At 30.8% G+C, this 53,424-nt stretch carries 48 protein-coding genes, 1 tRNA gene, 1 riboswitch and 1 other annotated feature; of the genes, 7 read left to right on the top strand and 42 right to left on the bottom strand.

What is annotated here, in order from left to right; translation table 11 throughout:
* The 6 genes from CCE28_RS19705 to CCE28_RS19680 form a co-directional block, all read right to left on the bottom strand.
* A partial coding sequence (locus CCE28_RS19705) for a methyl-accepting chemotaxis protein (protein ID WP_141228393.1) occupies positions 1-1,388 on the bottom strand: 1,388 nt, incomplete at its 3' end.
* A 174-nt stretch (positions 1,389-1,562) separates the two neighbouring features.
* Positions 1,563-1,650: riboswitch (cyclic di-GMP riboswitch) on the bottom strand.
* 251 nt (positions 1,651-1,901) lie between these two features.
* Entirely contained in the window at positions 1,902-3,869 is a 1,968-nt protein-coding gene (locus CCE28_RS19700; RefSeq protein ID WP_095135608.1) for a methyl-accepting chemotaxis protein, read from the bottom strand.
* A gap of 545 nt (positions 3,870-4,414) precedes the next feature.
* The gene (locus tag CCE28_RS19695) at positions 4,415-4,978 is read right to left on the bottom strand and encodes a YqaA family protein (RefSeq protein WP_176461934.1); all 564 of its coding nucleotides are present in this window, start codon (positions 4,976-4,978) and stop codon (positions 4,415-4,417) included.
* Positions 4,979-5,061: 83 nt separating this feature from the next.
* Entirely contained in the window at positions 5,062-5,778 is a 717-nt protein-coding gene (locus tag CCE28_RS19690; RefSeq protein WP_095135604.1) for a hypothetical protein, read from the bottom strand.
* Between the two features lie 115 nt (positions 5,779-5,893).
* Complete coding sequence (locus tag CCE28_RS19685; RefSeq protein ID WP_095135602.1) at positions 5,894-6,259, bottom strand: MmcQ/YjbR family DNA-binding protein; 366 nt, start codon at positions 6,257-6,259, stop codon at positions 5,894-5,896.
* A gap of 57 nt (positions 6,260-6,316) precedes the next feature.
* Complete coding sequence (locus CCE28_RS19680) at positions 6,317-6,730, bottom strand: hypothetical protein (RefSeq protein WP_095135600.1); 414 nt, start codon at positions 6,728-6,730, stop codon at positions 6,317-6,319.
* Between the two features lie 218 nt (positions 6,731-6,948).
* Here CCE28_RS19680 and CCE28_RS22620 point away from each other — a divergent pair, with 218 nt between their 5' ends.
* On the top strand, positions 6,949-7,305 hold the full coding sequence (locus CCE28_RS22620; RefSeq protein ID WP_242973036.1) for a hypothetical protein: 357 nt from the start codon (positions 6,949-6,951) through the stop codon (positions 7,303-7,305).
* A complete protein-coding gene (locus tag CCE28_RS19675) occupies positions 7,215-7,550 on the top strand; it encodes a M15 family metallopeptidase (RefSeq protein ID WP_242973039.1) in 336 nt (111 codons plus the stop codon). The genes CCE28_RS22620 and CCE28_RS19675 overlap by 91 nt, the downstream gene beginning before the upstream one ends.
* A gap of 249 nt (positions 7,551-7,799) precedes the next feature.
* Here the strand turns inward: CCE28_RS19675 and CCE28_RS19670 are convergent, their stop codons facing one another.
* The 13 genes from CCE28_RS19670 to CCE28_RS19610 all read right to left on the bottom strand — a co-directional run bounded on the left by CCE28_RS19670 (position 7,800) and on the right by CCE28_RS19610 (position 28,761).
* Positions 7,800-9,614, bottom strand: coding sequence for a sigma 54-interacting transcriptional regulator (locus CCE28_RS19670; protein WP_095135596.1), 1,815 nt, complete (start codon positions 9,612-9,614; stop codon positions 7,800-7,802).
* A 92-nt stretch (positions 9,615-9,706) separates the two neighbouring features.
* Positions 9,707-10,804 (bottom strand): NAD/NADP-dependent octopine/nopaline dehydrogenase family protein, encoded by a 1,098-nt coding sequence (locus CCE28_RS19665; protein ID WP_095135594.1) that lies wholly within the window; start codon positions 10,802-10,804, stop codon positions 9,707-9,709.
* 27 nt (positions 10,805-10,831) lie between these two features.
* Positions 10,832-12,238, bottom strand: coding sequence for a YfcC family protein (locus CCE28_RS19660; protein WP_176461933.1), 1,407 nt, complete (start codon positions 12,236-12,238; stop codon positions 10,832-10,834).
* A 1,269-nt stretch (positions 12,239-13,507) separates the two neighbouring features.
* The gene (locus CCE28_RS19655) at positions 13,508-14,635 is read right to left on the bottom strand and encodes a metal ABC transporter permease (RefSeq protein ID WP_095135590.1); all 1,128 of its coding nucleotides are present in this window, start codon (positions 14,633-14,635) and stop codon (positions 13,508-13,510) included.
* Positions 14,628-15,776 (bottom strand): metal ABC transporter permease, encoded by a 1,149-nt coding sequence (locus tag CCE28_RS19650; RefSeq protein ID WP_095135589.1) that lies wholly within the window; start codon positions 15,774-15,776, stop codon positions 14,628-14,630. Before CCE28_RS19650 ends, CCE28_RS19655 begins: the two co-directional genes overlap by 8 nt.
* On the bottom strand, positions 15,777-16,526 hold the full coding sequence (locus CCE28_RS19645; RefSeq protein ID WP_176461932.1) for a metal ABC transporter ATP-binding protein: 750 nt from the start codon (positions 16,524-16,526) through the stop codon (positions 15,777-15,779).
* 12 nt (positions 16,527-16,538) lie between these two features.
* On the bottom strand, positions 16,539-17,465 hold the full coding sequence (locus CCE28_RS19640; RefSeq protein WP_095135585.1) for a metal ABC transporter solute-binding protein, Zn/Mn family: 927 nt from the start codon (positions 17,463-17,465) through the stop codon (positions 16,539-16,541).
* Positions 17,466-17,626: 161 nt separating this feature from the next.
* Entirely contained in the window at positions 17,627-18,319 is a 693-nt protein-coding gene (locus CCE28_RS19635; RefSeq protein WP_095135583.1) for a hypothetical protein, read from the bottom strand.
* Positions 18,320-18,743: 424 nt separating this feature from the next.
* Positions 18,744-20,153 (bottom strand): S-layer homology domain-containing protein, encoded by a 1,410-nt coding sequence (locus CCE28_RS19630; protein ID WP_095135581.1) that lies wholly within the window; start codon positions 20,151-20,153, stop codon positions 18,744-18,746.
* Positions 20,154-20,256: 103 nt separating this feature from the next.
* Complete coding sequence (locus CCE28_RS19625) at positions 20,257-24,849, bottom strand: S8 family serine peptidase (RefSeq protein WP_095135579.1); 4,593 nt, start codon at positions 24,847-24,849, stop codon at positions 20,257-20,259.
* A gap of 538 nt (positions 24,850-25,387) precedes the next feature.
* The gene (locus tag CCE28_RS19620) at positions 25,388-26,572 is read right to left on the bottom strand and encodes a hypothetical protein (RefSeq protein ID WP_095135577.1); all 1,185 of its coding nucleotides are present in this window, start codon (positions 26,570-26,572) and stop codon (positions 25,388-25,390) included.
* A gap of 31 nt (positions 26,573-26,603) precedes the next feature.
* A complete protein-coding gene (locus CCE28_RS19615; protein WP_095135575.1) occupies positions 26,604-28,058 on the bottom strand; it encodes a HAMP domain-containing sensor histidine kinase in 1,455 nt (484 codons plus the stop codon).
* A gap of 19 nt (positions 28,059-28,077) precedes the next feature.
* The gene (locus tag CCE28_RS19610; RefSeq protein WP_095135573.1) at positions 28,078-28,761 is read right to left on the bottom strand and encodes a response regulator transcription factor; all 684 of its coding nucleotides are present in this window, start codon (positions 28,759-28,761) and stop codon (positions 28,078-28,080) included.
* 795 nt (positions 28,762-29,556) lie between these two features.
* Here CCE28_RS19610 and CCE28_RS19605 point away from each other — a divergent pair.
* Both CCE28_RS19605 and CCE28_RS19600 read left to right on the top strand, forming a co-directional pair.
* Positions 29,557-29,742 (top strand): helix-turn-helix transcriptional regulator, encoded by a 186-nt coding sequence (locus tag CCE28_RS19605; RefSeq protein ID WP_408607052.1) that lies wholly within the window; start codon positions 29,557-29,559, stop codon positions 29,740-29,742.
* Between the two features lie 2 nt (positions 29,743-29,744).
* Positions 29,745-30,107 carry a hypothetical protein gene (locus tag CCE28_RS19600; RefSeq protein WP_095135569.1) on the top strand — a complete coding sequence of 121 codons (363 nt, stop codon included), beginning with the start codon at positions 29,745-29,747 and terminating at the stop codon, positions 30,105-30,107.
* A gap of 262 nt (positions 30,108-30,369) precedes the next feature.
* On the opposite strand, the gene CCE28_RS19595 is transcribed toward CCE28_RS19600, so the two are convergent.
* From CCE28_RS19595 to CCE28_RS19575, 5 genes are all read right to left on the bottom strand, one after another.
* Positions 30,370-31,275: a transposase gene (locus CCE28_RS19595; protein WP_095135568.1), complete on the bottom strand. Its 906-nt coding sequence runs from the start codon at positions 31,273-31,275 to the stop codon at positions 30,370-30,372.
* A 379-nt stretch (positions 31,276-31,654) separates the two neighbouring features.
* A complete protein-coding gene (locus tag CCE28_RS19590; RefSeq protein WP_095135566.1) occupies positions 31,655-31,936 on the bottom strand; it encodes a cysteine-rich small domain-containing protein in 282 nt (93 codons plus the stop codon).
* A 58-nt stretch (positions 31,937-31,994) separates the two neighbouring features.
* Positions 31,995-32,405, bottom strand: a complete 411-nt coding sequence (locus CCE28_RS19585) for a flavodoxin family protein (RefSeq protein ID WP_095135564.1) — start codon at positions 32,403-32,405, stop codon at positions 31,995-31,997.
* Positions 32,406-32,407: 2 nt separating this feature from the next.
* The gene (locus CCE28_RS19580) at positions 32,408-32,908 is read right to left on the bottom strand and encodes a DUF2284 domain-containing protein (protein ID WP_242973038.1); all 501 of its coding nucleotides are present in this window, start codon (positions 32,906-32,908) and stop codon (positions 32,408-32,410) included.
* A 75-nt stretch (positions 32,909-32,983) separates the two neighbouring features.
* Positions 32,984-33,379 (bottom strand): pyridoxamine 5'-phosphate oxidase family protein, encoded by a 396-nt coding sequence (locus tag CCE28_RS19575; protein WP_095135559.1) that lies wholly within the window; start codon positions 33,377-33,379, stop codon positions 32,984-32,986.
* A gap of 147 nt (positions 33,380-33,526) precedes the next feature.
* Between CCE28_RS19575 and CCE28_RS19570 the strand changes: the two genes are divergently transcribed.
* Positions 33,527-33,907 (top strand): winged helix-turn-helix transcriptional regulator, encoded by a 381-nt coding sequence (locus CCE28_RS19570; RefSeq protein ID WP_095135557.1) that lies wholly within the window; start codon positions 33,527-33,529, stop codon positions 33,905-33,907.
* Positions 33,908-34,099: 192 nt separating this feature from the next.
* Here the strand turns inward: CCE28_RS19570 and CCE28_RS22805 are convergent, their stop codons facing one another.
* From CCE28_RS22805 to CCE28_RS19510, 13 genes are all read right to left on the bottom strand, one after another.
* On the bottom strand, positions 34,100-34,228 hold the full coding sequence (locus CCE28_RS22805; protein WP_278277630.1) for a hypothetical protein: 129 nt from the start codon (positions 34,226-34,228) through the stop codon (positions 34,100-34,102).
* Between the two features lie 159 nt (positions 34,229-34,387).
* Positions 34,388-34,464 (bottom strand) — tRNA-Arg (locus CCE28_RS19565).
* A 30-nt stretch (positions 34,465-34,494) separates the two neighbouring features.
* Complete coding sequence (locus tag CCE28_RS19560; RefSeq protein ID WP_176461931.1) at positions 34,495-35,658, bottom strand: D-alanyl-D-alanine carboxypeptidase family protein; 1,164 nt, start codon at positions 35,656-35,658, stop codon at positions 34,495-34,497.
* 605 nt (positions 35,659-36,263) lie between these two features.
* A complete protein-coding gene (locus CCE28_RS19555) occupies positions 36,264-37,205 on the bottom strand; it encodes an AEC family transporter (RefSeq protein ID WP_095135553.1) in 942 nt (313 codons plus the stop codon).
* Between the two features lie 99 nt (positions 37,206-37,304).
* Complete coding sequence (locus tag CCE28_RS19550; RefSeq protein WP_095135551.1) at positions 37,305-38,099, bottom strand: ABC transporter ATP-binding protein; 795 nt, start codon at positions 38,097-38,099, stop codon at positions 37,305-37,307.
* Positions 38,074-38,967 carry an ABC transporter permease gene (locus CCE28_RS19545; RefSeq protein ID WP_095135549.1) on the bottom strand — a complete coding sequence of 298 codons (894 nt, stop codon included), beginning with the start codon at positions 38,965-38,967 and terminating at the stop codon, positions 38,074-38,076. Before CCE28_RS19545 ends, CCE28_RS19550 begins: the two co-directional genes overlap by 26 nt.
* A gap of 2 nt (positions 38,968-38,969) precedes the next feature.
* Positions 38,970-39,965 carry an ABC transporter substrate-binding protein gene (locus CCE28_RS19540; RefSeq protein ID WP_095135548.1) on the bottom strand — a complete coding sequence of 332 codons (996 nt, stop codon included), beginning with the start codon at positions 39,963-39,965 and terminating at the stop codon, positions 38,970-38,972.
* A gap of 473 nt (positions 39,966-40,438) precedes the next feature.
* Positions 40,439-40,855, bottom strand: a complete 417-nt coding sequence (locus CCE28_RS19535) for a HutP family protein (protein WP_095135547.1) — start codon at positions 40,853-40,855, stop codon at positions 40,439-40,441.
* A gap of 26 nt (positions 40,856-40,881) precedes the next feature.
* Positions 40,882-41,778: a DMT family transporter gene (locus tag CCE28_RS19530; protein WP_095135546.1), complete on the bottom strand. Its 897-nt coding sequence runs from the start codon at positions 41,776-41,778 to the stop codon at positions 40,882-40,884.
* A gap of 32 nt (positions 41,779-41,810) precedes the next feature.
* Entirely contained in the window at positions 41,811-42,338 is a 528-nt protein-coding gene (locus CCE28_RS19525; protein WP_176461930.1) for a TlpA disulfide reductase family protein, read from the bottom strand.
* Positions 42,339-42,362: 24 nt separating this feature from the next.
* Positions 42,363-43,469 carry an HD-GYP domain-containing protein gene (locus CCE28_RS19520; protein ID WP_095135544.1) on the bottom strand — a complete coding sequence of 369 codons (1,107 nt, stop codon included), beginning with the start codon at positions 43,467-43,469 and terminating at the stop codon, positions 42,363-42,365.
* 182 nt (positions 43,470-43,651) lie between these two features.
* Positions 43,652-44,929: a serine--tRNA ligase gene (gene serS / locus CCE28_RS19515; RefSeq protein WP_095135543.1), complete on the bottom strand. Its 1,278-nt coding sequence runs from the start codon at positions 44,927-44,929 to the stop codon at positions 43,652-43,654.
* A 67-nt stretch (positions 44,930-44,996) separates the two neighbouring features.
* Positions 44,997-45,212: a binding site (T-box leader), on the bottom strand.
* A gap of 57 nt (positions 45,213-45,269) precedes the next feature.
* Positions 45,270-45,752, bottom strand: coding sequence for a hypothetical protein (locus tag CCE28_RS19510; RefSeq protein ID WP_095135541.1), 483 nt, complete (start codon positions 45,750-45,752; stop codon positions 45,270-45,272).
* Positions 45,753-45,907: 155 nt separating this feature from the next.
* Here CCE28_RS19510 and CCE28_RS19505 point away from each other — a divergent pair, with 155 nt between their 5' ends.
* Entirely contained in the window at positions 45,908-46,099 is a 192-nt protein-coding gene (locus CCE28_RS19505) for a hypothetical protein (RefSeq protein ID WP_095135539.1), read from the top strand.
* 83 nt (positions 46,100-46,182) lie between these two features.
* Here the strand turns inward: CCE28_RS19505 and CCE28_RS19500 are convergent, their stop codons facing one another.
* Positions 46,183-46,386: a hypothetical protein gene (locus CCE28_RS19500; RefSeq protein ID WP_095135537.1), complete on the bottom strand. Its 204-nt coding sequence runs from the start codon at positions 46,384-46,386 to the stop codon at positions 46,183-46,185.
* Between the two features lie 337 nt (positions 46,387-46,723).
* Positions 46,724-47,230: a protease inhibitor I42 family protein gene (locus CCE28_RS19495; protein WP_095135535.1), complete on the bottom strand. Its 507-nt coding sequence runs from the start codon at positions 47,228-47,230 to the stop codon at positions 46,724-46,726.
* Positions 47,231-47,545: 315 nt separating this feature from the next.
* On the opposite strand from CCE28_RS19495, the gene CCE28_RS19490 reads away from it, so the two are divergent.
* Positions 47,546-48,175, top strand: coding sequence for a site-2 protease family protein (locus CCE28_RS19490; protein ID WP_095135533.1), 630 nt, complete (start codon positions 47,546-47,548; stop codon positions 48,173-48,175).
* A gap of 58 nt (positions 48,176-48,233) precedes the next feature.
* Here the strand turns inward: CCE28_RS19490 and CCE28_RS19485 are convergent, their stop codons facing one another.
* The 3 genes from CCE28_RS19485 to CCE28_RS19475 all read right to left on the bottom strand — a co-directional run bounded on the left by CCE28_RS19485 (position 48,234) and on the right by CCE28_RS19475 (position 53,259).
* A complete protein-coding gene (locus tag CCE28_RS19485) occupies positions 48,234-50,975 on the bottom strand; it encodes a UPF0182 family membrane protein (RefSeq protein ID WP_242973035.1) in 2,742 nt (913 codons plus the stop codon).
* 141 nt (positions 50,976-51,116) lie between these two features.
* Positions 51,117-52,532 carry an aminotransferase class I/II-fold pyridoxal phosphate-dependent enzyme gene (locus tag CCE28_RS19480; protein ID WP_095135529.1) on the bottom strand — a complete coding sequence of 472 codons (1,416 nt, stop codon included), beginning with the start codon at positions 52,530-52,532 and terminating at the stop codon, positions 51,117-51,119.
* A 58-nt stretch (positions 52,533-52,590) separates the two neighbouring features.
* The gene (locus CCE28_RS19475) at positions 52,591-53,259 is read right to left on the bottom strand and encodes a GntR family transcriptional regulator (protein WP_095135527.1); all 669 of its coding nucleotides are present in this window, start codon (positions 53,257-53,259) and stop codon (positions 52,591-52,593) included.
* Between the last annotated feature and the right edge of the window lie 165 nt (positions 53,260-53,424).

Genomic DNA, 53,424 nt, shown 5'->3' with positions numbered 1-53,424 from the left:
GCAAATATTTCATTTCCAACATTTATAGTTGCCTGCTTGTTTTCTAACATTTTATTCTTTTGATATTCTACAATTTGTATTCCTGCATCAACCGTTTCCTTTGCCATAACAGTAACCTTTTCTGCCCCATTGGTTGATTCGGCTATTTCAGTAATTCCAGTTATTAATTGATTTACCATATGACTACCTCTTTGAGTAGAAGATGCCTGTTCCGTAGCACCCTTTGCTAGTTCTGATATGGTATTTGCTACTTGTTCTGAAACTTTGCCAGCCTCCTCTGTTGAAGCCATCATTTGCTGTGATGTTGAAGCTACCGTCATTCCCATTTCATTCATTTCGCCTAATACGCCTCGCATATTTTCAATCATATTATTAAAATTATCTGCAAGAATACCTATTTCATCGTTGCTCTTTACATCCACTTTCACTTGTAAATTCCCTGAAGCTACATCTTTTGTAACCTCAGCCATTTGTATAATAGGCTTCATAGATTTATTGATTAAAAAATATATTAGCATGCCGATTACACCTATCATAGCCAATCCAATCATAAGTATAATGTTTCTAAATTTTGATACACTATTTGTTACTTCACTATAATTTGCAGTCATTGCGATGGCCCATCCAGTAGTATGTAAAGGCGCATAAGCTGCAAATTTTTTAGCACCTCCAAATTCATAATTGTATACGCTAGCTTCCCCTTTTACCATCTTTTTAGTAAGGTCTATTTGAGACGCACTTCCTGTTTGTAAAGCATTATATTTAAGTATCATTTCTTCTTTTGGATGAGCCATAACCAAACCTTCTTGGTTAATCATATAAGCATATCCCGTCTCTCCTAATTTTTCAGCATTCACTAAGTCTGTTATAAGAGATAAATTTACTGTTCCTCCAATTAAACCTACAACGTTTCTACTATCATCTTTAATAGGAGCTGCAACTACCACAATAGGATTTCCTGTGGATTTTGATATTACTGGCTCTGATACGACTACCTGACCAGCCATAACCTTAGGGAAATAGTCCCTCCCAGCAATATTTCCACCTTTTCCATTGCTACTTAAATACTTTCCATCTTTATCAGACATAATGATAGCTTCAAAGTCTTTAAGTACATGACCGTTATCAGAAACAAATTTTTTAGTCCCTTCATAATCTATATTTTTCACTGCCTCTATGGAAGACAGTAGTTCAATTATATCCTTCCATTCATGTATTTTATCATCTGCAAGTATTACAAGCTTCTGCACTTTATTTTCCGCAATCTGTTCTACATCATTAATAATTATTTTTTTTGCCTGAAAAAATGCAGTTCCTGATAATACAAAAATTCCTATTATAGCAAATATTACTACAGGTATGGTGATTTTGTATTTTAAACTTTTCATATTCCTTCCCCCTTTAATATGTCTTTCTTTTCTGATTATCCTATCCAGTGGCCATTGTATATGATTTTCATCAATGACAAATCTGACCTTTCACCTCCTTTTTAACTGGTAGAACCTCACCCTATTTTTATAATTATAAAAAGTCCTATTGTAGGACAGCTTTATATTTAAAAATTTGACAAACTAGCCATTATAGTGATTTATGCACCTTATATTCCTGTTTTTGAATCCTTATCTTTCAATAAGTTTTCTATTATGGCCATATTAACATTTATATGATTGTGAAATTTCTCTCAAAAATATTATATTTCAATGTATTTCGATTCATTTCAACAATATCCTTCTTTTTGCATATATCTATGTGGCCCAATTTTTATAATTAGGCCATAAGTCACAGGTTGTTAATCATTTCTTATATTTACTAATATTTCTTATTTCAATAAAAAAATCACATATTCAAAAAATATGTGATTATCTATATAGTCAATTTATAATTATTTAGCTCCTACTCCATTATATATTAAATCTCTGTATAGATTCCTGCAGTTTACCTGAAAGATTTGCAAGTTGTTCTGCTGATGCTGATAGTTGCTCTAACGTAGCTGTTTGTTCTTCTGTAGAAGCTGCCACTTCTTCAGTTCCAGCAGCATTTTGTTGTGTGATACTTGCAATATTATCTATATTATCCCCTACTACCTGTGAACTTTCATTTAAGATTTCACAAGCCTGTCTAGCTTCTTTTACCGTATTTGTAATATGTTCAACAGCTTTTAATGTGTCATCAAATACCTTTACTGTTTGCTCTACAGCTCTCTCTTGTTCATCTACCACAGTTTTTGCCTTACCCATTTCTTTTACAGCATTTTCTACGCCTGTTTGTATTTGGTTTATAAGGTCACCAATATTTTGTGTTGCTGTACTTGATTCTTCCGCTAATTTCCTTACTTCTTCAGCAACAACAGCAAATCCTCTTCCCTGTTCTCCTGCTCTGGCTGCTTCAATAGCTGCATTTAACGCTAGCAAATTAGTTTGTTCTGCAATACTCCTTATTAACTCTACAATTTGTCCAATCTGTTGTGATTTCTCTGATAATGCAAATATTTCATTTCCAACATTTACAGATGCCTGCTTGTTTTCTAAGGTTTTATTCTTTTGATATTCTACAATTTGTATTCCTGCATCAACCGTTTCCTTTGCAATAACAGTAACTTTTTCTGCCCCATTAGTAGATTCAGCTATTTCGGTAATTCCAGTTATTAATTGATTTACCATATGACTACTCCTTTGAGTAGAAGATGCCTGTTCCGTAGCTCCCTTTGCTAGTTCTGATATGGTATTTGCTACTTGTTCTGAAACTTTGCCAGCCTCCTCTGTTGAAGCCATCATTTGCTGTGATGTTGAAGCTACCGTCATTCCCATTTCATTCATTTCTCCTAATACGCCTCGCATATTTTCAATCATATGATTAAAATTATCCGCAAGAATGCCTATTTCATCATTACTCTTTACATCCACTTTCACCTGTAAATTCCCTGAAGCTACGTCTTTTGTAACCTCAGCCATTTGTATAATAGGCTTCATAGATTTATTTATTAAAAAATATATTAACATGCCGATTACACATATCATGGCAAATCCAATCATAACTATAACATTTCTAAATTTTGATACACTCGCTGTTACTTCACTATAATATGTAGTCATTGCAATGGACCATCCAGTAGAATGTAGTGGTTTATAAGCTGCTATTTTGTCTGTCCCTTCAAATTCATAACTATCTACGCCAGTTTCACCTTTTATCATTTTCTTTGTTATTTCTACGAGAGTCTTACTTTTACTATTTAAAAAGTTTTCATTAAGAATAAATTCCTCTTTAGGATGAGCCATAATCAAACCTTCTTGATCAATCATATAAGCATATCCCGTATCTCCCAATTTTTCAGCATTTACTAAATCCGTTATACGAGATAAATTTACTGTTCCTCCAATTAGACCTACAACATTTCCACTATCATCTTTAATAGGAGCTCCAACTACCACAATAGGATTTCCTGTGGATTTTGATATTACTGCCTCTGATACAACTATCTGCCCAGCCATAACCTTAGGAAAATAGTTCCTATCAGCAATGTTTCCACCTTTTCCGTTGGTGCTTAAATACTTTCCGTCTTTATCAGAAATAATAATAGCTTCAAATTGGTTAAATGTATGATCATTATAAGAAATAAACTTTTTAAGGCCTTCATAATCCATATTTCTCACTGCATCTATGGAAGACAGTAGTTCAATTACCTCTTTCCATTCATGAATTTTATCATCTGCAAGTATTACAAGCTTATCTACTTTGCTTTGTGCTATCTGTTCTACATCATTAATAATTATTTTTTTTGCCTGAAAATATGCAGTTCCTGATAATATTAAGATTCCTATTATAGCAAATATTACTACAGGTATGGTGATTTTGTATTTTAAGCTTTTCACACAACTTCCCCCTTTAATGTGTATTTCTGTTTTAATTATCCTATCCAGTAGCCATTTTATATGATCTTCATCAATGACAAAGCTTACCTTTCACCTCCTTTTTAACTGATAGAAGCTCACTCTATTTTTACAAATACAAAAGGTCCTATTGTAGGACAACTTTATATTGAATAATTTGACAAACTAGCAATTATAATAATTTATCCCCTTAGATTCATGGTTTTGAATCCTTATCTTTCAATAATTTTGTTATTATTGTGGTATTAACATTTGTTAATTTCAAAATTTTCTCATAAAAGCATTATATTTCAATAAAATTCGACATTTTTCAATAATTTCCTTCTTTTTGTATCTACCAATGTATCCCATTTATTTTAAAATTAAGGTACAATCATCTTACATAAATCATAAATCGGTACAATTAATCTTGTCCCTAAACTTCCTAATGTTTTTTATTCCAATAAAAAAATCACATACCTAGAAAATATGTGATCATCCATATAACTAATTTATAAATCAATTGAATTTTTTCCATAAGAATAAATTTATTGAGTATTACTATTATTTTTTCTAAATAAATACCTTAATAACAATATTATTATGAATATAATTAGCCCCATAATCATGGTATAATTTTTCAAATTTCCTAAAAAAACATCTCCATACAAGGATATTATAATTCCTTGAGGTAAATGTCTTATGCACCTACTAATAAGGGCTGCCATGATAAATTTTGTAAAACCTATATTAAATATACCGGCAGATAATACATATGCCTCATAGGGTATAGGAGTAAATGCAGAAGTTAGAATTGTTAAAAATGAATTTTTCTCATATAAATTTTTCAGCTTACTAACATTCTCTGCTGAAACAAATTTATTTAATAAAGTTCCACTTAAAAATTTACCTATATAGTACCCCACAGTTGATCCTAGAGCAGAAAATAATATTAGTATTATTGAATATAAAAGGGCTTTATCTTGATTTAATAAGGCAATAGGAATAGAAACAAATTCCATAGGTACAGGCATAAGAATAGGTTCAAAAAAGGCAGCTATCATAATCCCTATTACTCCATAATTTATAAGTATATTAATGATATAACTCATATCCATCTTCTCCATTATCTATTGTTATAGTATCTTTTAAAAAATTAAATAAACCCCTTTATGTAAAGGGGCTTATCCATATATTATAACTCTATACTTTCAATTACTTCAAGTTTTTCATTATCAAATTCAATGTGATCTAATAGATGGTCATATAAGGAATCTAAAATATCCATTACTGATTCAGAGTCCTCGTTGTTAACAGCTTCTACTAACTCTTTTCTAAGCTTTTTAACTTCTTCACGTCTTAATTTTTGTGCCTCAATCTCATCTGCAAGTTCTTCTTTCTTCTCTCCAATGATTTCTTTTCTTTCTTCCTTAATAGATTTCATATAAGTCTTTAGCTCATCTTTAGCTTCTTCCCTTGTGATTTCTCCCGCTTGAAGCTTTTCTTTTATCTCTTCCTTCATTTCCTTAAGGTCTTCTTTTACGGTTTCCTTTTTTTCTGTTCTTAATTCACTCTTAATCTCATGGATTTCTTGGTGAACTTCCTTATGATCATCAAATGCTTCTTCCCAATCGTCTAACGTATCTAATGCATATTCATTAATGATTTCTAATAACTCTTCCTTTTTCTCTGCTCTGTTTTCTTTTCTTTCTTCTCTTTTAATTTGTCTTTCTTCTTTCTTCTCGTTCATCTTATCTTTAAAATTTTCTAATCTTTCCTGTAAAAACTTTCTTTTTCCATTTGGTTCATTAACATTTTCTACTGTATCATCTGCAAAAGCCATAGATGGAATAAATAAAGCTACACATAAACTAGTTGTCATCATCAATTTCATAATTTTTTTATTTAACATAATTACCACTCCTCTAAAAGTTTTGTTTTGTTGTTCCTTGTACTTATATAATAACTTCCAAATGTGGTAAAAAAGTATGGTAATTATGTAAAAAGTATGTAAAATAATAAATTATCTATATATCCATCTCTGATATTTCTTTTTGTTTCTTTTTTGTTAATGACTTAAATACTAAATCATATGATATATCAATCAACTCAAAAATAAAATCCTCCTCCAATTGTCCATCTAAATATACCGTATTCCAATTATCCTTGTTCATATGGTATCCTGGTTGAATTTCAGCAAAAACTGAACGTAAATCATGTATTCTATCCTTTGGGTATTTTAGATTGATACTTTCCTTATCAGGTTCATGAATATTGATCAATCCAAACATTTTATCTCCAACCTTGAACACGGGAACAGGTATACGAAAGGGAGTATCCTCCACAGTACCTGGTTTACTTAAAAAATAGTCTCTTACTTTTTGTAAATCCATATTATCACCTCATATTTTTAAATTGTCCAAAAATCTTAATCTATAAAACAACTCATATTATTCTTCCATACTTCGAATATATTTCAGTAATTCTAGGTTATTCTCTAAGCATCGTGGACCCATAATGCTACCCTTTAGTCCATTCTGTTTCATCATATGAAATGAAACAGGACTACTTGAATTCATTTCAAACTCATAAACTGTCTTTAACATCATAAATGGTTTATCTGGTGTTTTACCAGATACTTTTATATATTTTTCTGCTTTTTCTATAACTGCTTCAGGTGGTAACCCAATATCAATGACCTTACATTTAAATAGGACCTGCTTATAGGGTTGTCCTCCATAGATATATATAAAATCATCTAACTCCACTTTGCTGCTCATGGGCCAAGGAGTTTCATCTGCACGCGTAAACGCAGAAACAATATCATAAATTTTAGGATTTGCTGGATAAAGCCAATGCTTCATAATTCCACAACCTTTCTTTTTTAATGATATACATTGCATATTAATTCTTTAATCATCTCATTATAAATTCCCATCAATGAAATGGATTAATCTACCTATAAGAAGAATTTATCATATTAGAAATATGGAGTCAAAATAACCTTCCCGTAAAATATGAAAATACAAGTAGAATAATTCACTTTTCCCTAAGAAACAATAAAGAAAAAGGTGGTGAAAAAATGAAATATTTTATTAATCATAAATTAATTAAAGGTCAAGATGGTTATATAGTTGAATTATATCTGGATCAAAACTTAAGTGAATTTGCTAAAGAATTCCATGGCCTGCAGAGAAAAGGAAAAGAAACCAAAGGAAAAGAAAACCTACAGAGAAGTATTGAAATTTACATAAAAGAAAGACTGCCAAAACTTAAAGTAAAGACAGTTAATATTATGTTGGGTTCATTGCAGTATCAGGATATCGCTCATACAATCGCCAAAAATCAATATTTGCGTCAGATGTTAACAAATACGGAGTGGAAAAGACTAATCAATTTAGTGCCAAACCTGGAGAAAGTGAACATCAAACGGGATTAGCCATAGATGTATCTAGTCCAGCAGTAAATTATCGTTTAACACAATCCTTTGAAGAAACAAAAGAGGGAAAATGGATTAAAGAAAATGCACCTAGATTTGGATTTATCATACGTTATGAGGAAGGAAAAGAATCCATTACAGGATATCAATATGAACCATGGCATCTTCGTTATGTTGGAAGGGAAACTGCAAAAGAAATTGTAAATCGAAATATATCATTTGAAGAATATTTAGGTAAAATATAAAATCCTTTGAAGTATCATATACACAAAAATGAATCATAAATCGAGACAATTAATCGTGCCTCTGCGTTTCCTAATATTTTTTGTTTCAATAAAAAAATCACATATCTGAAAAACATGTGATCGTCTACATAATTAATTTATAAATGAATTTGAATTTTTTGCATAAAAACAAACCCCTTGAGTATTACTATTCTTTTTTTAAGTCTAAGAGCTTAATAAAAAATCATTAATAATATGTTTATATCATTCCTATACAATATTATATTCTTTAATTTTTCTATATAAGGTAGCTCTGCTTATGCCAAGGACTTTTGATGCCATTTCCTTACCAGCCAAGTCATCACCAAAATACTTTAATGCTTTTATAATATTCCTTTTAATAATGTCGTCTAAAGATTCAACTTTGTAATTCTCATTAATATCAAATGCATCTTCACTATTTTTATCTATATTTCCTGAAGCGTCACTATTTCTAAAGTTATTAAGTAATCGAGCTGGTATATCTTCTTTTCTAATATAATCACTTGGCGCCATATTAACTACATACTCAACAAGATTCTGTAATTCTCTCACATTTCCTCTCCAATCGTAGTTAATTAATGTTTTCATAGCATCTTCAGTATATCCCTTTATTGATTTTCCTAACAGCTTGTTATTTATTTCTAAAAAATATTCTAACAAAAAGGGAATATCTTCCTTTCTTTCCCTTAAAGAAGGAATTCTGATAGGAATGACATTTAATCTATAATACAGATCTTCTCTGAATTCTTTTGTTAATATCATTTCTTCCAATTTTTTATTTGTAGCTGCAATGACCCTTACATTTATTGGTATACTCGTATTACTACCTAGTCTTTCAATATATCTTTCTTGCAATACTCTTAGTAATTTTGTTTGTAAATGGAGAGGCATTTCACCAATCTCATCTAAAAATATTGTTCCACCCTCTGCGAGTTGAAACTTTCCAATTTTACCACCCTTTTTAGCTCCACTAAATGCACCTTCATCATACCCGAACAATTCACTCTCAAGCAAATTATCAGGTATGGCCGCACAATTGATTGCAATAAACGGTTTATCCTTCAGCTTACTAGTATAGTGAATAGCCCTTGCAAAAACTTCTTTTCCCGTTCCGCTTTCACCTTGTATTAAAACAGTTGACTTACTATTTGATACCATTTGTGCCTTGTTTTTTATGATATTGATTTGTTTGCTACTACCAACAATTTGATTAAAATTTGTAGTAATTCTGTTATTTGAAAGATCATTTACTTCATCATAAACATCAGTAAGTTTTTTTAGTACAATAACTGCTCCGTATTTGTAATCATCCAAATCAATCGTTTTTCCAGAAATTAAAGCATATGTCGTTTTTCCATCTCGATTAAACACAATTTCCTTATTTTTAAATTCAATTCCCTTTTCAACTAATTCCCTTATTGATGGATGTTGTATTATGTCATAAAGGTGGATTTTCTTTCCTTTCAAATCTGAAATATTAAAAAAGTCCTTTATATTTGTATTCCAATGAATAATATGGCCTGATCCATCAGAGGAAATCAATGCCCCATCAATAGAATCTACTATTGACAGAAGCCTTTTCCTCAAAATCTTCAGTTCAATATTCTTTTTTCTTTCTCTTACCTTGCTAATAAGCAGATCTGACATTTTACTAATAAATCCCATATAATATTCTTTTTTTGACAGTAAAATTTCCTTAGAATTTTGAGATTCAGCTAATATCCCTATACTACCTATAATATTATCTTCATAAATGATAGGCATACCGACTATTGAAATAACGTTACATTTTTCTCTGTTGGCACATTTTGCACACCCTTGGTGCGATTCATTTGAATCGAGCACTACGTTTTTACCCAATTCCATTACTTCAGTAAGAATAGATTCATGACTAATTCTGCTGTCCTTTGGAGAAAAATCCGGATAACTGTCTCCTACCAACTCCAAATCCGTATCACATATTATTACTTGCATATCCAATATTGATGAAATAACCTCTGCTGTTGTTTGAACGTATTCACCAATTTCTTTTAAATAAGTCATATTAGCACCTCATATTCAATCAAATAGAAACTTTAACTTATATACAAAGAAGATTGGTGAATAATCTCCAATCTTCTCTTCTAATAATATTATCACTTTTGACCTGTTATCGCAAAATTAAAAATCTCTTCTGAAGACATATTCTCAAGACCTAAATTTTTTAAATTCCTGGAATTCGTATAGAAATCTTCATTTAGTAATTTTTCACCAAGTGAAATAATTAGTTTTATTCTTTCAACATTTATCCCCAGAGCATCTCCCAACGAGGCAATTGCAACCAACCCCATTGGAATATCTTCATATAAATATCTCGTTTTTAATGAATTAGGACCTTTTATACCTTCATAAGCTCCTACGTTTCTAACTACTTCCATAATATTATCGCCTTTACAATTGTATTCTAATTCATATTGATCAAAAGAACTTATTAAATCTGTACCATATTCTAATCCAAGTGCTTTTCCGACCTCTATCCTTTCTTTGTCCATTTCAATAATGAATTGTCCAATAGAATTACTTATTCCTTCATAATAGTATAAAAAATCCTTATCCGATTCCACCCACGAAGTACTCAAAAGCGTTGGTGCTGGATGAAAAATTGGATTTGTATTGTCAAAACTTGTTACTAATACATTACTGGCAGGTTCAATTTCTTCATATATTTCTTTTAAACTATTACAAACCATTTCATTGTTAGCTGCTGGAAATGTTGCAACAAGTAATCGATCCTTTTTCCCAGCAACATTCACTATACCGGCCTCCACAGCTCTGCACGCATATATAAGCGTATTACTTTCTGCAATAGGAACATCAAATTTACACCCTCCATCTTCAAGGCCTTTTTTAAATGCAAAAGCTCCAAAAGTTCCGCCTGGATGTAAAAATATAAACTGATTTTCTTCAATAAATGGCGCACAATTAATCGCCATATCCCTATGGTATATGGATGGATTAACAACCATTACTATATCTGCACCTTTTACAACTTTTTTCAAATCAGTAGACACTAGTTCAATTTTATTTTCAGAATCATAAATACCTGTTAGTTTAATCGAACCTCTCTCATTTAATTTATTCACAACCTCAGTCATTGGATCATATAACCTTACTCTATAACCTAGACTCGAAATATAACCAGCTATTGCTTGCCCACCATTTCCTGCACCTAATATTGCATATGTTTTTTTCATATTTCATCAATCTCCTTATTATATAATTTAAAAAGGTCCCCAATTTATAGTTACAGCAACAGCAAGTATCGTTAAAATCCAGACTGTCCATTTAGCCACAAGTCCTAAAGCGAACTTAAACCATTTAGAAAACGAAATACCAGCAAGGCCAATTGACGCCATAACTACAGGATGTGTTGGCGTTATCATATTCCAGTATCCATCACCTGCTTCAAATGCTAGAACTGCAACCTGTCTTGTTACTCCAGTTAAATCACTAAGAGATGACATTATTGGCATAACTACAACAGCCTGCCCAGTTGAAGATGGTATTATAAAATTGATAAACCCTTGAGCAATATACATACCCCATGCTGCAAAAATGCTATTCAAATTACTTAATGGAATTGAAAGTGCGTTTACAATCGTATCCATTATCTTTCCATCTTGAGTAACAACCAAAATGGCACGAGATAAACCTACGAAAATTGCTGCACTAGTCATTTCTCCTGCACCTTTTAGGAATGTACTACAAATTTCTTCAAAATTCTTGCCATAGGATATTAAACCAACAAGTAATGCCATTCCTAAGAATAAAGCTGAGATTTCCGCAAAATACCAACCAAATTTTAATACACCATAAACCAAAATCCCTATTGTACATGCTAATACAAATAAAATCAGTTTATGTCTATTTGTCATTTCTATATTTAGTTCTTCTTTTCTTTTACTAAGTTCTAAGATTGCGTTTTCATCAAGCTGTGTAACACCTGATTCTTTTACTTTCTTTGCATATCTAATTGTATGGTGAACAGCAATTAATAGGCCTCCAGCCATAAGTACCATTCTAAGTCCAAGCCCAGAGAACAGAGGCAATTCAGCAATTCCCTGCGCAATTCCTGTATTAAATGGATTTAATGGTCCAGCTGAATATCCACAGTAAATACCGACTACAACCATAGCAACCCCAACGACTTCATCAAAGCCTAAAGCTAAGGATGCCGTGACAAGTATTGCTACAAAGGGAAGTGCTTCTTCAGCCATCCCAAAAGTTGCACCACAGATAGCAAATGAGGTCATTAAAATTGCTATCAGTGCACTTTCCCTTCCAGAAAAAGTTTTTATTAAATTTCCTAGGGCAGCATTAATTGCACCACTTGCAGATACTAATCCAAAAGAACCACCTACAACAAATATAAACGCAATTATATCAGATGCACTTGTCAAACCTCTGTACACTGATGAAAGCATTCGTTGTATTCCAACAGGACTTTGTTCGACTTTTTCATATGTTCCAGCTACTACTATAGTTCTGTTTGTTCCCTCATCAACAACCCTTTGAAACTCACCAGCTGGGATTATGTATGTTCCAATAGTAACTACTAATATCATAATGAATAACAGAGCTGCTGTGCTTGGCATCTTAAACCTAAAAGCACTTTTTTTCTTATTCATGCTTTCGTTTTTATTTAATGAATTATCAATCATTAAACTCCCCCTTACTAAAGTTTATAAATTCAATATTTAGTTGTACAACTTTATAAATTGACGTCACTGATATATACTCGCAAGTACCATGCCATAATATATGTTAACGAAACGCTGTATTTTTAATCGTTTAATTGTTAATGTTATAACAACTTCTCATATTGATAATAATTTGAATTTTTAGTTAATTTCACTTCTCAATTTGAGAAGTAATTCTCAGTTTGAGAAATCATAGTCACTTGATAACATAATAATACCATTATTTATAAAGCAAAAATCATCTGAGATAGTGAGATGCCTTGTAAATGCTCTTTTTTATAAAAATGTATATTGTATAACTAAACTAGCATTTAATATGTCTAATGTAGCTTTTAAGTATTCTTGATTTTCTTTTGTGGAAACCACAGTCTCAACATGTATGTAATTTGGAAACATATCTCCAATAAAAACTCAGCCCTTGATACGGTTCAGCATAAATATCCTAAATTCGCAAATTAATTTATATATCCACATACTAAAATAATCCCTTATCAAAGGCTCCTATGATAAGGGATTATACTATCTACTTAATAATTCATCCGACACACCTTGATTAATTCATTCTCACAATTTACATCGTTACTTCAAATGTCATTAATCAACCTTTTTTAGTAGTGACACCGCCTCCACATGCATGGTGTGTCGAAACATATTTTAAGAAAATCGTCGTTATTTATGGTACGGTTCAGTTCTAATTATCCTAAATATTATTTAGCCCAAAATCCATCTACCTATAATTCTCTCTCCTTGAAATCCCTAACACCCTCCAAACCGTCTACGCCGCCAACGCGACGTCGTAACGACGAGCACATCTAAGATTTTTTAGAAACTAATCACAACTAACTACAAATCCCATACAAAATAAAAAACCTCATCTTCCTTGAAAAAACAAGGAAAATGAGGCTTATATATGACGCACCCGAGAGGATTCGAACCTCCGACACACGGTTTAGGAAATTCTTTATCGGTGATTTTTTTCGCTGCCAATACAGTATTTCTGCCTAGGACGTCCTTCTCCTCCTACTCCTATCCATGACGCCGAGTGAGTACTTTCACCGCTTTTGACGACGGTTTGACGACGTAGTAGAACAAATTAAAACATATGGAAAATACTCTTGATTATTTTAGTCATTTCTATTTAACTTTGCATGAAGTATAGACAATACATAACTCATATAACTGTCACTATGTGTTCAACTATACTCTTTCTACAAAATCATAATAATTAAAAAGAGCATATTCTTTTCCACTTAATGTGGGTTTGATAATTCCTTCTTCATTGATTGTAATATATTGATTTTCTTTAGCTCTATTTACTACGTCATCTAAAAACGTATTATCCCACCCCAGATGATCCTTTATAGTATAAATAGAAGATTCTGTTTCTTCAATATGCGTATTTTCATGATTGATAATATGCATCAAAAAAGAAATGGTTGCATACGTAGATTTCTGTTTTTTTCTGATCTTCATAATGGATAATAGTCCTCTATTAGGTGCTACAATAAATACTATTAAAAAAGTAACTCCTACCATTACAGCCATGGAACCTGCTATAGCCACATCGAAAAAAGCTGCAGTCCAATAACCTAATACAGAGGACACTCCTCCTATTCCTATACTTAAAAATATCATTTTTTTTAAATCGTCTGTCAATAAATAGGCTGTAGCAGGAGGCCCAACCATGAAAGCTACAACTAAAACTGCTCCCACAGAATCAAAAGCACCTACTGCAGTGATGGATACTAATGTCATCAAGGAATAATGAATAAATATTGGAGAAAAACCTAAAACTAAAGCTAATTTTTCATCAAAAGTAGATAGCTTTAACTCTTTGTAAAATAATGTTAAGTAAATGATATTCAAAACCAAAATGCTACTCATTACATACAAAGCTTTAGGCCCTATATCTTGTCCTCCAACAATGAACCTATTAAAGGGGGCAAATGCAATTTCTCCTAATAATACAGCATCTGTATCTAAATGTACATCCCCTGCATTCATGCTGATTAATATAACACCTATACTAAACAGAAAGGGAAATATTAGACCAATAGATGCATCTTCACTAACTAGCTTGCTTTTATAAATGAGCTCTACTAAATAAACAGTTATGGTCCCCATCAATGCAGCTCCTAATATTAATAGTGGAGAAGTAAGGTCATGGGTTATAAAGAATCCCAACACAACTCCTAATAAAATCGTATGACTTATGGCATCTGACATCATAGACATTCTTCTTAATATTAAAAACACACCTGGAATGGCACAAGCTACAGCTACAACTATAGCAATTAATTGTATTTCTGTTTGAGGACTAAGCATGGTAACTTTCCCCCCGATCTATATAATCTAACCCTTTAATTTTATCAATACCCTTTTCATTAATGGCCCATAAATTGCTTTCATATTCACCAACTAATCCAGATATTTTTAACTTCTTTAATTCTTTTCTCAAATATTTTTTAGAATGCTTTACACGATTTTGACCGTGGATAATAGTATTTAAATCATGGGGATGATAGGGATTATCATGTTTTACAGATAATGCATATAAGATACTTAATATCCTATTGCTATTTATTTCTTTTTTATTTTTCGCTTCTCTAATTTTTTTCCATATTAGACCTCTGTTAGGTGCTACTAGTAATGATACAAATACAATTATGGTGATAACTACTACAATAATAGGTCCTGTAGGCATATTTCTGATTGAAGAGCTTATAAAAGTTCCACAGATTCCTGCTATAGCTCCTAAAATAGATGACAAAATAACCATCACAGATAATCGATCTGTCCATTGCCTTGCAGCTACTGCCGGAGCAATTAGCATAGCACTCATTAGTATAACCCCTACAGTTTGTAGTCCTACAATGATAGATATTACTATTAATGTAGTTAATAATATATCTAATTTTTTTGTAGAAAATCCTATTGTATCCGCAAAATTAGGATCAAAACTAAGGAGTTTAAACTCCTTCCAAAAGACTATAATAGGAAGTAATGTGAAAAATGCTACTATCCCCATAAGCACTACATCTCTTTGTAATAAGGTAGACGCTTGCCCAAATAAAAATTTTTCTAATCCTGCTTGATTAGAATTGGGGATCTTTTGAATATATGTTAGAATTACTAATCCAAATCCAAAGAATACAGCTAAACTCATGGCTAAGGCATTATCATATTTTATTCTGCTTAATCTATTTATCTTGCCTATTGCAAATGTAGCGATCCATCCTGAAATAAAAGCTCCTAATAATAACCATTCTGTATTTTTTGATCCTATCAATAAAAAGGATAGGCCAATCCCAGGCAAGGCAGCATGGGATACGGCATCTCCAATTAAACTTTGTTTTCTTAATACAGCATAACAACCTATTGCACCACTAGTAATTCCTAATAAAGCTGAACCTAATGCAACGATTCTTAAGGTATAATCAGAAAATATATTGAGTAGTAAATCCATTTAAACCACTTCCTCATGATTCTTATAAAAAGCATCAATAGCACTTTTGTAGGTTTTTTTCAGATTTTCTTCAGTAAATGCTTCCTTCATAGGACCATAGTCTATGATAATCGTATTTAATAAAGTTACCCAATCAAAATATTCTGGCACTGTGTGTAAATCATGGTGCACCACTACAACTGTTTTTCCTCTATCTTTTAATTCTTCTAAAAGCTTAATAATAGCTTTTTCTGTTTTAGCATCTACTCCTTGGAATGGTTCATCCATAAAATATATATCTGCATCCTGTACTAAAGCTCTCGCTAAAAATACTCTTTGTTGTTGCCCTCCAGATAATTGACTTATTTGTCTATGAGAATAAGAAAGCATATCTACTTTTTCTAAAGCTTTAATCCCTTTTTCTTTTTCTTTTTTTCCTGGACGTTTGATCCAACCAAGCTTTCCATAAGTCCCCATAGTCACAACATCTAATACATTCGTAGGAAAATCCCAATCCACACTCCCCCTTTGAGGAACATAAGCGATCCTTTTCCTATTTACCTTATAATCTTCTCCCCAAAAGAGAGTCCTACCTGTAAGGGGTTTAATTAAATTGATCATAGTTTTTATTAGGGTTGATTTTCCTGCACCATTAGGTCCTACAATGCCCATCAAAATTCCTGAAGGTATTTCTAAGTCAATATCCCATAAGACTGGTTTTTTATGGTATGCTACAGTTAAGTCATTAACTTGAACTGCTATCTTATCCATTCTCATCCTCCTCTATTTTATCAATGCATCTACTATGGTATTAATATTATGTTTTACCGTTCCTATATAAGTACCTTCTTCACTATCAGGATCTCCTAAAGAATCAGAAAAAAGCTCTCCCCCTATTTCTACCTTAAAACCTCTAGCAGATACTGCATCCTGTAATGCTTTTATATTTTTAACAGGCACTGAAGATTCTACAAATATAGCTGGTATTTCATTCTCAGCTATATAATCTGCTAGATTTTTTACATCTGCAGTTCCAGCTTCTGTTGCCGTACTCAATCCTTGAAGTCCTTTCACTTCAAATCCATATCGATCTCCAAAATAATTAAACGCATCATGGGCTGTTATTAATACTCTTTTTTCTTTTGGCACTTCCTCAACTCTTTTTTGTACATATTCATGAAGTTCTTTTAATCCTTTTACATAATTTTTTGCATTTTCTTTGTATAATGCTGCATGCTCTTTATCAAAATCACTTAATGTCTTTTCAATTTCTTCTACTGCCTTTATCCAAAGCTCAACATTAAACCAAATATGTGGGTCATAATTACCAGGGCTGCTTTCTGCCTCAATGAGTTCATCTTTTGATATTCCTTCTCCTACTTCTAGAATTCTTTTATTTTGTTTCTCCATATTTTCAAATATTTCACCCATCTTACCTTCCAAATGAAGTCCGTTATAGATCACAAGCTCTGCTTGATGCATTTTTTCCACATCTCCTGCACTAGCTTTATATAAATGAGGATCTATCCCAGGACCCATTAGTCCTTCTACTTGAACCTGATCTGCTCCTATGATCTTAACTGCGTCCGCTAGCATAGTCGTAGTAGCCACAATGTGAATTTTCCCATCATCTTTTAAAGTCTCCTGATTGCCACAACCTGTAATCGCCATACTTAACAATACAAATAGGATTAAAATATGCTTTTTCATGGACATCTCCTCCTCATTTCTTGTTGATAATGATTATCATATTCATCTTATATGATTTATGTTTCTCTTTTATAACTTTTATGTGATAATTTATTCTCTTTATAATAAGTAAAAAAGCATAACACCTCTGTGCTACACTTAAAGATTTTCATTTTATTTCATCAAAACCATATAGGTATTTTAGTATTTAATATTTTAATTAAATTCCTATTGATGAATGGTTCATTATAGGCATTTTCACACATAAACTTTAATTGATCTATGGACATTCCAATTTCTTCTTCAATTACCTCTTCAAATTCCTCTTCAACTTGTTCTAAAATAAAATCAGCTATTTCTTCACATTTTTCAAATACTCTAATGAATAATTTCTTTTCAGGCTCTTCGTCCCAAATAATATTGAAATCTTTACAGAATTTTTTGAGCTTCTTATTCTTTATCTCATCATCATCTTTCCATATATTATTTAAATAATCATAAGCTCTTTCCATTCTTATGGCATCATTATTTATATCTTTACAGTCTTCTTTTTTTACATTCTTTAGGACTTCCTCTTTTAAGACATGAAAAGGAGATAACGGAATATAAAAACCGTCACTTTCTCTATCTATCCAAGTATAAAAGGCTGTTGGTAAAAATACATACTGCAAAAATCCTAGAGCTGTACTCACATCTACATGACTACTCCATCCACATCGGAGCAAATCCTTTTTCTTATCTAGTATTCCTATATAGATGATTACAGATTCTTTCGTTAATCTTTTTTGACCTATACTTCCAAATAAAATACTATCCGTATTTCTGATTTTATTTTCCCAAAAGTAATAGTTATCTTTCCCATATGCTCCTTGCATGTTTACCCACCTCAAATCTTATCCTACTCTAAATTGTCACAAAGAATATAGCATTTGTATACGTTGCATTTTCTAAGAAGTTATTTTTAAACATCTCCATAACATAAATTTGGCGACGATGATTTATACCACCTATATACTCTGTAGTATATCAAGAATAATAGTAATTGTAAATGATTATCATTATCATTTATTGCTTTTCACCTACGTGACTGCCACATGAGCTATGTTCTCCATCTTTTCTTTAAAGAATTGATTTAGTATTGATGATATATCTTTGTTGAACTTACGTTCCCCTTCCATTCTCTTATAAATATAAAAAATGAGCCCTGTTCAATACAGGACTCATCTACTAGTAGCTTAAGTCATTTTTTTAAAATTGTCTTTAGGATAGAGCACATTTTAAGCCCTAGCAATTTTAGATTTATTTTCCAATTAAATTGTAAATTTTATAAAGCACCACAGCACCTTGTGCACGATTTGCATTTTGAGTTGGAGCAAACATTCCATTTCCCATTCCACTAATAATATTTTCATTAACACATAAGCTTACAGAAGATTTTGCCCATGATGCAATATTTCCTTTATCATTAAAGATGTTTAGCTTGTCTAAACTTACCTTTGCATATCCTTCTTGTTCAAGAACTTTTGCAGCAATCACTGCCATTTCTTGTCTTGTAATCTTTCCGTTTGGATCAAATACCGTTTCACTTCTACCATTGATTAAACCATTTTGGTATGCAGCTCCTACATAATTGTAGTACCAAGCCTCTTTATTTACATCTGTGAATGGTACATTCATATTTTCAGTAGAATATCCCATCATCTTAGTAATCAATGTTGCAAACTCTGCCCTTGTAATGTTTTGAGCTGGATCAAATATTCCTTCTCCACGACCATTAATGATTTTCTTGCTTGCCATAACTTCTATTGCATTTTTTGCCCAATCATAGTTTTTAATATCATTAAATGTCTTATTTGATAACATTACAGTATATTTACTAAAATGCTCAAGTTTAATTTTGATTGTACCTTTATTTATGTCTACTTTTCCACCTACGTAGTCCCATGTATTGGCTACTTCATTAAATGTGTAAATGCCTAGTAGTTCCTCATTTTTACCTTTAAGCTTATCTTTATCGTATTTTAATGTAACCTCTACCTTGTTTTTGAATTTTGAGATGCTTGAATTAAATTCATATACATCCGCAACTCTTTCTAAAGAACTAACTTTATTTGGTTCTATTATTTCTTTCTTATCTACTAACTCGATACTTACATCAGCTTCTTGTTCAAATGTGCCCTTTGGAAAAACTAATTCTACATTTCCATTTTCCGCCTTAACAGTAGCACCTTTTGAAGAAACTTTTTCTGAAGCTACTAATTTATTTGTTCCTTGTGGTTCTTCAGGTTTCGATCCACCGCCGCCACCGCCGCTAGGTCCACCAGATCCACCAGTGTCACCGTCATCAGTGTTAACTGTAAATGAAATATTTTCTTTTACATCCATTGCTGTAACGTAGATTCTATAATCGCCTTTAGCATAATAAGATTCACTTACGTTTACTTTAACATCAAATTTTCCATCCTTATCTGTTTTCATTTGATCTGCATATACTACTTTATCTTTAGAATCTAATATTTTTATTGTAGCATCCTCATTGCTCACAGGATTTTCACCTTGTGATACTACCCCTCTTAATGTAGTATGATTATTTAATTTTACTTTATTAGCGTCTAGATTTATTACTAAATTATTGTTTGATGCAGCAGTAACTGGAATGCAACCAAACACCATTATCAATAAAAAAACTATGCTTATTGTCTTTCTCAAACCTGTTCACCTTCCTTTTCACGAAATGGCAATTAACTTAAGTACAAATCATTTATTTAGCATAGTTAGCCTCATAAAATGAGGCTAACTATACTTTTCATTATTATTTTTGCACTGTATATTTACTTGAATCTGATAAAGGCTTCATATTTTCCCATGTATCCCATACAAAGCATTTTAGTGTATAGTTTCCTTCTTTAGGTATATTCATCATACTGCTCATAACTACACTTTCATGCTCATCTAAGCTTTGAGACGTTGAGGCAGCATTTACCATGTTGTTATTTTCATCATATAAGGCAACAATAAGTGTTGCAGGTCTTTCTGTTCCTGTTAAGTTTGTTGCTTTTACCTCTATTTTTGCTTGATCACCATTTTTAAATGTTTTATCATTAGTTAAGTTTTCCACCTTTATAGGAGTTTTTGACTCTTCATAAGTCTTTACTAGTTTAATTGTTTTTGTTGTAGCATTTCCTACTACGTCTTGTACTTCAATTTTAATAATAGTTGTATCTCCATTAAGAGGAACTTCATATTCAAATTCTCTTAATGATTCATCACCTAATACATTAGGGCTTTGAATATTTTCAATAACTTCCCCATTTATTGAAAGCTTATATCCAAACATATCATCTTTTACAGATCCTTTTAATGTATAAGTAGCAGAATCATCTTTCACAAATACTTCTATATTTTCTTCTTCAGAATTTATATCTGTTAGTGTAAGGACTGGAGCTTGATTATCATAGGCTACACTATATGCATAGGCTATATCTTCACCCTTTTCACCAATCAGGTCCACATTTACTTTATTCCATTTCCCAGGCTCTAGCTCAAGCTTATGTACAAAGTATAGAGGTAAATATCCTATGGCACCTTCTTTCCCTAGCGTAACTTCTTCTCCATTAATCTTGAATGTTTTGTAATTGTTACTAGTTACTAATCCTACTATTTCAGGATTGCTCTCTTTAAAAATAGTGCCATTCTTTAAGTCAAGAAGACTTACGTCAGCAAATTCTGCGTTTATATATACATCATAATAATCATAAGCCAATTCTTTACCATTAGCATCTATTGCCTTAATACTTATGCTTTTACTTCCACCTTCTATAAAGGTATCTTTAGGAATAGTATATGATAATTCTTTACCTGTTGTTTTTAGTTTTAGTTTATTATACTCATCATCCCAGAACGATAACTCAAAATGATCTAATTCTTGTAATAAACTATCAGGTACTGTAAATTCCAAGGTAATAGGTTCTCCAACTTCATATACTTCTTTATCTCTGTTTACCTCTAAATCCCATGATTCATGCTCTGAATACATTACCTTAACTTCTTTTTCTCCTACGTTACCTGCATTATCTAATGATGAAACACGGATTTTATATATCTGGATATCTGATGAAGGTGTTGGTAAATTTAACTTCATAGAATACATTCCTGTTTCTTCATTGTATTCTAAATCTTCTGGCATAAATTGTGATTTATAGTTTTCATCGTAATATACTTTGTCATCTATATAGAAGGCAAAGGCTCTAATACCTGCTCCTACACCATCCTCTGCATTAAATTCTACTTCATAAGATTCAGCACTTGATATATTCAATCCTTCATATGCGTCTACGTTAACAACAGGCTTTGTAGCATCTATCTTAATAGGCATTGTCACCACTTGATCTTCTGCATTTTCAATATCCGTCTTTGTTCTAATATTTACATAATACTGTCCTTCTTCAGCAGTAACATATTCACCTGTTGCTGAGTCATATACTTTTCCATCCCACTTCCAGTTATCAAAATCAACTCTAAAAAGTGGTACTTCTTCATATTCATATCTTCTTACAATAAATTTTCGTATATCACTATTTTTTCCTACTGTTTTAATTACTTTACCATTTTCATCTGTTATATCAACAGTCAGTTCTTTAACATTTCTTAAGAAAGATAATGCTGGTGCAACATTATTAATCATACCATTATCAGGATTGATACCATATGTTTCAGGATCAACCTCTTCACCATTCTTTGGATCACCATTTCCTAAAGATAAATCTGTGCTCCACCACATGTCTTCATACAGTGTTCTTAATGTAGTTAATCCAAATACAGAAGTATCTTCGTAGGCTGGATCATCTATATTATTTAACTTATCCCATTCACCATAGAATCCCATATAAGCCATTCCTATTTCAGGAGCATTATCAGCTACATCAACAAATCTAATAAACCCTTCTGCGAAGCTTTGTTTAGGTGTTGACTCATCCATGGTAATTGTAGCTCTAACTTGTGCTTTTTCTCCTGCCTTAACCGTAACTTCATCTTTATCAAATGTAATCTTTGCGCCTTTTAATTTAACATCATAAGGCATCATTTCTACTTTATCCTCATCTACTTCTACTTCAGTTAAAACTTCGCTTAAATCCACAACATTATAAGTTCTATCTTCTTTTCCATAGTTATGTAATGTCATTGTAAATTCCGTTTCTTTACCTATTTCCTTAAGTGCTGCAACTGATTCACCATCAACAGTAACTGTAACTTCATTTTCTATAGCAGCTTTTGCATTTATAAGTCCAGCACCCTGCCTTCTTGGTGAATATGGAACATCTGGATTATCCTTGTCCATTTTTACTGTTGCCGTATTAATTGCCATTGCTTTAGCAAACTCAACCTTTTCTTTTGGCGTATCAAACTTCATTCCTAACTGGTCTATGTGGTCATAAATCAATGCCATTACACCAGCTACAAATGGAGATGACATGGATGTACCTGAGTAAGTAGCATATTTATCGTCATTAAGGGTTGAGTATATGTTTCCTCCTACACCAGTTATCTGAGGCTTAAAGTCAAGATTTGGAGCTGGGCCCCAAGATGTAAATCCTGACATTTCTCCTGAGAATGCATTAGAAAACTCATGTTTTTTCCCATTAAATTCAACTCTCACCTTGTCTTCTATAAGGCTCTTAAGCTTAACCCCATCTGAATGTCTAATAAACACTGCTGGTATTTCTATGAACATATTTTCTTGCATTTCTATTAACTCTTCTCCACCTGTTTCGTGGTTATAAATGATTACACCAGCTGCTCCATGGTTTTGTGCATTTAGTACTTTTCTTGTATAATATATTTCTCCTCTTTCGATCAGTGCGATTTTATTCTTTAGGTCGATCCCATTAAAATCGTCTACATCCGTATCCCAAGAAGGAAATCTTCCTAATTTACAATCAACTAGTTCATATCCTCCATATACGGCATCTGTTACAGTCTCTGATTCTGATTCTGTACCATATACAGTACCATATACAGTTTCAGTTACTGTATCCGATGCTGCAGACATTATATCTATATCATATACTGTCTCTGATTCTGTACCGTATACTGAACCAAATACAGTTATTGGATCATTTTCTTCCATTTGTAAAACATAAGGGACAGACCCTTCTTCTTCTTCACTCTTATATTCAAACCCGTATTGAACGATTTTACTATTTTCAAAAGATGCTACTTGAATAGATTCATGAGTTAAACCAGGATCACCTACTAAAGCAATATCTTTTAACCCCTCCATCATATGAGGTGCTGTTGATGTAGTATCGTTACCTGCTGAAACAACAACTACTATTCCATTCTCAACTGCTAATTGTATTGCTCTTTGTTCAGGATCATTAGGATTTTGGAAACCTGCTGGAGCACCTAAACTCATGTTGATTATATCAGCACCATGAGCAATAGAATCCTCTATAGCTGATACAATATCATCCGATACAGCTCCCTTATTATCAGGATCATTTGAGAAAACTTTCATTGCAAGCAACTGTACTTCTGGTGCAACACCTTTAATACCTTCGTTTTCTTCAATTTCTTCTTCACTCTGACAATTAGCTCCCACTATACCAGCAACATGCATTCCGTGGGCATCTTTTGTATCTATAATTTCGTAGTTATTATCCGCAAAGTTATAACCATACGGAATCTTTCTAGTATAATATCTTCCCTTTGCATTAGATGAGTTGTTATTCATCTCTTCAATGTCTTTTTCTTCTAATCTAACTAAAGTACTATCGGATACTACCATATCTTTATGAGTATAATCTATTCCTGAGTCAATAATAGATACTACTAGTCCTTCTCCATCATATCCATAGTCTTGCCAAACCTTAGTTGCATTTGCCAATTCACTAGCACTATTCATATTTGGCACTGGATAGTAAGTTTTAGCAATTGTAACGTTCTTAACACCTGGAATATCTTTAATTTTTTCCATATCACCGTACTTGGCGTCCATACTAAATCCATTTAGTAATAATGAATAGCTCTTTCTAATCTTAATGTCATTATTAATTTTTTTAACTTCATTTTGATACTGTTTTTGCGTATCAAGCACTCTATTAACTAGATTTTTATCTTGTGCTGCCCTTTGTAATGCTCCCTTTGAATCGCTGGCAACATAATCTTTAACAGATGCTTCTTCAAGTTCTACAATTAATCTTACCTCTTCATCAGAATCATAAGATTTATTTTCCTTTGATTCATCTACATTAAAAGATTCTTTAATAAATTCTTCATAATTAACTTGTGATTTATTATCTTCAGCAGCAAAAACTTCCGTAGCTGAAAAATTACCAAAGAAAATAGTAAAAATCATGACAAAAGTCATTATAATACTTAATATTCTTGAATTTTTATTATTCAAAATCCTTCCCCCTTAAAATATTCTTTTTACTCCTGTAACTGAAAAAATAGTTCCTCCTTTCAATAATAAAGTGCGTTTACATTTGAATATAAAAATTTCCATTTCTAATGGAACAACAGAAGAATATGGACACTCTATTAAAGTTTAAAAAATAAAAATATTCCTTCCATACACTGTTTAGGAAATTCTTTATGGGTGAGTTTTTTCTCCTTCAATGAAACATTTCTGGCTAGGACCTCCATGTCCACCTGTTCCTATCTGTGTTGCATACTGAGCACTTTTTTACCTTCTTTCAAATATTTGGTATTGATAATAAAAATCTATATTTATTAATATTGAATTTCATTCTCAATGCCAATAACTAATATATCATTCAGTTATATCTAACGTTTATCTAAATTGTAAATAAAGTTCAAAAAAATTGTAAAAAAAGTGTAACAGAATCATATGTAATTACTGATAAAGTATAAATTTGTAAATTATCAAATAAAAAAAGACATATATTACTTAAAATAAATTTTAAGTAATATATGTCTTTTTATTTAAATTCTATTATTATGTAATGGTGATCCATAATACTATTTGAACTATAATCTTTTTTAGCATCATATGTATATCCAGTTGCAATAACTTTCTTATTATCTGTACTCCAAAGTATGTCAAATGGCTTAAAGTTTTGATATATTAATTTACTGTTTATAATTTTATTCCCCTGCAATTTTCCACAATATACATTATAACTCCCCTTCTTTTCTATATACTTTGAATAAATTATATATTTACTATTATGTGATATTTTAAAATTATCAATTATTCCTACAGGACAATAAGTTTTACCTGTTTCATCATCATATATACCAAGTGAATTATTTTTAAATGTCATAAAGGCTATTCTATCCTCATCAACAAACTCCACATTACCATAAGTCAAATTAGTTATCTTTTTTCTATCATTATTTTTCAATGTATCTTTGTGTAGATCTACACTATACAGTGCAACTTCTTTTGAATCCTCCCCTATAACCAATGCTTTTTTACCATCATTTGAAATTTTAGCAGGTGAAAACTTGTAAGTATTATTCCATTCATCTACAGCTATTTCTCTTGATCCACCATTCTCTAACTCATAAATGATTATCTTGTTTAATTTACTAGAAAAATCATTACCTATAAAAAGTAACATATATTTACTATTATTTGAAAAGGATATGGTTTCATTATGTGATGAATATTGAGACTCATATATTAATGTTTCATTACTATTTTCCAAATCCCTCATGAAAAATTTCGTTTTATTCCGTATGTCATTATTATATGTATAGATGAGTTTTTTCCCATTTGGAGATAGTTTAAAATGACCATATCTACCTTCTCCTTTTAAATTCATGACTGTACTATAAAAGTCATATTTATAATTAACCTTATTTAGAGAACGTTTTTTATCTTCTTCTCTGATCTCTAAAATATTTTCATTATCCATCCATCCAATTATATTACTACGTATAAAGGACCCATAAGTATATCTTCTGTAAATATTTTTTACATTTAAATCCGTTTCTTCTTCCTTTAAAAATTCTTTTTCTTCCTTTTCACTATGAATTACTATGGTTCTATCTTTACTCATCTCAATATATCCACTAATGGTAACAGCCAAAATTATAGCTACAATTAAAACTACAGAATATTTTGTAATTCTACGGAATTTGTTAAATCTAACCTTCATAAATTTCCTCCCTTCATTAATACTATTTAAACTATTCCCTACATAAAGGCAGTCTAATTAAAACACTAGTTTCTTTATTTATTATACTGTTTATTTTTATTTCTCCATTATGATTTTCTACAATAGATTTTGCTATACTCAATCCTAATCCGCAACTTCCTAATTCCCGTGACTTTTTCTTATCAACTCTATAAAATGATGTGAATACTTTATCAATGTCTTCCTCTTTTATTCCTTGTCCTTCATTTCTAACCTTTATCTCAATATATTCATCATGGCCATAGGCTTCTACCTGTATTACAGAATTAACAAATCCATACTTTATTGCATTATCTATTATATTTATAAAAACCTGTTTAACCTTATTACCACTTCCGTAAATATAAAAAGTATCTTCAACACTGCATTCAATTCTATTTTTATATCTTTCCGCTTTAAATCTCATATTTTGGCAGGTATCTATAAGTAATTCACAAATATCTATTCTTGTAAACTCTTCCTCAATTTTTGATGTTTCTTTTGAAACTTCAAGTAAATTTATAACCAAATTGTGTAGCCGTTTACTTTCATCAATAATATTCTTCATTCCTTTGTTAAAAAATTCAGGATCATGAAAACCATTATTTTTTATTATTTCAGCATATCCCATTATGGAAGTAAGAGGCGTTTTTAGTTCATGAGTTGCATTATCAAAAAAAAACTTTCTATGATTATTAAGTGCGCTTAAATTATCCCTATCCTTTTTAATAGTATCTATTTGTTTATTTATCTGTCTTACCATCTTATTAAAATTCATAGATAACTCTCCAATTTCATCTTTGCTTTTCACATCAATTTGAACCATTAAATTCCCTTGTTCTATATCTTTAGATGCTCTTGTAAGCTTAACAATAGGTCCAATAACGTTCTTGGATAAAATACAGGAAAATATATAAGCTAATAAAAATATTATGCTTGTTATATATACAACAGTCCTTTCTATATATGCAATATGAGCATATACATGGGAATAATCCATTATAAGTCTTATAATTCCAATCTTTTCTCCCTCTATTACTACAGGATATGAAAAATATACTACCGTACTATTTTTTTCTTTATTTATTACATAAGAAGTTAACCCCTCTAAAGCATTCCTTAAGTCATCATGCTTTAAATTTTTAAATATTTCATCATTGGAAGAATAAATAAGATTCCCCTTTAGGTCGTAAGCTGCACTCTCAGCTTCATTAATATTTTTAACCTCATCTATAGTATCATCTACAATACGCCTAAAAGAAGTTTCATCATTGTTCATGTGATTTATTATTAGAGACTTTCTTACATATGCATTACAATTTTTCTTGATATATTTCAATTCATTTGTAATGATCCCTATAGTATTATTCTCTATCATTATTCTTAGAGAATAATTAAGTGCAAAAAAGGCCGCTAAAAATATTACAAAAAACCCTAATAGAAATTTAAATTTTAATGTTGTTTTCATACAGCTTACCCCACTTATTCTACTTTACCATTTTATAGCCTACTCCAAATATTGTTTGAAGTATATCGTTTATCCCTAGTTTTTTCCTCAATCTTTGTACATGTATATCAACTGTTCTTGTATCTCCTGCATATTCATATGACCATACACTATCAAGAATCTGAGTTCTTGAAATAGCCTTATTCCTATTGTTATAAAAATAAACCAAAAGTTCATACTCCTTTGGTGTAATTTCTACTATTCTGTCATTTTTTTTAACAACACGTTCTTCTTGAAATATAGTTATATCTTTGATCTGTATAACCTGTTCTTCATAATTTGGCTTATTTGGGATATTACCCATTCTCCTAAATATTGTTTTAATCCTGGCAATAACTTCTCTCATATCGAAAGGCTTTGTTATATAATCATCAGCACCAACTTCTAATCCCATTACCTTATCTGAGATATCAGATTTTGCAGTAAGAATTATTATATGGATATTATTCCTTTCAGTTACAAGCTTACATATATCAAGTCCGCTAACATCAGGTAGCATCCAATCAAGCAGCATAAGATTAGGCTTAAACTCATCTACTAATTTTAATGCCTCTACTCCATTGTTAGCTATTTTCACATTAAATTCTTCCTTTTTTAATGAATACGCAATCAAGTCAACAATAGCTTCTTCATCTTCTACAATTAGAATTCTGTTATCTTTCATATGCGTTACCTGCCTCCCCTATAATATTATAAACTAATTGAAAATCATTCTTAATAATAATACCATAATATCATCATATCTTTAATCTCAATTAATATTTACCATATTTTAACGCATAGTACATAGTACTTATAAAAAATATTTATAATAAAGTTCACTTTTAATTATGCTCAACTTATCTTATCACCAGATTATTTTCCATTTAATCCTCTCTCATTAGAATTACTGGCACCCTCCAACCCACCCACGCTACGTCGTAACGACGACCACAACTGAGATTTTTCAGAAACTAATCACAACTAACTACAAATCCCATATAAAATAAAAAACCTCATCTTCCCTTAAAACCAAGGAAAATGAGGTTTATATATGGCGCACCCAAGAGGATTCGAACCTCCGACACACGGTTTAGGAAATTTGGTATCTGAGTTTTTTTTTGCTGTCGATGCAGTATTTCTGCCTAGGACGTCCATCTCCTCTTGCTCGTCTCCGTGACGCCGAGTGAGCACTTTCACCAATTTTGACGACGGTTTGACGACGTAGTTAGAGAAACTACAGAGAATTACCTAAATCAAACTCAAATAAATTGTAACTCTCATTAATTCTCTTCCCTATATGTGCCTATATCTTTTTTTCTCATATATAATACATCTTTCTATAATTTTTATATGTAAAGTTAGTTTTACGTAAAGTATACTTGACATTATTTTAAATTAAATATACACTTACAATGTAAAGTTGATTTTACATTGTAATATATTCTATCAAAGGATGTGATTGTTATTGAAAAACAGAATTAGACAGCTTAGAGATATACATAATCTAACACAAGACGAAATTGCTAAATTAGTAAATGTATCAAGACAAACTATAATATCCTTAGAAAAGGGTCGCTATAATCCATCTATAATCCTTGCATTTAAAATTGCAAAAGTCTTCAATACTACTATTGAAAATGTTTTTATATATGAGGAGGAATAATTATGAAAAATAATCTTGATATTGCCTACACCATATTAACCATACTGGTAACCATTATTTTAATGCCTTTTGATTTTAGCTTTGCCTTAACAATAGGTGGATTGCTATCTATAATAGGAGTTTTTTTCACTCAATCTTATATTGGCATGAAGGTATTTGAATCACGTAGTGATGAAAGGGCAAAGTATATAAGTAATAGAGCATATTCACTAGCCTTTAATATTACACTATTAACTACTATAATAATTAGCGCACTTATAAGATATTTTAATATAGCAATGATGTTAGAGTTTTTTGATATTATAGTAATTGTCGGTTGGTTATCCTATTCAATTTCTCTTGCTTTATATCGACGAGTTTATTAAGGCATAAGTAAAGGCCTTATCTTCCTTGTTAGTCAAAGAAAATAAGGCTTTTTTTATATCCCCATAACTTTCATCTTACATTAAAATCTTAAAATCTTAAGGGACAGTTAATCGTGCCCCTGAATTCCCAAATATTTTTTGTTTCAATAAAAAATCACATATCTAAAAAATATGTGATGGTCTACATAATTAATTTATAAATGAATTTGAATTTTTTGCACCAAAATAAACCCCTTTAGTATTACTATTCTTTTTTTAATGCTTAAGAACTTAATAAAAAATCATTAATAATATTTTTATACTTATCGTCATTAAAAGCTAAATACAATCCTAGTGAGCTCAATTCAGATACCCTCGATTGAGTGATATTTCCTATAACTTTGCATATCTTCTTTTGAGTAATATTACAAAAGCAACTCATAAGAAAACAGCTCAGAGCTCTTATATGAGTATATTTTCTATTGTGCTTCACATAAACATGATTTTTTTCAAATTTACCATGTTTACAAACAAATTCTATCACTTTAATAGGTTCTTTGTTTCTCATTAATACTTCTCTTAATCCCCTATACTCAGTTCCTTCATTAACAAACTCCACATCTAGCTCTTCATCATAATCCTCACATTTTAAAACCAACCTTATATATGATCTAAAATTATATTCACTAAAAAGACCTAATATATCACTTAGAAAATTCTTATTTAGTATTTCATATGTATTACTGCTTTTAATATATTCTCTTAAACTAGAAAACTCATAATCTAATATTTCTTGTTTTGTATTTACTATATCTTTAGGGTTGTTATGAATATAAGCTGAAACCATAGCTAAATACTCATCTGTATCTACTATTTTGCTTTTAAATCTATCTTGAAAGACATGTCCATGGCGTTTATATTTACGATTGTAATATTGAGCATAACAAAAGTTTATGGAATGCATTATTCTAGATATATCAGCTCCATTACAATCTAATAATAGATGGCCATGGTTATCCATAAGGCAGTATGAATATATTTTAAATTGATATTTTAATTGATACTTTTTAATTAAAGAAAAGTATTTTAATTTATCTTCTCTTTCTTTAAACAAATCAATTTCACTAATGGAACGAACCATTATGTGATAAATTGAAAAATCATTTTTAACTCTCGCTACTCGTGGCATTATTAATTCTAACCTCTCTTTCTTAGGTAAATTTATTATTGGTTATTTTAGAGGTTTATATTCATGGCCACGATTAACTGTCCCGTTTCTACCATTCTACCATAATGTGAAAAATACTATCTTCACTTTTCTTTCTAGCTACTCTAGGCATACAAAATACTACTCCTTTCATTTTATCTTAGAGTAGTATTTGTATTAATTCGTAATTGTGATCATTCTTATTTAATCGTCCCTTGAATTTCGAATAAATAAAAGTTAAACTTCTAGGTAGCTTGCCACTGACCAGAGGTCAGTGAATGCTATAATAATTCGAATATAACTGTGATCAAAATGATTGGCAAATTTCAATTTAGCGAGGTATTTTTTAATTGTAAAACACTTATAAATCACTTACAAACTTTGAACCTTTTTCAATAACTTTTTTCATCTTAGACATAATAAAAGTATAGCTTTCTTCATCATGGGGTCTTGTACACGATGAGCAGTCTTTAATACCATTTGTAATTTTGAAATTCCCACCACATTCATTTCCTAACATGAAAAGAGGACAATAACAGAATAGACAATTGAACTTTTCTTGATCAATACCTTCATGACAAGGAAAAAATTCACAAGCTTTGTGTTGATTAAATTTATAATTGCTTGTTTCTAATTTTTTCATTTTATCTCTCACTCCTATAAAGCTTATCTTCAAATATAATAATACTTCTAATTACCATCTATCGTTTTAAATATCTTTTAGCAAATGCTGCTGCTTCCTGTAAATCTTCTGCATTTGGTCTACCTTTATGCATTAAAGTAAACTGACCACGACAATGATATTCATCAGTTGACATTTTCAATCCATTCTTTTCAGCTATTTTCTTTACTTGAGCATATGTAGACTCAATAATAGCTGCAGAACTTATATTAACGATTTCACCGACTTGCACACCGATATTTGCCAAAAATGTTTTTACTTCACCTGCTACGCCTGCTCCGTAAACAGAACTTGCAAGAAATAAAGTATCCACATCCTCTGTAAGTGGTTCTGTAACCGGCAAAGCTTCAACACTAGCTTCTCTTGCAATAACTTCGGCAAGTTTTTTCGTATTACCAGTCCGTGTAAAATATCTAACAGCAGTTTTCATTCTTAATCTCCTCTTGTACTTGATCTCTCTAATAGAATCGCCACAGTCGATACAGTATTGGGTCCATTATTATACTCGAGTCCTACATTCTTAATCGTAGAACTTACTTCTATACTATAGGCTTCAACAGAAGCTATTGCCTGATTTGGATATAAGCAAGGTTCACCATTTTTAATCGTACAAATCTCACAATACCTACATGGACCTGCGCCTAGGATAAGAAGTTCCTCTCTGGGAATATGTCTTGAAATCTGATTTGCAATATCTCTTAATTTATAATCGAACACTTCTAATGCCTTTCTCCAACCTTCAACATCATAAGAATCTTCTAATTGATAAATCATCTGCATTAAGATACCATTACCGCAAGAACGAAGTTCTTCAGTTAATTCTTCATAAGTGCCTAAACTAGGTGGACACATCCAATTAGAACCGTATTGACCACATTGATTCGCTTCACAAAATTCTCTTAATGAGGGTTCCAATACAACATCATCCTGCACAATTTTTCTATAAAAGACATATCTTTTTTCTTCTTCTTTTTCTTTGATCCATTTAATCACTTTTGTGTCACCAAATTAGAACTCATAATTATCAGCTTGACCACCCATAGCACCTATGCTCGCTTTTACATCTTTCAAAAAGTAAGGGGCAATGATTTCTTTCGGGAACATTTGTGCAATTTGTTCATTCATGTCAATAAAAGCATCTTTCGTCTCATCAGAATCATCTAGTACAGCTGTTCCATACAGTCTTAACATCTTTTCACCATTAAAAGTTGAAATTGAAACTTTACCATCCTCTTGCAACTGCTGATTAAGATTCATTGGCTTAGCAAGAATGAAGTACAATCTTTCATTATAAGGAATAACAATCCCCATTGGTCTTACATCTGGTCCATTTTTCCCATTTGTTGCTAGATAAAACACTTTACTTTCTTGTATAAATTGAGCTACTACATTAATTTGTTCCATAATCATTCTCCTTTACTTTTTTATATATTTGATTTTTCCTTTAAATTTGATATAATTATCCCACTAACTATCATACTTGTAAATACTATTAATAATGATTGATACTATCTTAAATGATAGTGCCTTCTCATATAAAAAGGAGGAGCAATGAATCCAAAATATCTATATGAATGTTCAGAATGTAAAATCAATGATGATGTCAAAGTTCAGCTGTGCCCTTATTGCATGGCACAAAAAGTTATTAAAGGCAAATGGAAGCTATTAATTTTCTGGCATCTAGAACAAGGAACGAAAAGGTTTAATGAGTTAGACCGTCTAATCCCTTGTACTCAAGCAACATTAAACCGTCAACTAAAGGAGCTTGAATTTGATGGCGTCGTTCATCGTGAAGTTCACAATGTCATTCCCCCAAAAGTTGAATATTCTTTAACACCTCTAGGTAAAAAGTTCAATACTGTTATTAACACTATGGGCGATTGGGGAATCACCTATTTTAAAGCACACGGCATGTTAACAGATAGTGAGTAAGCACAAATAGTAATCTTCAAAACATAAATAGACTTAATGAATAAATTTCTTCCTTTTATTCATTAAGTCTATTTATTTGATCCCGACAAATTGGAATCAATAAAGATATCTATTAGTTTAGATATCTTCATAAATTTCAATCACATCGCCTTTTCAGTCTTTTATTCCCTCACAATATTTCAGTCACATCAGTCATAGACTTACTTTCAATGTTAGTCTCAATATGACTTCCACATGTGTCGTATGTGGAGACATATTATAAAAAACACAGCGATTTATGGTACGATTCACTTCTAATGATCCTAAATCTCTTTTTATCACTAAATTAGTTCCACTCTAATCCACTCCGACGTCCTTTTGACGTCGTAACGACGACGACAACTGTGGTTTTCCAGAAACAACTAGCAACTAACTGAAAATCCCACACAAAACAAAAAACCTCATATCCCTTGGAAAATCAAGGAAAACAAGGCTATTTAATGGCGCACCCAAGAGGATTCGAACCTCCGACACACGGTTTAGGAAACCGTTGCTCTATCCTGCTGAGCTATGGGCGCATTATATACCTATATATTAAATTTACTAGTCTAGTTTGTCAACCCCAAAATGGCACTTTTAATTACACATCCTAGTATGGTAAATATATTCCTAAAAAATACACCTGGGGGTATGGTTTTATCCTCATTACTTACTAGATCTACTGTTATTCTTTCCGAATTATACAATTCTAATTCCAAATTTCCTACTATTTGGCCTTTTTTTACTTTCCAGTAGGTATTTTCTGGAATCATTATATTTTGACTCTTTATATATTTATGAGGACTTACCCTCCAAATATTCTCTTTTGGAACAATTTCTACAGGAACTTTTTCTTCATTAAATAAGTTCATTGTATATTTATCCCTTTCCGTATCTATAACCTTTTTCTTTTCAAAGTTATTATCTCCAAATTCCAGTAATGATTTACTTTCTTTTACCCTTTCATAGTCATTATTAGTTCCCATAACTACACTTATTAATCTAAAGCCCTTAGCTGGCATGGTAGAAACTAGACAATATCCTGCTTCATCTGTATATCCTGTCTTTAATCCATCTACCTGTGGCATTACTTTCAATAATTTATTAGTATTATCTTTTCTAAACCTTCTCTTTTCATTTACTAGGGTTTTCATAGATGTAAGGGGTAAAAGTTCTTCTTTATAATTCTTTATTGTATATTTAGCTAATATGTTAATGTCCTTTGCAGACATTAAGTTACCCATACCCTCTTCAGGCATTCCATTAGGATTTTCAAAATGAGTATTGTTCATTCCAAGTTCTAATGCTCTTTCATTCATCATATTTACAAAGTCTTCTTCACTTCCACCTATATATTCAGCTATGGCCATAGTTGCATCGTTAGCTGAAGCCACCATCATAGCATCTATCAGTTCCTTTAAGGTTAATTTTTCCCCTTCAACTAACCAATATCTTGCTCCCCTCTCGTCTGAGGCATGTTTAGTTATGGTAACTATGTCCTCATATGAAACTAGCCCATTATCTCTTGCTTCCATAGTAAGTAAATAAGTCATAAGCTTAGTTATACTAGCAGGAGCATATGTTTTATCACCATTTTTTTCATATAATATATTTCCTTCTTCATCTGTTAATATGGCCGCCTTAGCATTTGATTGAAAATCCAACGCGAATCCATTTAATGTAGTACTAAATATTAATATGATTATCAAAAATATTTTTGTTATTTTTTTCATTTTAATCTCCCATCCACACATACTTTACACCTTTATAGTACATTAAACTTCGCCAAAAAACCACCCCATTCTTGTTTATGTAACTTTTTTGTGGATATTTTTACATTGAATAGTAATTGCTTAATTATTTATATACTTAATAATGGTGAAAAAGCACTACCATTATATGCATATGAAAGGATTAAAATTATAAAAAATGCAATTAATACAGAAAAAAAGCACTTGAAGCATTTATGAAATTTAAATTAGAATAAAAAAATAATAGGGTTATTAATTTAATAACCCTATTAATATATTCTAAAGTTACACACAGAAACATTAAATATAAAGTGCCCTTATTAGATTCTGTGGATAAATTCATGTCATAAAATTACTTATTAACACTTTTTATGGTTTTTTTCAACATCTGTTGATTTCTTTCTACATGATTCGTCATACGGTAAAAATTAACTTTTGAAGTTATCCACATTAAACTGTTTACAACTTGTTCATATTGTGGATAGTTTTAACTTAATCTACAATATATAGTTGTGATTCATTACTATAAACCCCATATATGTTGTATACGTTGTGTACAAGTGTCTAATAACTTTTCCACAGACCTGTTAACTAATCGTTCCTAATAGAACTCTATATATGGGAATAAATATTAGTCCAAATATGGTACTTATACTTATTAAGGCAGCTGCATATTCATAATCTGCATCATATCTCTGAGCAACTATGGCTGTATTAGCCATAGCTGGCATGGCTGCTTCTAATATGAATACCTTCTTCATAAGTGATCCTAAGGGTACATACATACTTATTAACACTACTATAGCTGGAGCTATTAAAAATCTTCCCCCTAATAGGGCCCATACATCTTTGTTTAATTTAAATTTCTTAAAGTCCATATTATATATGGTTATTCCTATGAACATCATGGATAAGGCCGTAGTAGTATTTCCTATATATTTAAAGCTATCCATCATAAATTTTGGAGCCCTTAGGTCTAATAGTACAAAGGATATGGAAAGGAAAAATGCTATTAAGGGTGGTGATAATATTTTCTTTACAGTGTCTTTACTAAATATACTACCTATATTTCCAGATGATTTTCTTATGCTATAAACCATGAAGGTCCAAAATACTGTAGTATTTGCAAAGAAATATAATAATACATATGGTACTGATTCTTCACCAAACAATGCTATATTTATGGGTAATCCTATAAATATGGTATTTGATGTGGCAAACATACAATGAAATAGGGCCCTTCTTCTTTCTGGTATCCTTAATAATTTGCTTATGATACATGCAATAGCGTAAGTTATGAATAAGGTTAAATAGGGTACTATAACTTTTCCTAGGGAGCTTAAAAGCATTTCCCTATTAAAATTTTTGAGAAAGTTAGTAAACATTAAACAGGGAAGGGATATATTTATTACAAGCTTAGAAAATAGTTTTGAAGTATCCCTATCAAACCATTTTTTATGACTTAAAAATACCCCTAATCCTATCATTACAAATATGGTCAATACACTTTCTATGGCACTTAAAATCATATTTTTTCTCCTTTTTATATGGAATTACCTTTTATTATACTCCCTTTAACATATATAGGAAATATATTAAAAAAATTAAGAGAAACGAATTCGTTTCTCCTAATTAAATAAGACCCTATCACTTAATATATTTTTACTTTGTATTTTCTCAAATTTCTTTAAAAGACCCTCTATAGTAAGCTTCTTCTTTTCTTCACCCTTAATGTCTAGTACTACCTTTCCACCATGGAGCATTAACAATCTATTGCCCACATTAATAGCTTGATTTAGGTTATGGGTAACCATTAAAGTAGTTATATTATTCTTCTCTACTACTTCTTTAGTTAAATCTATAATTCTTTCAGATGTTTTAGGATCTAGGGCTGCCGTATGTTCATCTAATAATAGTAATTTAGGCTTTATGGCTGTGGCCATAATTAAGGATAATGACTGCCTTTGACCTCCTGAAAGTAAGCCTACCTTTGAATTTATTTGATCTTCTAAACCTAAATTTAATGTGGCTAGTATTTCCTTATATTTAGGAATATCCCTTTTCTTAACACCCATGGATAAATTAAATTTCTTCCCCTTATTAAATGCCATAGATAAATTCTCTGCTATGGTCATACCAGGGGATGTTCCCATGGATGGATCTTGAAATACCCTACCTATGAATCTAGTTCTTTTAAACTCTTCTAAGTGAATTATCTCATTCCCATCTAGTTTCATAGATCCCTCATCACTTTCTATAGATCCAGATAAAAGATTTAAAAAGGTAGATTTTCCCGCTCCATTACTACCTATGATAGTTATAAAGTCTCCATCTTCTATATCTAATGAAAAGTTTTCAAATACCTTCTTTTCATTTACACTATCCCTATTAAATGTTTTACACAGATTTCGTACCCACAGCATCCTGTCTACCTCCTACGGTGAAGCCCTTAAACTTAAAGGTCATCTTTTTATTGTTTACTCCAAGCATTATTGCAACTATTAAAGCTGTTATTAACTTTAAGTCTGTAGGTGGGAATCCTAGTTTTAAAGCTAGGGCCACACTAGTTTTGTACAATATACTTCCTAAAAGGGCCATAGTAGTTAAGTTTATTAGCTTAAGATTTTTAAATATGGATTCTCCAAATATGATTGAAGCCAAACCCATGACTATTATTCCCGTTCCCATACCTGCATCAGAAAATCTTTGGTATTGACATACTAGTGCTCCAGATAAAGCAACTAAACCATTTGAAACCATTAAGGCTATAAATTTTGTAACCCCTATATCTATGCCTAATGATGTTACTAATTTAGGGTTATCTCCTGTGGCTCTTATTAAAAATCCAAATTTCGTATTTAAAAACATATCTAGCATATATTTAACGCTTACAGCTATAATCATTATTATTATTAGTTTTGGAACTTTTATATCAAATATATTGCTTTGTGAAAATAAGGGTATGTTTGCTTTTCCCATTATTCTTAAGTTTATAGAGTATAATCCTATCATTACAAGTATTCCTGATAATAAATTAGTTATCTTTAACTTTACGTGTAAAAATGCAGTTATGGCTCCTCCTAATAATCCTCCTACTACAGCTGCCAATGTGGCCATTATTGGATTTACACCCATAACTAGTAGTTTTGCACAAATACTTGCCCCTAATGGAAAACTTCCCTCAACAGATAAATCTGGAAAGTCTAATATTTTATAAGTTATATATACTCCTAGTACCATTATTCCAAATATGAATCCTTGTTCTAATATATTTATCACAAAACTATTCATGACTACTTCCCACCTTTAATTAATTCTGCCCTCTTTAATAAATCTTCATTAATGTTTAAGTTTAACTTCTTAGCCGTATCTTCATTAATAACTAATTGGGTATCCTTTAAAGTAGCTATACTGATTTCACTTGGCTTTTTCCCATTCATAACTTCTATGGCAATCTTTCCTGTTTCGAATCCTAATTTAAAGTAATCAATACCCTCTGTAGCCAATGCTCCACCTTCTACGTGAGCTTTCTCTGCTCCAATTACAGGTACCATGTTCTCTATACATTTTTCTGCAACAAGGGGCATTGCTGATGCTACCATATTATCTGTAGGTACGTATAATGCATCAATATCTTTAATAATAGATTCTAAACTTTGAGAAATTTCATTTACGTTAGTAATACCAACTTTAACTAACTCTACGTTAAATTCCTTACTCAATTCCTCTGCCATCTTTACTTGTACTTCTGAATTTGCTTCACTAGTGTTAAATATTACACCTACTTTTTTAGCTTCTGGAACTAACTCCTTTAAAAGTTCAAATTGTCTTTTTATAGGTGTCATATCTGACGTACCTGTCACATTAGTGTTCGATGATTCTAAAGACTCTGCCAGTCCTGCTGATACAGGATCTGTTACTGCTGTTATTACTATGGGAATATCTTTAGTTACGTTGAATGCAGATTGAGCTGAAGGTGTAGCTATGGCAAGTATCATATCCTTTTTAGATGATACGAAGTTTTGTGCTATTGTTTGGGTAGTAGGTATATCTCCTTGTGCATTTTGCACTTCTATATCAATTTTATCCGTAAGTCCAGCTTCCTCAAATGCAGCTACGAAACCTTCCCTAGCTCCATCTAATGCTGGATGCTCTACTATTTGAGTTACCCCAATTTTAAATACTTTACTTTCAGATGCAGTTTCCACCTCTGTCTTGGCTCCACATCCACCTAATATTAATAATCCAATTAATAAAATTCCTATGATTTTTAAATTTTTAACTACCATTTTACCATCCTCCTAATTTTTAATTTTGCCACAAAAAAAACTCTCCTATTAGGAGAGTTGTGTTTTTTGACAATAGTAAATAGAACTCTTTTAAATAATCATTTAAAGAGCCATTCCTACCCATATTTCTCTACCTAACTACCATGCTACCTTTTTTTAATTTCATCTACCATTCTACTAAAATATGTCTTTCATTATAAATTAACTTGAATGAAAAGTCAATATTTCGAAAATTTATTTTTTGCCTTTATTTACTTAATTATATAGTCCATATAAATTGCATATATGACAGTAATTATAAATAATATGACTACAATTTCTATTTTATACTTTTCTTTCATTTTATCCCCTACTATCTTCATATAGATTTAATATTTTTCTCCCTATTAAAATCCTTTACCCTTAAATCTATTATTAGAAAATAAGTTATATTACAAATAAAAAAAGAGAAAAGTTAAATAACTTTTCTCTTTTTATTCTCTTGGTAAAGATCTATGTGCAAGGCCTATTACAACATCATTTAGATGAAGTAATCCTATACTCATAAATATACATACACTTAAATGTTCTTCATGTCTAGCAATACCTATTTTACCACCTACATTTAATCCTGTAGCCTTGGCAGATACTTGCACTATGGCATCTCTAGCAGCTCCTGCAACAGCACCATCTTGTACATGGCACTCCTTTATTACTCCAGTTCTTCTTGATGCTACTAGGGCCCTTTCTATGATTTTAGGTATAGAATCAATTAAATTCCCACCTATATTAACAGCCACGGCCTTAATATTTTTCTTTTTTAATTCTATTACCATTTTATCCTCTATATCTCTATTTTCGGTCATTGCCATCTCTATAGCTGCCCTTGCCACATTCATACTACCTATCATAGAATACCTCCATTATTATTTAATCTTTAAAGTCGCTCTGCCCCTATAGCTTTTCTATTCATTATCTGGGTAAAATCCACTTCTGTTACTATTATGGCTATAAATATTATGCCACAACCTATTATCATAAACTTATTTAATACTTCACTTAAAAATATTACACTAAATATGGTTCCAAATACAGATTCCAGTGCCAATATTATGGCCGTATGGGTAGATGTAGTATATCTTTGAGCTACGTTTTGAATTAAAAATGCTAATGTAGTTGAAACTATTGCCAAATAAAGCATTCCTGGTACCGCACTACTATTAAAAACTGGCATAGGCTCTGTAAACATACCTATTATTAAAGATATTATTCCCGTAACCCCTATTTGTAATGTGGCTAATACATATGGGTCTACTTTGCTTGCAAAATGTCCTATACTACATATATGAGCTGCGAATAATATAGCACATATTAAAGTAAGTATATCGCCCATAGAAATACTAGTTAAACTTCCATCTAAGGTTAAAAATCCTACCCCTATCATAGTAAGGGTAGCCCCTATTAAAGATTTTATACCAGGAAACTTCCTAGTTAATATCCATACTAAAAATGGTACCATGACCACATTAGTTCCCGTTAAAAAGGCTGACTTACTAGCTGTAGTATATTGAAGTCCTACCGTTTGAGTGGCAAATGCCCCAAATAAAAATAGGCCTATTATTATACCTGCTTTTAATTCTTCCTTTGATATTTTTATCATTTTTTTATGAAATATTATACTTAAAACAAAGAAAGATATGATAAATCTAATTCCATTTAAATAATGGGGAGTAAAAGAATCTAATGCATTTTTAGTTACTATAAAACCAGACCCCCAAATTATGGCTACTACCAAAAGGCATATATCTGCATAAATGCTTTTCTTTAGTATCATCCCTAATCACTCCTTATGACATATAATCTTCTTTAGTTTTCCAATAATCCCTTTACTATTTTATCATAGTCTTCAAAGGATTTACCTCCCACCACTACCTTATTTAATACTTGTCCATTCTTATTTACAAATATGGTAGTAGGAACTTCATCAAAATTAGCTAATAATTCTTCTATGTCTCTATTTGGCAGGAAATTCGTATATGTTATTCCCTTTTCCTTTAATAACTCCTTAGCTCCATATTCATCCCTATCTACTACAATTCCCATTAATCTAAAATTTTTATCCTCATATGCTTCATTTAGTTTTTGTAATTTGGGTAATTCGTTTATACATGGAGAGTAGAAAGTTCCCCATATGTTAATCATTGTTATATCATAATCTTTAAAGTCTTTACTGCTTACTTCATTTCCATTCAAATCATTTAATTTAAATTCTGGAAATTTAGATAATTTTTCTGTAGAAATTTCAGTTTTTTCACTTTTAACTTTTTCATTTCCACATGCTCCTAATGATAATACTAATATAATTGCAAATATAGATATTAATATTTTTTTCATAAACATCCATCTCTTTCCTTTTACTTATATTTCATGACATACCCCAGTTATTACTATATTATTTTCCCTTATTAAATCACATAAAAAGGGTTCTACTATTTTTCCTTCTTGTTTTACTATTCTAACTAGGGGTCTTAACATATATAGGCTATTTATAGCTTCTACTATTCCTATGGAATTATTGCTTAAATATACAGCCGTTCCTACAGGGAAAGGGTTTACCTTCTTTACAAAGGTTCTTACTATGTCTATATTAAAATATCTTCCTCCAGCTCCCATAACAAGTTCTACAGCTTCATTAGGTGGTAGTGCCTTCCTATTTGGCCTATCAGATGTTATGGCATCATAAACCTCCGCTATGGCCCCAATTTTAGATAAAGAATAAATTTGTGGGTCTTTTAATCCATAGGGATATCCTGTACCATCTACCCTTTCATGATGTTGTAGAGATATTATTCTTATTTTATTACTTAAATCCGTATTATCCTTTAAGAAATTAAATCCTCTTACAGTATGATTTTTTATAATTTCAAACTCTTCTTGTGATAAATTTCCCTCTTTATTTAATAAATCTGATGGAATAAACATTTTCCCCACATCGTGAAGTAACATACCCATCGTAAGGTCATACAAATCATTTTTATTAAGGCCATGACCAATTCCTATTACTAGTGATAATATGGCCGAGTTAACGCTGTGATTAAAGGTATAGCTATCCATACTTTTAATATCTACTAAATTTATCATCAAATCACTTTGAGTGAATATATCGTCAACTATCATTTTAGCAAGTTTTTGCATATCCCCTATCTGTTGTTCCTTTTGTTTTTCTAAGGTCTTTTTAGCAAACATATTTTTATTATCATCATCTAGGTCACCTATAGTATTTAAAGTGGCCCTTATAGTCGCTATAGCCTTTTGCCTCACTTGTGGCTTTATGATATCATCTAACTCTCCTTGAGAATATTCATCTATTATATATATGGAATAAAAAGAATGTTCCTTTATTCTTTTTAATAATCCATAAGTTAATCTCACACCTTTAGATAGTAATATTTGTCCTTTGTCATTATATAATGCTTGTGCTAAAAAAGCACCTTCTTTCACGGCACTTATAGGGACCATTCTCATCTGTAGTCCTCCTTTTTCATCTCCCCAACTATATCTTTCCTTTTAATCTTATCTATCCTTATAATTTTATCATAAAATTAGGACAAAAGTAGGAATAGTATGCTTTTTCCTTCGTAAATTTTCATTTAATAAAAATTAACAAAAAAAAATGTAGCCATATTTATGGCTACATCTCTTAATTACTATTTAGTTATCTTTTCAAGTCCACCCATGTATGGTCTTAAAGCTTCTGGAATAACTACAGATCCATCTGCTTGTTGATAATTCTCTAATATGGCCGCTACAGTTCTTCCTACTGCAAGACCAGAACCGTTTAATGTGTGTACAAATTCAACTTTTCCCTTTTCTTCTGGTCTAAATCTAATATTTGCACGTCTAGCTTGGAAGTCTTCAAAGTTACTACAAGAAGAAATCTCTAAATATCTATCATAACTTGGCATCCAAACCTCTATATCATAAGTCATTGCAGAACTAAATCCTAAGTCTCCTGTACAAAGTTTTACTACTCTATATGGAATATTTAATCTCTTTAATACTTCTTCTGCTGCTAGTAGTAAAGATTCTAATTCTTCATAAGATTTTTCTGGATGAGCAAACTTAACTAACTCAACCTTGTTAAATTGATGTTGCCTAATAAGCCCTCTAGTATCTCTTCCTGCAGATCCTGCTTCTTTTCTGAAACATGGAGTGTATGCCGTATGATAAACAGGTAAATCTCCTCCTGTTAATATTTCCTTGGCATAAAGGTTAGTTACTGGAACTTCTGCCGTTGGAATTAGGAAAAAGTCTTTACTTGGTAAGTGGAACATATCATCTTCAAATTTAGGAAGCTGTCCAGTACCAGTCATACTATCCCTATTAACCATAAATGGTGGTAATACTTCTTCATATCCATGCTCCGTAGTGTGTAAATCTAACATAAAGTTAATAAGAGCTCTTTCAAGTCTTGCCCCTAATCCTCTATATACTGTAAATCTAGCTCCTGTAATCTTAGTAGCCCTTTCAAAGTCTAATATTCCTAAATCACTTCCAACATCCCAGTGAGCTTTAAATTCAAAATCAAACTTTGTTGGTTTTCCCCATTTTTTTACTTCTTCATTATCCTCATCAGTATCTCCCTGTGGTACTGTTGGATTTGGTGTATTAGGAATTCCTAATAGAATTTCCTCAATTTCTACCTCAATACCTTTTACCTTTTCATCTAATTCTTTAATATCACTAGATAATTTTTTCATCTCAGCCATTATTTCAGTAGTATCTTTTCCTTCTTTTTTTAACTTAGGAATTTCCTTAGATACGGTCTTTTGTCTATTTTTCATTACTTCTACCTCTTGTAGAACTTCGCGTCTCCCCTTATCTAATTCTACGATTTTATCTATTCCATAATCGCCCTTTCCACGTCTAGAAACTAACGCCTTAACCTCGTCTAAGTTAGTTCTAATTCTTTTAATATCTAACATAACATCTTCCTCCTATATATTTAAATTTTATTTTTTTCAAATAAAAAAACTCGTCCCTGTATATACATACAGGGACGAGATTATTATCCCGCGTTGCCACCCTAATTGGCTAACTTAATTAGTCCTCTTTAATGCCTTTATCGACGGCCACCGGCACAGCCTACTACAAGTTTTTCAGCTGGCTACTCCAAGATGGATTCAACAATAGATTACATCGATTCACACCAGCCATCGACTCTCTTAAGAAATCTAATTATTTACTATTTCTTTTCACAGTATTTTATATTAATTTTTAAGGTATTTTAGCATATTAATCTTTATTTGTCAATAATGGTAGTTTCTAGAATCTTAAAAGACCCGTAACTCTCTTTTGTTTCAAAGCATAATATAATTGGTCCAATCTTATTAAGTACAAATTATCCACATCTATAGGAATTAACCTCTCCCTATGACCTTTGCTTTCAAGTATATATAACCAAAGTCTATTATTTATTAACCAGGTTTCTAAATAAATATTATTTATTATATTTTCCCTTAATTTTAATCCTTTATACATTTTTTCTTCTAAAGATTCCATTTTTAATATATCTTTAGGTTCTACTATAGATACTAGCTCCACTAATTCTATTATTTTCTGTTTATACACTTGATTTTTTTCTTCTTCATCTGAAAAATTTTCTATATAATCAATCTCTAAGTCCATCATTTCATAATATATTTTTTCTAGTTTTTCATCGTCCTTTTTAAAAATATATATTAATAGTGACTTTATGAATAACATGGTAGTTTTTAATAAATAAGAAATGGGACTAGTGGTCTTCATACTTTAGTATCCCCCCTTAGAAATATGATGAGTATATATTATTCTATGCTAAAAAACTTATATTGTTGAACTAAATTTCTTTACTAAGTAAGTATAAAAATATAAATGTGGGGACATACTTATATTAAGTTTATTTTTCAAGGGGGAAATGTAAAATGTTAGATTTAGATGTTTATGCTCAATTAGGTGATTTAAAGGAAACTGATTATAGGAATACATTGGCAATTGCAACCATAATAGAATTATTAATTAAAAATGGAATGATGACTAGACGAGAATTTGCCCGTATGGCATCCAGATTAGATCATATGACTGTAGAAGAAATAAAGATTTTAAGAGCAAGGTAGGATTCATCCTTTTTATATAACTTGTGCTCCCTTAAAAGCTCTCCTCATACATTGAGGAGAGCTTTTTACTTTATATAAAATTATTAATGAATTCTGTTAATTAGATGATGAATATAATCATAAGATAGTATTTCAAAAATCATTTTATTAGTTAGATTAATTTCTAAATCATCTGCATATGTTTTTATCAATATTTTTTGTGTAGTGATTGGTACATTTTCTCTTTTCAGTTTACTAGTATAATTTTGTATTAGATCTAATTTATTTTGAAAGTTAGCTAAATTCATTTCATATCCTCCTTAAACTAGGTTCCGTATATTTTTCATATTATATAATTCGATTTTTTAGAAGAATTTAAGGGACTAGTTTTGTTAGTAAATTGTGCCAAATTTATAATATACATGATATAAAATAAATTTATCCTAAGTAAAACTTCTTATTAGGCCTTATAGGGTGTCCAACAACAAAATGACGAATTTATACTCTAAAGAATTTATTCCATGGCTTATCTGAACTGATACCTTAGAGTATAAAAAAACAAGGATATTATTGATGTAAATTCCTTATATGGGTAATACTAGTAACTGTATTCTAAAGTACAAAGTATTTGTAAATAGTTCTTTTTTATCTAACTTCAATAATATATTCTCTTACTTCAATAGGTTCACTGCCTGCTTCAAAATCTCTTTTTAATTCAAAAGTAACTTTTGTTGTCCCTTTTTTTAAGGCTTTAAATGTATATAGTTTATGAGAACCTTCCCCACAGATTGCGATTTTGCCATCTTCTTCTGGAATTTCACTTTCTACCAATTTTTCTTCATAAGAAAGAAGTTCAGGATTGTCTATTTTTACATTCCATAAGTAGCCAGTGGATGGATTTTCATATAATTTTATAATCATTTCTTTTCCAATTTTTGTTCTGTTAATCATATTCATATGTTTATATACTTTATTTGCTTGAAGAGTTTCAAACATATTAATATTTGCTGTTTTCGTAGTCATCTCATAGTTTATTATATTTTTTTTTATTATCAAATCAGCATCATTTCCTTTAGTACTTGCCCAAACAGGGGTTGCAATGGAAGTTATAAGAATACCACTAATTAATAAATTTCTTACTGTTTTATTCATAAGTATCTGCTCCTTTTCCTTTTTTAGTTATAGAGTTAAAATTCTATAAAATGCAGTTTTTTAATATAATCAATGAATGTTTTCATCTCATTCTATATATTAGACACAGTCAAAATGAAAAAAGTTTCATAAAAATAAATCTTAATATAAGGGGAAAATCTCATAAATTTCAATTCCTTAGCGTATAATTTCGTCATTTTGATGGAGATATCCCTTATAGAAGTATCACTTAAAAATTAATACTTTATTAATATTTGAACATATACATTATGTTATAATAGGTTGTTAAATATTTTTAGGAAAAGGAGATTAGAAATGTCATTTAATATAATGGATAAATTATTATTATTACCTGGAATTTTAATAGGATTATCATTCCATGAATATGCCCATGCCCAAATGGCCGTATGGCTTGGAGATGATACCCCTAAGAAAATGGGAAGGCTTACTATAAGTCCCCTTCCTCATATAGATTTTGTTGGATTTATATTTCTTTTAATTGCGGGCTTTGGCTGGGCTAAACCTGTAGTAATAGATCCTAGAAACTTTAAAAACCCTAAAAGGGATGATGTATTAGTATCTTTAGCAGGACCTTTTATGAACATATTGTTAGCAATATTTTTCTTCATATCCATAAAAATAATATTTGCTACTAATGGTTCCATAATGGAGGGAAGCTTACTTGACACCACCATAAGGATTTTTCAATATGCAGCTTGGATAAATGTAGTTTTATGTGTGTTTAATTTATTCCCATTTCCACCTTTAGATGGATCACATGTAATAGTAAATCTATTTAATCTGTATGAGAGTCCGAACTATTTTAAAATTTATAATTTTTCTAGATTTGTACTCCTAATTTTAATAATTACAGATATTATAGATAAATTAATATCACCACCAATAATATTTGTGTATAATCTATTGGCCAGTTTAATATTTTAATTTCAAATAAACTAAAAAAACTCTAATATGCAAATGAATTTGCATATTAGAGTTTTTCTTATTCTTTATCCTTTAACTCTACTAGTATTTTCTTAACTTCATTAATATATCTACCATACTCAGACCAGTTACCTTGTCTTTGGGCTTCTTCTGCCCTTAAGAAGGCTTCATTAGCCCTTTCTATTAATGTTATACTATCTCCATCTATTGGCAATTCCCCATCTGGAATTTCTTGGCCTGTTGTTTCTCCACTTCTTCCAAATAGAGATTCTAATGCTTTATTTAGGGTTTCCTCATAGGCTATTTTATCTCCATAGGCTACAACTACTCTCTTAACTTCTGGTAATGAGTTTTCATTGTCTGCCTTTAGATAAATTGGCTCTATATAAAGTAGGGAATTTTCTATAGGTATAATGAGTAAATTACCCCTTATATAACTAGATCCCTTTTGTCCCCATAGTGAGAATTCTTTAGATATAGTAGTATTTTGATCTATCTTAGATTCTATTTGCATAGGACCATATACGTTCTTTTGTTTTGGAAGTTTATATAATATTAATTTTCCGTAATCCTCTCCATCATTTCTAGCCATTAAAAGTGCCGTCATATTAGGCTTATTTTTAGGTGTATATGGAATGGATAATAAAAATTCTTCCTTTTCTTCCTCTGGTAACTTCATTATGAAATAATTTGATTCCATAATATCTGATTTATCGCTTCCACCATAAATTTCTTTAGCTATATCCCATAAATCTTCATTTTGATAAAATACATCCGTGTTATTCATGTGATATCTTCTATATACACTAGCTTGAATATCAAATATTGTTTGTGGATATCTCATGTGTTCTTTTATTTTAGGAGGCATTTTATCCACAGATGTAAATAATTGTGGAAAAACCTTAGACATTGTCTGAATAATTGGGTCTTTTTCGTCTGTTATGTAATATGTAGTATGACCATTGTATGCATCTATAACTACTTTTACAGAATTTCTTATATAATTTATTTTATTTTTATTATAAGGTTCTGCATAAGGATAATTTGAACTTGTAGTATATCCATCCATAATCCAGTATAATTTTTTATCTGCCACTACTATATATGGGTCCTTATCATAGTATATAAATGGAGCTATTTTCTTTACCCTTTCTTTTATGTTTCTATATAGTAAAATTCTACTGTCACTTTTAATGTTATTAGAAATAATAAGTTTTAAACTCTTCTCTTTTATGGCAAATAGTATTTTGTTCATCCCACTTAATTTTAAACCTGCATCTCCTTCATAGAAAGTCTCTGCATTTTCATTACCTTGTGGATAATCAAATTCCTTTTCCTTCGTATTAGTTATAACGTAGTTATCAGTTAATTCTCCAAAGTATATTTGAGGATAATCAATTTTTAATTCTTCCATATTAGTTTTAGGAGGAATATCCTTAACTAATAATTCTGGCTGACCTACACTAGTTATGGCATCTACTGGTGATAGGGCTACACCATATCCATGGGTGTATTTTAAATATTTATTTATCCACTGGTCAGTTATCTCAGCTGAATTCATTTCCCTTGGAGATAAAAATACTTGAGTTAATTCACCGTTTAATGTATATCTATCCACATCCACATCATGGAATTGATAGTATCTTCTTATTCCTTGACTTTGATTATAAAACTGCTTTGTAGGTCTATAATCATTTATTCTTATATTCTCTATAGTTCCTTCGTTTTTATCTATATCTTCCCTTGTTAAAGTGTCTGTTGCTTTAAAATTTCTTTCTTCCACTGCATTAATATTGTAAGCCATTTGAGTGTATTTTATATTGTTCTCCAGGTATTTTCTTTCCTTAGATAATTCATCTGGCTCTACTATGAAGTTTTGTACTCCCATTGCTGCCATATTTCCAATTACACTTACTACTATCATTATTACAGGTCCACTTAAGGCTAATTTTAGATTTTTCTTTTTAGCACCCGCAATTAATAGTACAGCTGATACTATAGAAAGAGCTGACATAATTCTATATATCCATATATTCACATTCACATCAGTATAACTGGCTCCATAGGCTACACCTCTTGTGGAATACATTAGGTTATAGATATTTAGTAAATATCCTAACCCTATTAATATTAACAGGATTACACCTAGTATTAATAATTGGGTAAGTGCAATATTTAATAATTGCTTCCCGTTACCTAAGTCTATTTTATTTCCAAAATTTCTATTTATCCTTCTTGAATTTAACTCATCTTCATCTGTAGAATTAAATAAAGTAGGTCTTCTAGTTCCTATCATTAATATATAGAATAGTACAGTTACTATACCCATGATGACTATGAAACCTATAGACATATAATAGAATTGTTGTAATATGGGTAATTTAAATATGTAAAATCCTATGTCCCTATTGAAAATAGGGTCTGCCACCTTAAAATCAGTAGCATTCATAAATGCTAGTATTTCAAACCAGGAACTCCCCAACAATGTCATACTAGACATAAAAGCCACTATAGCTGACATTCCTAAAGCCAATTGATTTACTCTTTTATCACTTATACTTGCCACATTACTTTGTACTTTTTTATGATAAGATTTTTTCAAAATTAGTAAGTAAATATATACACCTATAGTTACAATTATAAAACATGGTATACCTAGTTTTAATTGTGTCATAAGCTTAGTTAAAAATACTTTATCGTACCCAAGTTCCTTAAACCACTGATAGTCTGTTGCGAATTCAATTATTGTATTAAATGAAAAGATTAAAAATAAAAGGGCTATCATAATTAAGCTTATCATATGGCTACTAAATCTTCGCAATGCACTTCACCCCTGTCCTTAATTTTTAATAGGCCATAGTTATTAAAATGAACATAAAATATATGTAACAATGCCCTACATTACCTAAATTTTACTATACTATATATTATATTTCAAATTCTACTTTTCTATAACTTGTATAAACTTTAAACTTGTATCTTTCATTCCTGTAAGATTTATATTGTTCTCTTTTAATAATGTAATATGATTTATTATATCTTCACTTATTTCTTCACCAGGACATAATATAGGAATCCCTGGTGGGTATGGTATAATATACTCTGCACTTATATATCCAATGCTATTATGAAAGTCTATGTTCTTCTTTTTACTATATACAGCTTGTCGGGGATTTAGTACTACCTTTGGCATTATATTATAATTAATGCTTTTTTCTTCTATTATTTCTTGCCTACCATAAATATTCTTAATTTCTTCCAATGCTTCATATAATTTTTCAAAATCATCCTTTATGTTTCCTATAGTAGCCACTCCAACTATATGATTTGTATCACTCATCTCCATCTGTATATTATATTTTTCATATAAAATTTTTTCTAATAGTCTTCCATTTATTCCATATTTAGTCATATCTATTACTATTCTCGTTAAATCGTAATCATATACATTATAGGTACTTAATTTTTTCTTACTGAAATAATCTATGTTTATATTCTCTAGTTTTTTATAAAATTCCTCTAAATTTCTAATTAGATTCTCTATTAGTTTTTTACCATCCTCTATTAATATGGCTACGGTAGTATCTAATGAATTCATTAATAGATAGGAAGGACTAGTACTTTGATTCATACTAAGCATAAATCTTAATCTTTCTATATCTACCCTATTTCCCTTCACATGAACCATAGAACTTTGAGTAAAACTCATTAATGTTTTGTGAGTACTTTGGCAAACTATATCTGCTCCTGCACTTAAAGCATCCATAGGCAATTCCTCACTCAATGTTAAATGAGAACCATGAGCCTCATCTACTATTAATATTTTTCCATATGTATGAGCTATTTTACTGATTTTTTGAATGTCCACACATATACCATAATAATTAGGATTTGTAATTAATATGGCCTTTATTTGTCTATCTTCCTTTAATTTATTTTCTAAAGTATGTAAATCTATTCCCATGGATATGCCCCTATATATTTGTGGCATGATATATACAGGTTCTATTCCTCCCATGATCATTCCACTCACTACAGATTTATGACAATTCCTAGGTACCAGCACCTTTTCTCCTGGATTTAAAGTAGCCATCAAAGCGCTTAGATTACCACTAGTAGTTCCATTTACTAAAAAGAAGGTATTATCTGCTCCAAAGAAATTTGCTGCCCTTATTTGTGATTCTCTTATTATCCCCTCTGGGCTATGGAGATTATCTGTACCTGGAATTTCTGTAGTATCTAAGTCTAGGATATTACTAAGTCCATAATTTTTGTATATCCTACCATGCTTGTGACCAGGTACATGAAAGGATACTCTATCAATTGACCTCAATTTATTTTCTATAATATTCTTCATACTATCCTCCTATAACTGAAAAAAGTAACTAAAAAAAGACTACTTCATATGAAGTAGCCTATAACTCAGTATTTTCTTCAACATTTTTTCTAGAATTTCTAATATGACTAGCAATAGAATCTTTAGCTTTTACAGCGTCCTTTTCTAGAAATGCCTTTAAAACCTCTTCATGTTCCTTAATAGTATGGCTTAATCTGCCTTCAACTTGTAGAGACTTCTTTCTAGTTTTTTTCATATAGTATTGGAAGTTTCTCAGAATCTGCTCTAGATGGCGACTCTTTGTAGCTTCATATATGATTTCATGGAACTTAGTATTCAATTCTGCAAACTTTTCTATATCATTTTTAAAAGCATAAAATTCCATAAGTTCATGAGTTTCTTGAAGCTTTTTCAACTCATCTTCAGTTATTCTTTCCACTGCCCAACTAGCAGCTATTGCTTCTACAGCTTCTCTAATAGTAAATATATCATCTATATCTCTTTTAGATATACCTCTTACTATTACTCCTCTATTAGGAATATTTTCTACAATTCCATTTAATTCTAATTGCTTTAGTGCCTCTCTTACAGGAGTACGACTTACACCTAGTTCTTCCGCTAATTTAGCTTCTCCTAGTTTTTCTCCCTCTTTATACTTATCATTTAGTATATCTTCTCTAAGAATATGAAATATTCTTGATGTAAGAGACATTCCTACGTTATCTTCATTTAAAGTACGACTAGCCATGGTATCACAACCTCATATTTACTGAATTTTTAAATATATTGTAAGATAAAAAATTGCATATGTCAACGCATATAATTATAACACAATTATATATAAATGCAAAACAAAAGCCAAAACGATTATCCGTTTTGGCTCTACTATTTAAACTAGCAACGTCCTACTCTC

Origin of the sequence: Anaeromicrobium sediminis (assembly GCF_002270055.1) — a bacterium.
GTDB lineage: Bacteria > Bacillota > Clostridia > Peptostreptococcales > Thermotaleaceae > Anaeromicrobium > Anaeromicrobium sediminis.
Note: the sequence above shows the minus strand (reverse complement) of the source record. Positions and strands in the feature narration are given on the sequence as shown.

What these genes read in the sequence shown, in the direction of transcription:
- CCE28_RS19695 (WP_176461934.1), bottom strand. Translation starts at nt 4,978, where the DNA reads ATGAGTTATATCATTAATATACTTATAAATTATGGAGTAATAGGGATT.
- CCE28_RS19690 (WP_095135604.1), bottom strand. Translation starts at nt 5,778, where the DNA reads ATGTTAAATAAAAAAATTATGAAATTGATGATGACAACTAGTTTATGT.
- CCE28_RS19685 (WP_095135602.1), bottom strand. Translation starts at nt 6,259, where the DNA reads ATGGATTTACAAAAAGTAAGAGACTATTTTTTAAGTAAACCAGGTACT.
- CCE28_RS19680 (WP_095135600.1), bottom strand. Translation starts at nt 6,730, where the DNA reads ATGAAGCATTGGCTTTATCCAGCAAATCCTAAAATTTATGATATTGTT.
- CCE28_RS22620 (WP_242973036.1), top strand. Translation starts at nt 6,949, where the DNA reads ATGAAATATTTTATTAATCATAAATTAATTAAAGGTCAAGATGGTTAT.
- CCE28_RS19670 (WP_095135596.1), bottom strand. Translation starts at nt 9,614, where the DNA reads ATGACTTATTTAAAAGAAATTGGTGAATACGTTCAAACAACAGCAGAG.
- CCE28_RS19665 (WP_095135594.1), bottom strand. Translation starts at nt 10,804, where the DNA reads ATGAAAAAAACATATGCAATATTAGGTGCAGGAAATGGTGGGCAAGCA.
- CCE28_RS19660 (WP_176461933.1), bottom strand. Translation starts at nt 12,238, where the DNA reads ATGAATAAGAAAAAAAGTGCTTTTAGGTTTAAGATGCCAAGCACAGCA.
- CCE28_RS19655 (WP_095135590.1), bottom strand. Translation starts at nt 14,635, where the DNA reads ATGCTTAGTCCTCAAACAGAAATACAATTAATTGCTATAGTTGTAGCT.
- CCE28_RS19650 (WP_095135589.1), bottom strand. Translation starts at nt 15,776, where the DNA reads ATGGATTTACTACTCAATATATTTTCTGATTATACCTTAAGAATCGTT.
- CCE28_RS19645 (WP_176461932.1), bottom strand. Translation starts at nt 16,526, where the DNA reads ATGGATAAGATAGCAGTTCAAGTTAATGACTTAACTGTAGCATACCAT.
- CCE28_RS19640 (WP_095135585.1), bottom strand. Translation starts at nt 17,465, where the DNA reads ATGAAAAAGCATATTTTAATCCTATTTGTATTGTTAAGTATGGCGATT.
- CCE28_RS19635 (WP_095135583.1), bottom strand. Translation starts at nt 18,319, where the DNA reads ATGCAAGGAGCATATGGGAAAGATAACTATTACTTTTGGGAAAATAAA.
- CCE28_RS19620 (WP_095135577.1), bottom strand. Translation starts at nt 26,572, where the DNA reads ATGAAGGTTAGATTTAACAAATTCCGTAGAATTACAAAATATTCTGTA.
- CCE28_RS19615 (WP_095135575.1), bottom strand. Translation starts at nt 28,058, where the DNA reads ATGAAAACAACATTAAAATTTAAATTTCTATTAGGGTTTTTTGTAATA.
- CCE28_RS19610 (WP_095135573.1), bottom strand. Translation starts at nt 28,761, where the DNA reads ATGAAAGATAACAGAATTCTAATTGTAGAAGATGAAGAAGCTATTGTT.
- CCE28_RS19600 (WP_095135569.1), top strand. Translation starts at nt 29,745, where the DNA reads ATGAAAAATAATCTTGATATTGCCTACACCATATTAACCATACTGGTA.
- CCE28_RS19595 (WP_095135568.1), bottom strand. Translation starts at nt 31,275, where the DNA reads ATGCCACGAGTAGCGAGAGTTAAAAATGATTTTTCAATTTATCACATA.
- CCE28_RS19590 (WP_095135566.1), bottom strand. Translation starts at nt 31,936, where the DNA reads ATGAAAAAATTAGAAACAAGCAATTATAAATTTAATCAACACAAAGCT.
- CCE28_RS19585 (WP_095135564.1), bottom strand. Translation starts at nt 32,405, where the DNA reads ATGAAAACTGCTGTTAGATATTTTACACGGACTGGTAATACGAAAAAA.
- CCE28_RS19575 (WP_095135559.1), bottom strand. Translation starts at nt 33,379, where the DNA reads ATGGAACAAATTAATGTAGTAGCTCAATTTATACAAGAAAGTAAAGTG.
- CCE28_RS19570 (WP_095135557.1), top strand. Translation starts at nt 33,527, where the DNA reads ATGAATCCAAAATATCTATATGAATGTTCAGAATGTAAAATCAATGAT.
- CCE28_RS19560 (WP_176461931.1), bottom strand. Translation starts at nt 35,658, where the DNA reads ATGAAAAAAATAACAAAAATATTTTTGATAATCATATTAATATTTAGT.
- CCE28_RS19555 (WP_095135553.1), bottom strand. Translation starts at nt 37,205, where the DNA reads ATGATTTTAAGTGCCATAGAAAGTGTATTGACCATATTTGTAATGATA.
- CCE28_RS19550 (WP_095135551.1), bottom strand. Translation starts at nt 38,099, where the DNA reads ATGCTGTGGGTACGAAATCTGTGTAAAACATTTAATAGGGATAGTGTA.
- CCE28_RS19545 (WP_095135549.1), bottom strand. Translation starts at nt 38,967, where the DNA reads ATGAATAGTTTTGTGATAAATATATTAGAACAAGGATTCATATTTGGA.
- CCE28_RS19540 (WP_095135548.1), bottom strand. Translation starts at nt 39,965, where the DNA reads ATGGTAGTTAAAAATTTAAAAATCATAGGAATTTTATTAATTGGATTA.
- CCE28_RS19535 (WP_095135547.1), bottom strand. Translation starts at nt 40,855, where the DNA reads ATGATAGGTAGTATGAATGTGGCAAGGGCAGCTATAGAGATGGCAATG.
- CCE28_RS19530 (WP_095135546.1), bottom strand. Translation starts at nt 41,778, where the DNA reads ATGATACTAAAGAAAAGCATTTATGCAGATATATGCCTTTTGGTAGTA.
- CCE28_RS19525 (WP_176461930.1), bottom strand. Translation starts at nt 42,338, where the DNA reads ATGAAAAAAATATTAATATCTATATTTGCAATTATATTAGTATTATCA.
- CCE28_RS19520 (WP_095135544.1), bottom strand. Translation starts at nt 43,469, where the DNA reads ATGAGAATGGTCCCTATAAGTGCCGTGAAAGAAGGTGCTTTTTTAGCA.
- serS (WP_095135543.1), bottom strand. Translation starts at nt 44,929, where the DNA reads ATGTTAGATATTAAAAGAATTAGAACTAACTTAGACGAGGTTAAGGCG.
- CCE28_RS19510 (WP_095135541.1), bottom strand. Translation starts at nt 45,752, where the DNA reads ATGAAGACCACTAGTCCCATTTCTTATTTATTAAAAACTACCATGTTA.
- CCE28_RS19505 (WP_095135539.1), top strand. Translation starts at nt 45,908, where the DNA reads ATGTTAGATTTAGATGTTTATGCTCAATTAGGTGATTTAAAGGAAACT.
- CCE28_RS19500 (WP_095135537.1), bottom strand. Translation starts at nt 46,386, where the DNA reads ATGAATTTAGCTAACTTTCAAAATAAATTAGATCTAATACAAAATTAT.
- CCE28_RS19495 (WP_095135535.1), bottom strand. Translation starts at nt 47,230, where the DNA reads ATGAATAAAACAGTAAGAAATTTATTAATTAGTGGTATTCTTATAACT.
- CCE28_RS19490 (WP_095135533.1), top strand. Translation starts at nt 47,546, where the DNA reads ATGTCATTTAATATAATGGATAAATTATTATTATTACCTGGAATTTTA.
- CCE28_RS19485 (WP_242973035.1), bottom strand. Translation starts at nt 50,975, where the DNA reads ATGATAAGCTTAATTATGATAGCCCTTTTATTTTTAATCTTTTCATTT.
- CCE28_RS19480 (WP_095135529.1), bottom strand. Translation starts at nt 52,532, where the DNA reads ATGAAGAATATTATAGAAAATAAATTGAGGTCAATTGATAGAGTATCC.
- CCE28_RS19475 (WP_095135527.1), bottom strand. Translation starts at nt 53,259, where the DNA reads ATGGCTAGTCGTACTTTAAATGAAGATAACGTAGGAATGTCTCTTACA.